The sequence below is a fragment of the Klebsiella sp. K-Nf6 genome (assembly GCF_002806655.1).
GTDB lineage: Bacteria > Pseudomonadota > Gammaproteobacteria > Enterobacterales > Enterobacteriaceae > Klebsiella > Klebsiella variicola.
Map to the genome: position 1 here is coordinate 1 of NZ_PIBN01000023.1, position 57,039 is coordinate 57,039.

Consider the following 57,039-nt stretch of genomic DNA (forward strand, 5'->3'; position numbering starts at 1 on the left):
GCGTTGAGCTAACCGGTACTAATGAACCGTGAGGCTTAACCTTACAACGCCGAAGATGTTTTGGCGGATTTGAGAGAATTTTCAGCTGTGATACAGATTAGTCGATGCGTCCGGGTGACGTGTTGATAAAACAGAATTTGCCTGGCGGCGACAGCGCGGTGGTCCCACCTGACCCCATGCCGAACTCAGAAGTGAAACGCCGTAGCGCCGATGGTAGTGTGGGGTCTCCCCATGTGAGAGTAGGGAACTGCCAGGCATCAAATTGCAGTAAGCCGGGGTGACAACCGGTGGTAATAAAGCGAAGAAATTCGGTGGAGCGGTAGTTCAGTCGGTTAGAATACCTGCCTGTCACGCAGGGGGTCGCGGGTTCGAGTCCCGTCCGTTCCGCCACTTATTAAAATTAAGCCTGCTATGTTAGCGGGCTTAATAGCGAGAAAGATTTAGGGGCGTAGCTCAGTTGGTAGAGCACCGGTCTCCAAAACCGGGTGTCGCGAGTTCGAGTCTCTCCGCCCCTGCCATATATAATCCTTTGCTTCGGCAAAGGATTTTTTTTGTTTGTCATTTCGTCCATTCCTCTGCCTTCCCCCGCTTTGGTCACTCCATCCATGGAGTCAGATCTTTATTCCAGTATGCTGCTTTTCAGGATCTCGCGAATATGCGCTTGTTTATCGCTATTTTGTAGCCAAATGGCATACAGAGGACGTGAGAGTGTCGCGCTATCGGTCACCGTATGTAGACCGCTTTTCTGCTGCGCCCAACTGACGGGTAACCAGCTACAGCCATTCAAGGTACTGAGTTGCTGATAAGCCAGTTCTGCGGAGCTCGTTGTCAACAGTGGCACATCATCGCTACCAATCAGCCCCACTTCGTTTTGCTGGAAATCCGGCCCCCATTCCAGACGCAGGTAGTTCAAATCATTCTTATTTTTCCCTGGTGCGGCACAATAGAGCGCCAGGGTGAAATTACCCAGCAACTGGCAGCTTAATTCATCCATCTTCGGTGATTCAGTTGTGATCAGGAGATCGAGCTGGCGTTCATGCAACTGTTTAACTAATGACTGACGTTGGGCGATCCGCGCCTCGAATTGCAGGTTATAGGGATCTTTGTAGAGAGTCCCCAGCCAGCCGTTCAGCAGACATTCCCACAGCGACGCGCTGGCACCGATGGAGAATTCGTTATGTCGCGAAGAGTGAGCGACCTCCTTGCGCGCGGCCTGCCAGGTGTTCATCAACGTTTCGGCGTAGGGCAGGAGCTTTTCTCCGGCGGTCGTCAGACGAATGTTATTACGATGGCGGGTGAACAGGTTCACGCCAAGTTGATTCTCCAGCTGACGAATACGAAAGCTGACCGCTGACTGCGTCAGGTAAAGTGCCTCTGCTGCCCGCCCAAAGTGACGAGTTCTGCTCACTTCCAGGAAAGTCTTGAGCAATTCCGTATCCACACCGTTCTCCACAAAATTATTTGTCGTCATGATTTAAATGTTTTGTTTGACGCTCTGTCAAGCGTAACTAATACTCCGCGCCATAAATAGCTCGGCCAAAGAATCAGGAGCGTGTAGGATGGCGGAAAGCTTTACGACGACTAATCGTTTTTTCGACAATAAAAATTATCCACGCGGGTTCTCCCGTCATGGTGATTTCACCATCAAAGAGGCGCAACTGCTGGAACGTCATGGTTATGCCTTTAATGAACTGGAACTGGGTAAACGCGAACCTGTTACCGATGATGAAAAACAATTTGTCTCGGTGTGCCGTGGTGAACGTGAGCCGGTAACGGAAGCAGAACGCGTATGGATTAAGTATATGGCACGCATCAAGCGGCCGAAGCGTTTCCATACTCTTTCCGGCGGCAAACCGCAGATGGAAGGCGCTGACGATTACACCGAAAGCGATGACTAAGAAAAGGGCGTAAGCCCTTTTTTTACGCCATCATTTTCTGCAGATGGCTAAGCATCCGATCTATTGCCCGATAGCTAAGCGCCTCCTGCAAATGGTGGCGTTCAATCTCTTCAGCCTCTGCCAGATCGGCAATGGTTCTTGCCACTTTTAACAGACGCTGCCAGGCCCGTATAGAAAGCCCCAGGTGAGTTAGCGTCTGTTCCAGCCAGACAGCATCATCCTGCCGCAAGTGGCAGCAGCTCTTCATTTCACGATTCTCAAGATGCGCATTCAGCTTATTTTGCCTGAGCATTTGACGTTCACGCGCCGCCAGCACACGCTGACGGACTGTCGCACTCGATTCTTCACCTCGTATGCCCTGGCTCAGTATCCCCGGCGGTGGCAGCGGGATCTCTAAGGAGAGATCGAAACGGTCGAGAAAAGGGCCAGACAGGCGCCCAAGGTAGCGCAATGTCTGCTCAGGCGACGCGCGATTATGTTTACCCTGATAATGCCCGGTCGGGCTTGGGTTCATTGCTGCGATAAGCTGAAAGCGCGCCGGATAGTCAATTTTGGCGCGCGATCGTGATATGTGGATCTTGCCTGACTCAATGGGCTCACGTAGCGCATCCAGCACCCGCCGCTCAAACTCCGGTAGCTCATCAAGAAATAGCACGCCATTATGGGCCAGTGAAATCTCGCCAGGGGCGGGTATTGAGCCCCCGCCCACCATCGCTGCCAGCGAGGCGCTATGGTGAGGGGCGCGGAACGGCCTCTGACGCCACCGGGTCTTTGCGGTGTGGGGGTTGACCAGACTTTGAATGGCCGTGCTCTCCAGCGCTTCCTGATTGCTTAATGGCGGCAAAAGGCCGGGGAGCCGGCTGGCAAGCATGGTTTTGCCGGTGCCTGGTGGGCCAATCAGGAGCAGATTGTGGCCACCGGCCGCCACAATCTCCAGCGCCCGTTTGCCCTGTTGCTGGCCGATAACATCTCGCAGATCTTCGCAGCGTTCATCAACGGCGGGCACTTCGGCGAGAGGCGGTGAAAGCGATGCTTGCCCCGCGAGAAACGCGCACACCTGCTGCAGATGGTCGGCGACCAGGCAATCGCTGCCGCCGATCAGACCCACCTCAGCCGCATTGTCAGAGGAGACGACAATGCGCCGGCCGGCTTTAATGGCTTCCATTGCGCTGGGGATCGCCCCAGGAACGCCACGTAAGCCGCCTGTAAGGGCGAGTTCGCCCACAAACTCATATTGATTCAATCGGGTAGTGTTGAGCTGCTCTGAGGCGACGAGAAGCGCGAGAGCGATGGGAAGGTCGTATCGTCCACCCTCTTTAGGCAGATCCGCGGGTGCCAGGTTAATGGTTATTTTCTTCGCAGGGAAAGCGTAGCCGCTGTTGATCAAGGCGCTGCGTACCCGGTCGCGGGCCTCTTTCACGGTGGTCTCCGGTAGCCCGACCATGGTCAAGCCAGGCAGACCGCTGCTGAGATGAACCTCGATAGTAATCAATGGCGCTTCGATACCGAGCGCCGCGCGTGTGTAAACGATGGCGAGCGACATAAAACCTCCTGTACAGAGACGGATTATGACGAGCCTGCCGTGAAACGGCAGCGGCAATAACACGAAGTTAGAAGCAGAAATCCATTATTTTCACGCCATCTCGTTACATTTAGCCGAAAATGGAAACGTGATCGAAAAACGTGGTGCATCCGAAACAGAGATTGGCGCTGAGCGTACAGCGTGAAAGAAAACTGAATTTTTTTCATTTCTGATTTTCTTCATATAAAACAATTATTTTTCCTGAAACTGTTAGGCTGCTCAGAAACGAAAATATAAAAAAATCTTGTGTTTTATGTGATGTCTGTGGTACCTCTTTAGGTATTCCTTCGAACAAGAAGCCAGAAAGTACAGAAAATGACAGCCCTTCTACGAGTGATTAGCCTGGTCGTGATTAGCGTGGTGGTGATTATTATCCCACCGTGCGGGGCTGCACTTGGACGAGGAAAGGCTTAAGAATCAAGCCTTAACGAACTAAGACCCCCGCACCGAAAGGTCCGGGGGTTTTTTTATAACTGAAATAACCTAAGCGAGGAGCAGATGATGACTTTTAGCATAAAATTCTGTTTCTCCCGATTTATGACGGGGAACTAACTATGAATGGCGCGCAGTGGGTGGTACATGCTTTGCGGACACAGGGAGTCGACACAGTTTTTGGCTATCCGGGTGGCGCAATTATGCCGGTTTACGATGCACTGTATGACGGCGGCGTGGAGCACCTGCTGTGTCGGCATGAGCAAGGGGCAGCCATGGCGGCCATTGGCTATGCGCGAGCGACCGGGAAAACCGGGGTGTGCATAGCGACGTCCGGCCCGGGCGCGACCAACCTGATCACTGGCCTGGCGGACGCCCTGCTTGATTCCATCCCCATTGTCGCTATCACCGGCCAGGTGGCCGCTCCCTTCATCGGCACGGATGCGTTCCAGGAAGTAGACGTTCTCGGTTTGTCACTGGCCTGTACTAAGCACAGTTTCCTCGTGCAGTCTCTGGATGAGCTGCCGCGGGTTATCGCTGAAGCTTTCCAGGTGGCAAACTCAGGCCGTCCGGGCCCGGTGCTGGTTGATATCCCTAAAGATATTCAGATGGCGCAGGGCGACCTTGATCCTCATTTCTCTACCGTCGACGATGAGATGGCGTTCCCGCAGGCGGAGGTTGCTCAGGCTCTGCAGATGCTGGCTCAGTCACAGAAACCGATGCTGTATGTTGGCGGTGGGGTGGGTATGGCGCAGGCGGTACCGGCTTTGCGTGAATTCCTGGCGGTGACCCGAATGCCGGCAACCTGCACGCTGAAAGGGTTGGGCGTGGTGGCCGCAGATTATCCGTATTATCTCGGTATGCTGGGCATGCACGGCACTAAGGCGGCCAACCTGGCGGTACAGGAGTGCGATCTGCTAATCGCTGTCGGCGCGCGCTTTGACGATCGTGTGACCGGTAAGCTCAATACCTTCGCTCCGCATGCCAAAGTGATCCACATGGACATCGATCCGGCGGAACTGAACAAGCTGCGTCAGGCGCACATCGGTCTGACCGGCGATTTGAACCGCTTGCTGCCGGCGCTGCAGCAGCCGTTAGCTATCGATGCCTGGCGCGAGCATAATGCCGCACTGCGTACCGAGCACGCCTGGCGTTACGATCATCCCGGCGAGGCGATCTACGCGCCGCTGCTGCTGAAGCAGCTTTCCGACCGTAAGCCGGCGGACAGCGTTGTGACAACCGACGTAGGCCAGCACCAGATGTGGTCGGCTCAACATATGACCTATACCCGTCCGGAAAACTTTATCACCTCCAGCGGCTTAGGCACGATGGGCTTTGGCCTGCCGGCCGCTGTTGGCGCCCAGGTGGCGCGCCCGGACGATACGGTAATCTGTATCTCCGGTGACGGTTCCTTCATGATGAACGTGCAGGAGCTGGGCACCGTCAAACGCAAGCAGTTACCGTTGAAGATCGTGTTACTCGACAACCAGCGGTTAGGGATGGTTCGACAATGGCAGCAGCTGTTTTTCCAGGAACGTTATAGCGAAACCACTCTGACTGATAATCCTGATTTCCTCACGCTGGCCAGCGCCTTCGGTATTCCTGGCCAACACATCACCCGTAAAGACCAGGTTGAAGCGGCACTCGACACCATGCTTTCGAGCCAGGGGCCATACCTGCTTCATGTCTCAATCGACGAACTTGAGAATGTCTGGCCGTTGGTGCCGCCCGGCGCCAGTAATGCAGAAATGCTGGAGAAATTATCATGAAGCAACATCAGGTCGCTTTGCAGGCGCGTTTCAATCCGGAAACCTTAGAGCGCGTGCTGCGCGTTGTCCGCCACCGTGGTTTTCAAATCTGCTCAATGAACATGGAAACCGCGCCAGATGCGCAAAATATAAATATCGAATTGACCGTTGCCAGCCCGCGGCCCGTCGAATTACTGTTTAGCCAATTAAGTAAACTGGTCGACGTTGCCTGCGTCGAGATCCAGCAACCCACATCACAACAAATCCGCGCCTGAGCGCAGAGGAATAAAAAAAATGACGACGAAGAAAGCTGATTACATTTGGTTCAATGGCGAGATGACCCCATGGGGCGAGGCGAAAGTGCACGTCATGTCCCATGCGTTGCACTACGGTACTTCGGTATTCGAAGGCATCCGCTGCTACGACTCGCACAAAGGCCCGGTGGTGTTCCGTCATCGCGAACATATGCAGCGTCTGCATGACTCAGCCAAAATTTATCGTTTCCCGGTCTCGCAGAGTGTTGATGAGCTGATGGAAGCCTGCCGCGAAGTTATCCGTACCAATAAACTGACCAGCGCTTATATTCGTCCGCTGGTGTTTGTTGGCGATGTTGGCATGGGCGTTAACCCGCCGGACGGTTACAAAACCGACGTTATCATCGCGGCGTTCCCGTGGGGAGCCTACCTCGGCGCAGAAGCGCTGGAGCAGGGGATCGATGCGATGGTTTCTTCCTGGAACCGCGCGGCGCCGAACACCATCCCAACCGCGGCGAAAGCGGGCGGCAACTATCTCTCCTCTCTGCTGGTCGGCAGTGAAGCGCGTCGTCACGGTTATCAGGAAGGTATCGCGCTGGATGTTAACGGCTATATCTCTGAAGGTGCAGGCGAAAACCTGTTTGAGGTAAAAGATGGCGTGCTGTTTACTCCGCCGTTCACCTCTTCCGCGCTGCCGGGCATTACCCGCGACGCGATCATCAAACTGGCGAAAGATCTTGGCATCGAAGTGCGCGAGCAGGTGCTGTCCCGTGAATCGCTGTACCTCGCGGATGAAGTGTTCATGTCCGGCACCGCGGCGGAAATCACCCCGGTACGCAGCGTTGACGGCATCCAGGTCGGCGCAGGTCGCCGCGGGCCGGTGACCAAACGCATTCAGGAAGCCTTCTTTGGCCTCTTCACCGGTGAAACAGAAGATAAATGGGGCTGGTTGGATCCGGTAAGTAAGTAATTAAAAATGGGACGGCACGCACCGTCCCATTTAATAAACAGAGATGGGAGTAAAAAGAGCATGCCTAAGTACCGTTCCGCCACCACCACACATGGCCGCAACATGGCGGGCGCCCGCGCGTTGTGGCGCGCAACCGGAATGACCGATGCCGATTTCGGCAAACCGATTATCGCCGTCGTCAACTCCTTTACCCAGTTTGTCCCCGGGCACGTGCACCTGCGCGATCTCGGTAAACTGGTTGCCGAGCAGATTGAAGCGGCAGGCGGTGTCGCCAAAGAATTTAACACCATCGCGGTGGATGATGGGATCGCCATGGGCCACGGGGGTATGCTCTATTCACTGCCATCCCGCGAGCTGATCGCTGACTCGGTCGAGTACATGGTTAACGCCCACTGCGCCGATGCCATGGTCTGTATCTCCAACTGCGACAAAATCACTCCGGGGATGCTGATGGCCTCTCTGCGCCTGAACATTCCGGTGATCTTTGTTTCCGGTGGCCCAATGGAAGCCGGGAAGACCAAGCTGTCAGATAAAATCATCAAGCTCGACCTGGTGGATGCGATGATCCAGGGGGCGGATCCGAAAGTGTCCGACGAACAGAGTAACCAGGTGGAACGTTCCGCTTGTCCGACCTGTGGTTCCTGTTCCGGGATGTTCACCGCGAACTCCATGAACTGCCTGACCGAAGCGCTGGGCCTGTCACAGCCGGGTAACGGCTCGCTGCTGGCGACCCACGCCGATCGTAAGGAGCTGTTCCTGAACGCCGGTAAACGTATCGTGGAGCTGACCAAACGCTACTACGAGCAGGATGACGCTTCCGCCCTGCCGCGCAATATCGCCAGCAAGGCGGCATTTGAAAACGCCATGACCCTCGATATCGCGATGGGCGGTTCAACCAACACCGTTCTGCACCTGCTGGCGGCGGCGCAGGAAGCTGAAATCGACTTCACCATGAGCGATATCGATAAGCTCTCCCGCAAGGTTCCGCAGTTGTGTAAAGTGGCGCCGAGTACACAGAAATACCACATGGAAGACGTGCACCGCGCCGGTGGCGTGCTGGGCATTCTGGGCGAACTGGACCGCGCCGGTTTACTCAACCGCGATGTCAAAAACGTCCTTGGCCTGACGCTGCCGCAGACCCTGGAACAGTACGATGTGATGCTGACCCAGGACGACGCGGTGAAAAAAATGTTCCGCGCCGGCCCGGCGGGGATCCGTACCACCCAGGCGTTCTCGCAGGATTGCCGCTGGGATACGCTGGATGACGATCGCGCCGAGGGATGTATCCGTTCTCTGGAACATGCCTACAGTAAAGACGGCGGACTGGCAGTGCTGTACGGTAACTTTGCCGAAAACGGCTGTATCGTGAAAACCGCTGGCGTGGACGATAGCATCCTGAAATTTACCGGCCCGGCGAAAGTTTATGAAAGCCAGGACGAAGCGGTTGATGCCATCCTCGGCGGTAAAGTGGTGGCAGGCGACGTCGTGGTTATCCGCTATGAAGGGCCGAAAGGCGGGCCGGGGATGCAGGAGATGCTCTATCCGACCACCTTCCTGAAGTCTATGGGGCTTGGTAAAGCGTGTGCGCTGATCACCGATGGTCGTTTCTCCGGCGGCACCTCCGGGCTTTCCATTGGCCACGTATCGCCGGAAGCGGCGAGCGGCGGCAACATTGCGATCATCGAAGATGGCGACATGATTGCTATCGATATCCCGAACCGCGGTATCCAGCTGCAGCTGAGCGATGCAGAAATCGCCGCCCGTCGCGAAGCGCAGGAAGCGCGTGGCGATAAGGCGTGGACGCCGAAAGACCGCGAGCGCCAGGTCTCCTTTGCGCTGCGCGCTTATGCCAGCCTCGCGACCAGCGCCGACAAAGGCGCGGTGCGCGATAAATCAAAACTGGGTGGCTAATTATGGCGGACTCACAACCCCTGTCCGGTGCCCCTGAGGGCGCCGAATACCTGAGAGCAGTGCTGCGCGCGCCGGTTTATGAAGCGGTGCAGAAAACGCCGCTGCAAAAAATGGACAAGCTCTCTTCGCGACTGGATAACGTTATTCTGGTCAAACGCGAAGATCGCCAGCCGGTACACAGCTTTAAGCTGCGGGGCGCCTACGCGATGATGTCCAGCCTGACGGCGGAACAGAAATCGAATGGGGTGATCACGGCATCGGCAGGCAACCATGCGCAGGGAGTGGCATTCTCAGCCTCCCGGCTTGGGGTTAAGGCGCTGATCGTGATGCCGGTGGCAACCGCGGATATCAAAGTCGATGCCGTTCGCGGCTTTGGCGGCGAAGTGCTGCTGCATGGCGCCAACTTTGACGAAGCGAAGGCGAGAGCGATTGAGCTGGCGCAGCAGCAGGGCTTTACCTGGGTGCCGCCGTTCGATCACCCGATGGTGATCGCCGGTCAGGGAACCTTGGCGCTGGAGCTGCTGCAGCAGGATGCTCACATCGATCGTGTGTTCGTTCCGGTGGGCGGCGGCGGTCTGGCGGCGGGCGTGGCGGTGCTGATCAAGCAGCTGATGCCGCAGATTAAAGTGATAGCGGTAGAAGCGGAAGACTCGGCATGTCTGAAAGCGGCGCTGGATGCCGGTCATCCGGTGGATCTGCCGCGCGTCGGTTTGTTTGCTGAAGGCGTGGCGGTCAAACGCATCGGCGATGAAACCTTCCGTTTGTGCCAGGAGTATCTGGACGACATCATCACCGTCGACAGCGACGCTATTTGCGCGGCGATGAAAGATCTGTTCGAAGATGTGCGGGCGGTGGCGGAGCCTTCCGGCGCGCTGGCGCTGGCGGGGATGAAGAAATATGTCGCCCAGCACAATATTCGCGGCGAGCGACTGGCTCATATCCTGTCCGGTGCCAACGTTAACTTCCACGGCCTGCGCTACGTGTCTGAGCGCTGCGAGCTCGGGGAACAACGCGAAGCGCTGCTGGCGGTGACGATCCCGGAAGAGAAGGGCAGCTTTCTGAAGTTTTGCCAGCTGCTGGGCGGGCGCTCGGTGACGGAGTTCAACTACCGCTTTGCCGATGCCAAAGACGCCTGCATTTTTGTCGGGGTGCGCCTGAGTCGCGGGCTGGAGGAGCGGAAAGAGATCCTCCAGTTACTGAACGACGGCGGCTACAGCGTCGTTGACCTTTCCGATGACGAAATGGCCAAGCTCCATGTGCGCTATATGGTCGGCGGCCGGCCGTCAAAAGCGCTGCAGGAACGTCTGTTCAGCTTCGAGTTCCCTGAATCGCCGGGGGCGCTGCTGAAGTTCCTGCACACTCTTGGCACCCACTGGAATATTTCGCTGTTCCACTACCGTAGCCACGGCACCGACTATGGTCGGGTGTTAGCGGCCTTCGAGCTGGGCGAGCACGAGCCGGACTTTGAAACCCGTCTTAACGAGCTGGGCTATGAGTGCCACGACGAAACCCATAACCCGGCATTCCGCTTTTTTCTCGCGGGCTAGTGGTTAGGCAGGATTTTCCAGAAAGCATCAATAAGCGGCTCATGCAGCCGCTTTTTTTGTGCGCAAACGCCCAGCTCAAACGGGGTTTGCTCATCGCTGCGCTCCAGAATCATCACCCGGTTGCGTACTGGTTCCGGGCTGTTTTCCAGTACCACCTCCGGTAGCAGCGCCACGCCGCAGCCGAGGGCGACCATCGACACCATCGCTTCGTGGCCCCCGACGGTGGCGTAGATCGACGGGTTGCTGATTTTATGCCGTCGAAACCACAGCTCGATGCGCCGACGTACCGGCCCCTGGTCAGCCATGATAAACGGCACTGTCGACCAGTCCGGACGCTCAACGGTCACCTGGTTACGCACCGGGCAGGGAAGGGCCGGGGCAATTAACACCACGGCGAGGTTCTCCAGCATCGAAAACGCCACCGATCCCGGCAGGGTCTCTGGTTTACCGGCAATCGCCAGGTCGGCTTCGCCGGTGACGACCTTCTCCATGGCATCAGCGGCGTCGCCGGTCGAGAGCTTGATCTCCACCGAAGGATGCGCAGCGCGAAAGCGATCGAGGATCGGCGGCAGATGGCTATAAGCGGCGGTGACAGAGCAGAAGATATGCAGCTCACCGGAGAGCGAAGGTCCCTGCTGATCGATGGCGTGGCGAAGCTGCTGATACTGCAGTAAGGTCTGCTGGGCAAAGGTGCGTAGCTCTTCCCCGGCTTCGGTGAGCGTCACCGTGCGATTATCACGCACGAACAGCGGCTGGCCGAGGTCCTCTTCCAGGCGTTGGATCTGCCGCGAAAGGGTCGAAGGACTGACGTGCATGGCCCGCGCGCTGCGGCCAAAATGGCGGCTTTCCGCCAGATGCAGAAAGGTTTTCAGATCGCGTAAATCCACGGCGCATACTCCCCGATTTTGTGTTTCATAAATTGCAACGTGACGTTGTGAATATATCAATTTCCGCAATAAAATTCCTGTCATATAGTAAGTTCATTCTCGCAAAAGCGAACCGAACAATAAGCACGACAACACAACATCACGAGGTATCACCATGGCTAACTACTTCAACACACTGAATCTGCGCCAGCAGCTGGCACAGCTGGGCAAATGCCGCTTTATGGGGCGCGATGAATTTGCCGATGGCGCAAGCTATCTTCAGGGTAAAAAAGTAGTCATCGTCGGCTGTGGCGCGCAGGGCCTGAACCAGGGTCTGAACATGCGTGATTCCGGCCTGGATATCTCCTATGCGTTGCGTAAAGAAGCGATTGCCGAGAAGCGCGCTTCCTGGCGTAAAGCGACCGAAAACGGCTTCAAAGTCGGTACCTATGAAGAGCTGATCCCGCAGGCCGACCTGGTGGTTAACCTGACGCCGGACAAACAGCACTCTGACGTTGTGCGTTCCGTACAGCCGCTGATGAAAGACGGCGCGGCGCTGGGTTACTCCCACGGCTTCAACATCGTTGAAGTGGGCGAGCAGATCCGCAAAGACATCACCGTGGTGATGGTGGCGCCGAAGTGCCCGGGTACCGAAGTTCGTGAAGAGTACAAACGCGGTTTCGGCGTGCCGACGCTTATCGCCGTACACCCGGAAAACGATCCGAAAGGCGAAGGCATGGCCATTGCCAAAGCCTGGGCAGCGGCGACCGGCGGCCATCGCGCGGGTGTTCTGGAATCCTCCTTCGTGGCGGAAGTGAAATCTGACCTGATGGGTGAGCAGACCATCCTCTGCGGCATGCTGCAGGCGGGTTCGCTGCTGTGCTTCGACAAGCTGGTGGCGGAAGGTACCGACCCGGCGTATGCGGAAAAACTGATTCAGTTCGGCTGGGAAACCATCACCGAAGCGCTGAAACAAGGCGGCATCACGCTGATGATGGATCGCCTGTCTAATCCGGCGAAACTGCGCGCTTATGCGCTGTCCGAACAGCTGAAAGAGATCATGGCGCCGCTGTTCCAGAAACACATGGATGACATCATCTCCGGCGAATTCTCCTCCGGTATGATGGCGGACTGGGCGAACGATGATAAGAAACTGCTGACCTGGCGTGAAGAGACCGGCAAAACCGCCTTCGAAACCGCCCCGCAGTATGAAGGCAAAATCGGCGAGCAGGAGTACTTCGATAAAGGCGTTCTGATGATCGCGATGGTGAAAGCGGGCGTTGAGCTGGCGTTCGAAACCATGGTTGATTCCGGCATCATCGAAGAGTCCGCTTACTATGAATCACTGCACGAGCTGCCGCTGATCGCGAACACTATCGCCCGTAAGCGTTTGTATGAAATGAACGTGGTTATCTCTGATACCGCAGAGTACGGTAACTACCTGTTCTCTTACGCTTGCGTACCGCTGCTGAAAGAGTTTATGACTACCCTGCAGACCGGCGACCTGGGCAAAGCGATTGCTGAAGGCGCGGTAGATAACGCTCAGCTGCGTGACGTGAACGAAGCGATTCGCAGCCACGCTATCGAGCAGGTGGGTAAGAAACTGCGCGGTTATATGACCGATATGAAACGTATCGCGGTAGCCGGCTGATTCCTCGTCGTCTTTCGACTTGCCGATGCGTTGGCTACGGTACGTACACCCCAGTCACATAGGAATCTATGTTCCTGGGGATGTACTTCCTTGCCGCCTTCCGGCCAGCCGAAATCCATAGAGGAATGGATTTGTTTAGTCGGCCTGATAAGCGAAGCGCCATCAGGCAAAAACCCGGAGATTAAGATCCCCGGGTTTTTTATTATTTCCGGTATAGCACTTTGATGATGTGGTAGCCGAACTGGGTATGCAGCGGGCCGGTTGGCTCCAGTTCCGGGCAGGAGAAGACCACTTTATCGAAGGCCGGTACCATCTGGCCCTGGCGGAACTCACCCAGATCGCCGCCGCGTTTGCCTGACGGGCAAATGGAGTGTTTCTTTGCCAGCTTGCCGAAGTCGGCGCCGTTTTTGAGCTGCTCGAGCAGATCGAGCGCCAGTTTCTCTTCTTTTACCAGGATGTGCAGTGCTGCCGCGGTTTTAGCCATGATTGCGCCTTGAGTGAGTTGGGATAAATCAGGGCGCCATAGTAGCACGCGCTAGCGGCGATACAGCACCTTGATGATATGGTAGCCGAATTTGGTTTTCACCGGGCCATAGGGTTTAAGCAGCGGACAGCTGAAGACGGCTTGATCAAACGGGCCGACCATCGTCCCCTGCGGGAATTCGCCTAAATCACCGCCATGACGTCCGGACGGACACTTTGAGTAGCGCTTCGCCAGATGATCGAAGCTGATGCCCCGTTCCAGTTTGGCGAGGATCTCGTGCGCCAGTTTCTCTTCTTTAACCAGAATATGCAGGGCCGCTGCGCTTTTTGCCATTACCAGATCCTCAGGATGAATTGCGTGGCTGACACTTTACCATCAGCCGGTAAATCTCGGCCTCGCTTTCTGCTACAATCCACACCCCGTTCGAAGATTGAGCAATATTCCCATGCGTTTAAACCCTGGCCAACAACAAGCCGTCGAATTCGTTACCGGACCGTGCCTGGTGCTGGCGGGCGCCGGTTCCGGTAAGACCCGCGTTATTACGAATAAAATCGCCCACCTGATCCGCGGCTGCGGTTATCAGGCGCGCCATATCGCGGCCGTCACCTTCACCAACAAGGCCGCGCGCGAAATGAAAGAGCGCGTCGGGCAAACGCTGGGGCGCAAAGAGGCGCGCGGGCTGATGATCTCCACCTTCCACACCCTGGGCCTGGATATCATCAAACGTGAATACGCCGCGCTGGGAATGAAATCTAACTTTTCCTTGTTCGATGATACTGACCAGGTCGCGCTGCTGAAAGAGCTCACCGAAGGGTTGATCGAAGATGACAAAGTGGTGTTGCAGCAGTTGATCTCGACGATCTCCAACTGGAAAAACGATCTGAAAACCCCGGCGCAGGCGGCGGCTGGCGCGAAAGGCGAACGGGACCGCATCTTCGCGCACTGCTATGGGCTGTACGATGCCCATATGAAGGCCTGCAACGTCCTCGATTTTGACGATCTGATCCTGTTGCCGACGCTGCTGCTGCAGCGTAATGAAGAGGTGCGCGAACGCTGGCAGAACAAGATCCGTTACCTGCTGGTGGATGAGTATCAGGATACCAACACCAGCCAGTATGAACTGGTGAAGCTACTGGTGGGACAGCGCGCGCGTTTTACCGTGGTGGGTGACGATGACCAGTCGATCTACTCGTGGCGCGGCGCGCGACCGCAGAACCTGGTGCTGCTCAGCCAGGATTTCCCGGCGCTGCAGGTGATCAAGCTTGAACAGAACTACCGCTCCTCCGGGCGTATTCTGAAAGCCGCTAACATTTTGATCGCTAATAATCCGCACGTCTTTGAAAAGCGGCTGTTTTCAGAACTTGGCTACGGTACTGAGCTGAAAGTACTCTCCGCCAACAATGAAGATCATGAAGCAGAGCGCGTGGCCGGGGAACTGATCGCCCACCACTTTATTAATAAAACTAACTACAAAGACTACGCGATCCTTTACCGCGGCAACCACCAGTCGCGGGTCTTTGAAAAGATGCTGATGCAGAACCGCATTCCATACAAAATCTCCGGCGGCACCTCGTTCTTCTCACGTCCGGAAATTAAAGACCTGCTGGCCTATCTGCGCGTACTGACCAATCCGGATGACGACAGCGCCTTCCTGCGCATCGTTAATACGCCGAAGCGCGAGATTGGTCCGGCGACATTGCAAAAGCTGGGTGAGTGGGCGATGAGCCGCAATAAAGGCTTATTCACCGCCAGCTTTGACATGGGGTTAAGCCAGACGCTGACCGGGCGCGGCTACGAATCCCTCACGCGCTTTACCCACTGGCTGCGGGAAATTCAGCAGCTGACCGAACGCGAGCCCGTTGCCGCCGTGCGCGATTTGATTCGCGGGATCGACTACGAATCCTGGCTGTATGAAACCTCGCCCAGCCCGAAAGCCGCGGAAATGCGAATGAAAAACGTCAACCAGCTGTTTACCTGGATGACCGAGATGCTGGAAGGCAGCGAAATCGATGAGCCGATGACCCTAACGCAGGTGGTCACCCGCTTTACCCTGCGCGACATGATGGAGCGCGGCGAATCGGATGAAGAGCTCGATCAGGTGCAGCTGATGACCCTCCATGCCTCAAAAGGGCTGGAGTTCCCGTATGTTTACCTGGTGGGAATGGAAGAGGGATTGCTGCCGCACCAGAGCAGCATCGATGAAGATAACGTCGATGAAGAGCGCCGGTTAGCCTACGTCGGCATCACCCGTGCGCAAAAAGAGCTGACCTTTACGTTGTGCAAGGAACGCCGGCAGTATGGTGAGCTGGTGCGCCCGGAGCCAAGCCGTTTCCTGCTCGAGCTCCCGCAGGACGATCTGATATGGGAGCAGGAGCGAAAAGTCATCTCTGCGGAAGAACGTATGCATAAAGGCCAGGCCAACGTCGCGAATATTAAAGCGATGCTGGCGAAGGCGAAAAAAGGCTAACGCCTCAGGCAACAAACTGCTGCCAGGCGGCGGAGAAGGGCATTACCAGCAGCAGTGAGGGCAGCATGTTGGCGGTGGGGAAATGGCGAATACCACAAAGCCGAAAACCGGTCGCCAGCATAATGATGCCGCCGCAGGCAGTGAAATCAGCGATCATCGATGGGTTTATCAACGTCATAATAAACGTGGCGGCGAAGAACAGAATCACGAAGATGATCAGCTGAGGAATAAAAATCGTAGTGATGATGTAGCCTAGCGTGGAAGCAAAAATGGCGGCGGTGAAAAAGTCGAGTATCGACTTGGTCAGCAGAATGGTCGGGTCGCCGGTCATCCCTTCGGTTAGGGCGCCAAAAATACCGGTACCGCTGGCGCAGAACAGGATCAGCACCGCGATAAACTGGTTCATAAAGTCCTCGGCTTCTACGCCTGCGTTGTTTTGAGCTGGAAAAATACGCTCGATGGGCGTGCGCAGTTTGGTGCCCGCCCGCTCAATCCACTTCTCAATATCCAGCAGGCCGCCAATAATCGTGCCGACAATAATGGCCAGGGCAATGGGTGGCAGATTATGCAATTTATTGACAAAGTGGATGCCCATGCTGATGGAGATCAGACCGGCAATTAGCGGCAAGGTTTTCTTGAAGTGTTCCGGAATAAAGCGATTCAGCGAGGCGCCAGCCAGCGCACCGACGAGAAGCGAGCCGCTACAGACAAATATACCTATTGCCATCATTTATTCTCCCTAATAAAAATCAGGGCCTGAATATTCAGGCCCTGAAGTCTGTCTTTAATATTACTTAATGTTAAAGACGCGGCTGGCATTGCCCCAGGCAATTTTATCTTTCAGCTCCGACTCCATTTCTAACGGATCAAACCAGTCACAGGCCTGATGAATATCTTCATATGGATAATCGACGGAGAACATCACGCGATCCGCGCCCATCACTTCAATGGCATTATTCAGCGAGTGAGTATTAAAATGACCGCTGGTGGTGACGATGAAATTATTCTGCAGGTAGTGCATTAACGGTTTTTCCGCTTTACCCAGACCGCAGCCGAAACGCTGACGATAGAGGCGGTGCTGAGTACGCGGCAGCATATGAACCAGCCCTTCGCCGAGGTGGCCCAGCACCAGATTGAGATTAGGATAACGATCGAACAAACCACTCATCATCAGACGGATAGCATGAACAGCCGTTTCCTGCGCAAAGCCCCACGCGGAGCCGATCAGGCTTTCGTAACCGGTGTAGATACCGCGCGCTGGCCCTTCCAGCGGTTCGCGAGGATGCAGGTACACCGGTACGTTCAACTCGTTGACCTTATCCCAGAACACCAGCATCGATTCGTCATCAAGATACAGGCCGTGTTCGCTATCTTTGACGTTGGTATAGCCGTTAATCAGCGCGCCTTTCATGCCCAGTTTTTTTACCGCACGCTCCAGTTCTTCCGCCGCCGCTTCCGGGTTTTGCAAGGCCAGGGTGGCGAAAGCGCTAAATTTATCCGGATTTGGCTTCACATAATTCTCAACGATAAAATCGTTAGTATCACGAGCAAAAGAAACGGCTTTGGCTTTGTCTAAAATAGATTGCGCGCCAGGTGAAGTTAGAGAAAGAATGACATGGTCAATATGACGCTGCGCCATTTCTTCCAGCTGAATGCTGCGATCCAGCAGGCGGCGCTCAACGTCTTTCATATATTCTGTACCGTTACGGCCGGCTTCACCGGTTGAATCCCACAGACGGTTATTTTCAGGAGTGGAGACGTGTTCTTCTAAAGCGATTTTTCCGCGCATGATATATTCCTTGCGATATTTGTCAGTATGGCTTGATGCAAGGAGAATAAAAGCTTTCACGTATTGCCAGCAATAAACCAAACGTAATAGGGATTATCAGTAAAACTAATACAGCGGTATATTTCGCGGTTTAGATCATAATAGATCCGCTCTGCTGAGCGGGATCGGCAAGCGTGGCGATCAGCGTGCGTAGCCAGATATGCCCGGGATCGCGGTGCAGCCGCTGATGCCAGACCTGACGGATGGCGATCCCCGCAAGGGGAAAAGGCAGCGGCCAGCTGCGGCAGGGATAGCGTCGGGTGATATGCCGCGCCACCTGTTCCGGGACGACGGCAATCATGTCGCTTTCGGCCACCAGCTCGCCGGTACCTAAAAAGCTCGGTAGCGTGAGCGCGATCCGCCGGGGCATACTGTGCTCATCAAGCCGCTTATCCATATCGCCGTGGGCAGTACCCACTACGCGGATCGCCAGATGTTTTTCCTGCCGCCAGTCTTCGGCACGGAGCTGGGTTCGAATGCGCGGGTGATTTTCCGCCGCCAGACAGACATACGATTGATCGAAGAGATGCTGCTGGTAGACGCTATCCGGAAGCTGCGTCAGATAGCCTATCGCGAGATCACACTTCCCGGATTCGAGAGCGCTGAGCGTCTGCTCATCCAGATTCTGCACTGTAAAAGTGATCCCATCCGCTGACTGCTGCTGGAGCGCAATTTGCAGCAAAGGCAACAGCGTCATTTGACTGATATCGGTCATACCGATCGTAAAGTTTCGCTGGCTCTGCTGGGGAAGAAACTCAGGTTTGATGGACAAATCGTTATCGGCAAGCTGGAGAAGGGTAAATATAGTCGGGGCGATCGCGTCCGCTCGCGGCGTCGGTATCATCCGCTGTCCTACCCGGACAAACAGCGGGTCAGCAAAATGGTCACGCAGTTTTTTTAGCAGCAGACTACCCGTGGGCTGGCTGATATTCAGCGCGTCTGCCGCCGGCGAAACATTGCCTAACCGATAGAGTGCGGAGAAAAAGCGTAGCGATTTGAAATCCAGTTCTTCCCGCATCCGCCCTCCTGGCTGGATATTATCTTGGCGTATCGCCGCTGGTGACCCGTAGCGTCCAGTGGACGTAGCTTTGCCACTGACACTCCTGATCGACCATTTCCCGGCCCAGCGGATGTTCAGCCAGCCAGTTTTCCGGCAGCGTCAGCGTCAACTGGTCGTCGTGAGCGGCCAACTGAATCGCCGGCAACAAATCGTCGCGCCGTCGGCTGGCAAACAGGATCGCCAGTCGCAGCAGGCGACACAAATGTTCGGCCACACGCGGCGGGACCGCGTTTTGCTGATGAAGTGAAGACAGGTCGATGGCGTTGGTCTGATTCAGCAGCAGCGTGGCAATCAACTTCTTCTGCGCCGGGGTAAAGCCGGGCAGGTCGAGGTTATTGACCAGATAGGCTGCGTGCTGCGGCGCACGCTTGAAATCCACACTCAGCCCAATTTCATGCAGCGAGCAGGCGCTGAGGAGTAAATCGCGGCTCAGCGGATCCAGCTCCCAGCTGCCAGCCAGCTGACTGAGCAGATGGCTGGCCAGACTGGCGACACGCTGGGCCTGCTCGGTGTCGATCATAAAACGGCGCTGAATATTGCGCAGGGTGCGGCTGCGAATGTCCTGTTCGACAGAGAGATGTAGCATGCCGTACACCAGACCTTCACGTAACGCGCCGCCCGCCAGGGTCATACACTGAATATTCAGTTCGCTGAAGATGGCGATAAGGATCGCGAGTCCGCTCGGAAACACCAGCGCCCGCTCAAGGGTTAAGCCTTCGATTTCCAGCTCTTCCAGACGTCCGCACTGGATAGCGCGCTGTTTAAGCTGCTGGAGTTTGGCGAGGGTGATTCGTTCATCCATCCCCTGCGCCATCATAATTTCCTGTAGAGCCTGCACGGTACCGGAGGCGCCGACGCACACTTTCCATCCGTGATAACGCAGCACATCGGCGACCGGCAATAACACCTCACGCGCGGCCGCTTCGGCGAGATCGAAATTCTCTTTCGTCAGGCTACGGTCGGCGAAATAGCGTTCAAGCCAGGTTACACAGCCCATCGAGAGGCTGAACAGCGAGGTCGTTTGCGCGCCGGTGCCAGTCACCAGCTCGGTGCTGGCACCGCCGATATCGACTACCAGACGCTGATCGGCGCCGCCGGTGGTGTGGGCGACACCCTGGTAAATCAGACGCGCTTCTTCTTCGCCACTGATTACCTGCACTGGCGTGCCGAGGATCTCCTGTGCTTTCGCCAGAAACTCCCCCGCATTGACGGCAAGACGCAGCGTGGCGGTGGCCACGACGCGGATTTGCGTCGGCGGAATATCCTGCAGGCGTTCGGCAAACAGGCGTAAGCACTGCCAGCCGCGCTCCATCGCTTCTGCGGAGAGCGTGTTATCACTATTCAGACCGGCGGCCAGACGAACCTTACGCTTAATACGGCTCAGCGTCTGGATGCTGCCCGCCACCTCGCGCACCACCAACATATGGAAACTGTTGGAGCCCAAATCAATGGCGGCATATAGCGAGGTGGAGCTCATACTCTTCATCGTTCAGAATGCTCCCTGGTCGGCGGGGCACTTGTGCCCGATCCACATCACTGAGCAGGTTGCCAGGGGAAGGTTGCCCTGGCCGATTCTGAATGATTGAGCGTATGACATAGATTTCTTAACCTGAACGACGACGATTGCGCGGTGGGCCGTTGCGGCGTGGGCCGTTGCCTGGGCGCGCACGGGTCAGGCGCAGCGGCTTAGGCAGGTCGGTCATCAGCGCGTCCGGGTTGTACTTACTGACCGGAATCGAGTGACCAATATAGGTTTCGATAGCCGGCAGATTCAGCGCATACTCTTCACAGGCGAGGCTGATGGAGTTGCCGCTGGCGCCTGCGCGCCCGGTACGACCGATGCGGTGAACGTAATCTTCGCAGTCATCCGGTAGATCGTAGTTAAAGACGTGGGTCACGGCCGGAATATGTAAGCCGCGAGCAGCAACGTCAGTTGCGACCAGAATATCGAGATCGCCACGAGTAAATTCGTCGAGAATACGCAGGCGTTTTTTCTGCGCTACGTCGCCGGTCAGCAGACCTACGCGATGACCGTCAGCGGCGAGATGACCCCAGATATCTTCACAACGGTGCTTGGTGTTGGCGAAGATGATGGCGCGATCGGGCCACTCTTCTTCCAGAAGCGTCTGCAGCAGGCGCATTTTTTCTTCGTTGGAAGGGTAGAACAACTCTTCTTTAATACGGTGGCCCGTTTTCTGTTCCGGCTCCACTTCGACATATTCGGCGTTGTTCATCTGCTCGAACGCCAGTTCGCGAACGCGATAAGAAAGGGTCGCGGAGAACAGCATGTTCAGGCGCTGCGTCGCCGGTGGCATACGACGGAACAGCCAGCGGATATCTTTAATAAAGCCGAGATCGTACATGCGATCGGCTTCGTCCAGCACGACGACCTGAATGGCGCTGAGGTTAATGTAGTTCTGTTTCGCGTAATCGATCAGACGACCGGTGGTACCGATCAGAATATCGACACCGCTTTCCAGCACTTTCAGCTGTTTATCGTAGCCGTCGCCGCCGTAAGCCAGACCCAGCTTCAGACCCGTGGCCTGCGCCAGCGGTTCAGCATCCGCGTGGATCTGTACCGCCAGTTCACGCGTCGGCGCCATAATCAGCGCGCGCGGTTGGTTAACCTGGCGATCGGCGATAGCCGGGTGAGAGAGAAGATAATGAAACGTTGACGTCAGGAACGCCATCGTTTTACCGGTACCGGTTTGCGCCTGCCCGGCGACATCGCGGCCTTCCAGCGTCAGCGGAAGGGCGAGGGCCTGAATGGGTGTGCAATTATGAAACCCTTTCTTTTCAAGGGCTTCAATGACTGCCGGGTGCAGGGCGAAGTCGGAAAACTTCTGTTCTGTTAAATGTGTTTTGCTCATAGTGTGGTAGAATATCAGCTAACTATTGCATTAAGAAAGCGTATCCGGTGAAATAACGTCAACCTTTCGTTGGCGGTGTACGAAATTATTCAAGGTACGTCTACGGTAACTGAACGAATCCAGGATAGCTTAGACTACTAAGCGAGTCGGGAGCGATAAATCTGCAGCATGCAGTTCGCGTTCGGGTGACCCTGGCGTCAAAGGGCGGGTCCATGATGGATCGCGCCAGTTGGCAGCTCAGAGAATTGAGGTATCCTGAAGAATAGCGTGCATAACGTGGCCGCAGCACGTCGTTGATGGCTACGACACCAACACACCAGGCTTATTCCTGTGGAGTTAAATATGAGCGATAAAATTATTCACCTGACTGACGACAGTTTTGACACGGACGTACTCAAGGCTGACGGGCTGACCCTCGTCGATTTCTGGGCAGAGTGGTGTGGTCCGTGCAAAATGATCGCCCCGATTCTGGATGAGATCGCTGAAGAGTATCAGGGCAAACTGACCGTAGCTAAGCTGAACATCGACCAGAACCCGGGCACCGCGCCGAAATACGGCATTCGCGGTATCCCAACCCTGCTGCTGTTCAAAAACGGCGAAGTGGCGGCCACTAAAGTTGGCGCACTGTCCAAGGGTCAGCTGAAAGAGTTCCTCGACGCCAACCTGGCGTAAGCGAATTGCTGGTCCGGCGTCCAGATTCCTATTTTTTGCGGAACTCTGGACGCCCGGCTGGAGTCGTGCTAAGTTAATTCACAGACTTCGTTTTAAACATACCTATTGTTTGAATCTTGTTTTACCCAAAGCGTCCCGCAGACTATGCGCGTGAGGCTAATAATTCCGGGCTTATCACTCATTCCGTCTTGTCGTTTCAGTTCTGCGTTCTTTCCTGTGACCAGGCAACGTACAGACACGAGATGAAGCCGCTAACAGGCATGGATGTTCCTGCCATACCATTCACAACATTAAGTTCGAGATTTACCCCGAGTTTAAGAACCCACACCACTATGAATCTTACCGAATTAAAGAATACGCCGGTTTCTGAGCTGATTACTCTCGGCGAAAATATGGGGCTGGAAAACCTGGCTCGTATGCGTAAGCAGGATATTATTTTTGCCATCCTCAAGCAGCATTCAAAGAGTGGCGAAGATATCTTTGGCGACGGCGTACTGGAGATACTGCAGGATGGATTTGGATTCCTCCGTTCCGCAGACAGCTCCTACCTCGCCGGCCCTGACGACATCTACGTATCCCCCAGCCAAATCCGCCGTTTCAACCTCCGCACTGGTGACACCATTTCCGGTAAGATTCGTCCTCCGAAAGAGGGTGAGCGTTACTTTGCACTGTTGAAAGTTAATGAAGTTAACTACGACAAGCCGGAAAACGCGCGCAACAAGATCCTGTTCGAGAACTTAACGCCGCTGCATGCGAATTCTCGTCTGCGGATGGAGCGTGGTAACGGTTCTACCGAAGACTTAACCGCTCGCGTACTGGATCTGGCTTCACCGATTGGCCGCGGCCAGCGTGGCCTGATCGTCGCGCCGCCGAAAGCCGGTAAAACCATGCTGCTGCAGAATATCGCGCAGAGCATCGCATACAACCATCCAGACTGCGTGCTGATGGTGCTGCTGATCGACGAACGTCCGGAAGAAGTGACCGAGATGCAGCGTCTGGTGAAAGGTGAAGTGGTTGCTTCCACCTTTGACGAGCCGGCATCCCGTCACGTCCAGGTCGCAGAGATGGTTATCGAGAAAGCGAAACGTCTGGTTGAACACAAGAAAGACGTTATCATCCTGCTCGACTCCATTACCCGTCTGGCGCGTGCCTACAACACCGTGGTACCGGCTTCCGGTAAAGTCCTGACTGGTGGTGTGGACGCCAACGCCCTGCATCGTCCGAAGCGTTTCTTCGGTGCGGCACGTAACGTCGAAGAGGGCGGTAGCCTGACCATCATCGCTACGGCGCTGATCGACACCGGTTCCAAAATGGACGAAGTTATCTACGAAGAGTTTAAAGGCACCGGTAACATGGAGCTGCACCTCTCTCGTAAGATTGCCGAAAAACGCGTCTTCCCGGCTATCGATTACAACCGTTCCGGTACTCGTAAAGAAGAGCTGCTCACCACTCAGGAAGAGCTGCAGAAAATGTGGATCCTGCGCAAAATTATTCATCCGATGGGTGAGATCGACGCGATGGAATTCCTCATTAACAAGCTGGCGATGACCAAGACGAATGATGACTTCTTCGATATGATGAAGCGCTCGTAAGGTAAAAAAAGCCAAAAACGCCACGCCTTTGCGTGGCGTTTTCATTTTTGGGTTTGTATGATCCAGAGACAGAGAAAGCAGGACGAAAGTTGTCGTATAATGGCGCCGGATAGCAGGCGGAGACAGCTTTAACAGACTAAAATCTATACAATAAATTTGTAATGTTCTGCTTTTCCCCTTCTGGAGTTGGGGCATCATCGCTATACTTCCCGGATTAACTATGCTGAGAGCACATGCGTTGTGAATTTACTCACTGCTATTACTGAATTAATCAGTATTTTCTTATTCACGACCCTCTTTATTTTTGTCGCGCGGAAAGTGGCAAAAAGGATCGGGTTAGTGGATAAACCAAACTATCGCAAACGGCATCAGGGGTTGATTCCGTTGGTCGGTGGTATCTCAGTTTATGCAGGCATCTGTTTTACCTTCGCCATCGCCGATTATTATATTCCTCACGCCTCGCTGTATCTGGCCTGCGCGGGGGTATTGGTGCTGGTTGGCGCGCTTGACGATCGATTCGATATCAGCGTGAAAATTCGCGCAGTCATTCAGGCCGCGATCGCCGTGATTATGATGATGGCAGGGAATCTGCATCTGAGTAGTCTGGGTTTTATTTTTGGCTCGTGGGAGCTGGTGCTGGGGCCCTTTGGCTTCTTCCTGACCCTGTTTGCCGTGTGGGCCGCCATCAATGCCTTTAACATGGTCGACGGAATCGACGGTCTGCTCGGCGGTCTGTCATCGGTCTCCTTTGCGGCGACCGGGATCATTCTCTGGTTTGATGGTCAGTACAGCCTGGCGATGTGGTGTTTCGCGATGATCGCCGCCATTCTGCCCTATATTCTTCTCAATCTTGGCGCCCTCGGCCGCCGCTATAAAGTCTTTATGGGTGATGCCGGCAGCACAATGATTGGCTTCACCATTATCTGGATCCTGCTGGAAACCACGCAAGGTAAAACACATCCCATTAGCCCGGTTACCGCGCTGTGGATTATCGCGATCCCGTTGATGGATATGGTGGCGATTATGTATCGCCGCCTGCGCAAAGGCATGAGCCCTTTCTCTCCGGACCGTCAACATATTCATCATTTGATCATGCGCGCCGGGTTTACTTCCCGCCAGGCGTTCGTCCTGATTACCTTGGCCGCCGCTCTGTTGGCGCTGGTTGGCGTCGCGGCGGAATATACCCGCATTGTGCCGGAATGGGTGATGTTAATTCTCTTTTTGGTAGCCTTCTTCCTTTATGGTTACTGTATTAAGCGCGCCTGGAAAGTGGCGCGCCTGGTTAAGCGCATCAGACGCAGAATTCGGCGACACAGCGGCAATAATCCGAAACTAACCAAGTAAAGCTGGGGATGTGATGACTCAACCATTACCGGGAGCACAAGCAGTGAACGTTGAGAACGAGCTGGATATTCGCGGGCTGTTTCGCGCTTTATGGGCAGGAAAAGGCTGGATAGTCGGCGGCGCCGTACTCTTCGCCGCCATCGTGCTGGTATATACCTTTTTTGCTCGCCAGGAGTGGAGCGCCACGGCGATCACCGATCGGCCTACTGTCAACATGTTGGGAGGGTACTATTCCCAGCAGCAGTTCTTACGCAATCTGGACATTAAAGCCGACCTCGCCTCGGTCGATCAGCCTTCCGCCATGGATGAAGCGTATAAAGAGTTCATCATGCAGCTGGCCTCATGGGATACCCGGCGTGATTTCTGGCTACAAACGGACTACTACAAGCAGCGTCAGTCGGGTAATGCCCGCGCGGATGCGGCGATGCTGGATGACCTGATTAACAATATCCAGTTTATGCCAGGCGATGCGGCCAAGAGCATTAACGACAGCGTCAAACTGACCGCCGAGACCGGGCAGGATGCCAATAATCTGTTGCGTCAGTATGTGGCTTTCGCCAGCCAGCGGTCAGCGGGCCATCTCAACGACGAACTCAAAGGCGCCTGGGCGGCGCGGACGGTGCAAATGAAGGCGCAGGTGAAGCGCCAGGAAGAGGTGGCCGAGGCTATCTTCAATCGCCGGACGCACAGCGTGGAGCAAGCGCTGAAGGTGGCTCAGCAGCACAATATTTCTCGTAGCGAAACGGATGTTCCTGCCGATCAGTTACCGGATTCAGAGCTATTTTTATTGGGCAGGCCGATGCTGCAGGCCAGGCTGGAAAACCTGCAGGCCGTCGGGCCGGAATATGACCTCGATTACGACCAGAACCGCGCCATGCTGAGCACGTTGAACGTTGGTCCAACGTTAGATCCGCGTTTTCAGACTTACCGGTATTTGCGTACGCCGGAAGAACCTGTAAAACGCGATAGCCCGCGCCGAGTATTTCTGATGGTGATGTGGGGGATTGTGGGTGCGCTCATCGGCGCAGGCGTGGCGTTATCGCGTCGTCGTGTCCTGTGATTGCGGCCTGTGGTGAAGGGCAGATGACCTTCATCGCCTAATCGAAGAGAATCGATGTGAAAGTACTAACTGTATTTGGCACGAGGCCGGAAGCCATCAAGATGGCTCCTCTGGTCCATGCGCTGGCAAAGGATCCTCATTTTGAGGCGAAAGTATGCGTGACCGCGCAGCATCGGGAGATGCTCGATCAGGTGTTGAAACTTTTCTCTATTGTCCCGGACTACGATCTCAACATCATGAAGCCGGGGCAGGGGCTGACCGAGATCACCTGCCGCATTCTTGAGGGGCTGAAGCCGGTCCTGGAGTCGTTTAAACCCGACGTGGTGCTGGTGCATGGCGATACTACGACCACCATGGCGGCGAGCCTGGCGGCGTTTTACCAGCGGATACCGGTGGGTCACGTAGAAGCCGGCCTGCGCACCGGCGATTTAAGTTCGCCGTGGCCGGAAGAAGGCAACCGTACGTTGACCGGGCATCTGGCGACGTACCATTTCGCCCCCACGGAAACCTCGCGGCAGAATCTGCTGCGGGAAAATATCGCCGACAGTCGCATCACGGTTACCGGGAATACGGTCATTGACGCCCTGTTCTGGGTGCGGGACCGGGTTCTGGGTGATGAAGCGCTACGGGAGACCCTGCTACAGCGCTATCCTTTCATCAGTCACGGTAAAAAGATGATTCTGGTTACCGGCCACCGGCGGGAAAGCTTCGGGCTCGGCTTTGAACAGATCTGCCAGGCGCTGGCGGAGATAGCCCATACCCACCCTGAGGTGCAGATTGTCTATCCGGTTCACCTGAATCCTAACGTCAGCGAACCGGTGAACCGTATTCTTGGCCACATCGACAATGTGATGTTGATTGAACCGCAAGATTACCTGCCATTTGTCTGGCTGATGGATCGCGCCTGGCTGATCCTGACCGATTCTGGCGGCATTCAGGAAGAGGCCCCTTCTCTTGGGAAACCGGTGCTGGTTATGCGCGATATGACCGAACGTCCGGAAGCGGTGGCCGCCGGCACCGTGTGCCTGGTGGGTACCGACAGCCAGCGCATCGTGGCGGAAGTCACGCGACTGCTGCAGGATGATGCCGCATACCAGGCGATGAGCCGCGCGCATAATCCTTATGGCGATGGCGAAGCATGTCGTCGAATTTTGTCTGCACTTAAAAATAATCAGGTAACGTTATGAGTTTTTCTACCATTTCAGTGATTGGCCTTGGCTATATCGGGCTGCCAACCGCTGCCGCGTTCGCCTCCCGGCAGAAGCGGGTGGTCGGCGTTGATGTTAATCAACATGCCGTGGAGACCATTAACCGTGGAGAAATTCATATCGTGGAGCCGGATCTGGCGAGCGTGGTGAAGACCGCGGTCGAACAGGGTTATTTAAGCGCCACCACCACCCCGGTGGAGGCGGATGCCTACCTGATTGCCGTGCCGACGCCGTTTAAAGATCGTCACGAGCCGGATATGGTGTTTGTCGAATCGGCGGCCAAATCCATTGCGCCGACGTTAAAGAAAGGGTCGCTGGTTATCCTCGAGTCCACCTCGCCGGTGGGTTCGACTGAACAGATGGCCGGCTGGCTGGCGGAGATGCGCCCGGACCTCAGCTTCCCTCAGCAGGCGGGCGACGCCGCTGACGTCAATATCGCCTACTGCCCGGAGCGGGTATTGCCCGGCCAGGTGATGGTCGAGCTGATTAAAAACGACCGCGTTATTGGCGGCATGTCGCCAGTCTGCTCGGCGCGCGCCAGCGAGCTGTATAAAATCTTCCTCGAAGGCGAATGCGTGGTGACCAACTCGCGCACCGCCGAGATGTGCAAGCTGACGGAAAACAGCTTCCGCGACGTCAACATCGCCTTTGCCAACGAACTGTCGCTGATTTGCGCCGACCAGGGCATTAACGTCTGGGAACTGATCCGCCTGGCAAACCGCCATCCGCGCGTCAATATCCTGCAGCCGGGCCCGGGCGTCGGCGGCCACTGCATCGCCGTCGACCCGTGGTTTATCGTGGCGCAAAACCCGCAGCAGGCGCGTCTGATCCGCACCGCTCGCGAGGTCAACGACCATAAGCCGGAATGGGTTATCGAACAGGTGAAAGCGCAGGTGGCGGACTGCCTGAATGCCACCAACAAACGGGCCAGCGAACTGACGATCGCCTGTTTTGGCCTCGCTTTTAAGCCGAATATTGACGACCTGCGCGAAAGCCCGGCGATGGAAATTGCCGCGCAGATTGCCCGCTGGCACAGCGGCACGACGCAGGTGGTTGAGCCCAATATTCACACGCTGCCGAAGAAACTCGACGGCCTGTGTACGCTGGCGACCCTCGATGCGGCGCTGGCCAGCGCCGATGTGCTGGTGATGCTGGTCGATCATAATGAATTCAAAGCCGTTAGCGGCGATAGCGTCACCCAGGCGTATATCATCGACACCAAAGGAGTGTGGCGGTGAGAATCCTACCCTCGTCTGGTTCATACAATGCCTCTGCGCGCCAGTATTGATCCCCTGGAGTGGGAGAACCGCTTCTTTGCCGTTAACAGCGCCATCGTGCGCTTTGATGAGCGCGCGCCGCGGCTGACGTCTGAGGCGTTGGCGGGGTGGTCGCGGGTGCAGGCGAAGGTGGCCGCCAGTGACACCGTCCGGCTGGACGCGCTACAGCAGCTGGGTTTTCAGCTGGTGGAAGGCGAGGTCGATCTGGTGCTACCCGTGGGCAACCCTGCTGATGCGGGCGCTGACGTTGCCGTGGAAGCGGATATTGCGCCACTACGCGAGCAGGCGGCGCAGGCCTTTGCCATGAGCCGTTTTCGCGCGCCCTGGTACGCCGACGACGCCAGCCGCCGCTTCTATGCCCAGTGGATTGAAAATGCGGTGCGCGGCACCTTCGATCATCAGTGCCTGATTTACCGCCATCCTGAGGGCGATATTCGCGCCTTTGTCTCCCTGCGCCAGCTCAACGCGACCGAGGCGCGTATTGGCCTGTTGGCCGGGCGCGGCGCCGGGGCGCAACTGATGCAGGCGGCGCGGTACTGGGCCGCCTCGCGCGGGCTTTCTACATTGCGGGTGGCGACCCAGATGGGCAATACCGCCGCGCTTAAACGTTATATTCTCAGCGGTGCTAACGTGGAAAGCACCGCCTACTGGCTATACAGGTGACCCCATGATCCCATTTAACGCGCCGCCGGTGGTTGGAACCGAGCTTGATTACATGCAGTCTGCGATGAACAGCGGCAAGCTGTGCGGCGACGGCGGTTTTACTCGCCGCTGCCAGCAGTGGATGGAGCAGCGATTTGGCACGGCAAAAGCCCTGCTGACGCCCTCCTGCACGGCTTCGCTGGAGATGGCCGCGCTGTTGCTGGATATCCAGCCCGGCGACGAAGTGATTATGCCCAGCTATACCTTTGTCTCTACCGCCAACGCCTTTGTACTGCGTGGGGCGAAAATCGTCTTCGTCGATATCCGCCGCGATACGATGAATATCGACGAAACGCTCATCGAAGCCGCCATCACCGATAAAACCCGGGCGATTGTCCCGGTGCACTATGCCGGCGTAGCCTGCGAGATGGACACCATCATGGCCATCGCCGACAAGCACAACCTGTTTGTGGTGGAAGATGCCGCGCAGGGGGTAATGTCTACCTACAAGGGACGCGCGCTGGGCACCATCGGCCATATCGGCTGCTTTAGCTTCCATGAAACCAAAAACTACACCGCTGGCGGTGAGGGCGGGGCGACGTTGATCAACGATCGCACGCTGGTGGAGCGCGCAGAGATCATTCGAGAAAAAGGCACCAACCGCAGCCAGTTCTTTCGCGGTCTGGTGGATAAATATACCTGGCGCGATATTGGCTCCAGCTATCTGATGTCCGACCTGCAGGCCGCCTATCTGTGGGCGCAGCTGGAAGCGGCGGAGCGGATCAACCAGCAGCGCCTGGCGTTGTGGCAGAACTATCACGATGCGCTGCTGCCGCTGGCGCGCGCCGGGCGTATCGAACTGCCGACGATTCCGGCCGACTGTGGGCAAAACGCGCACATGTTCTACATTAAGCTGCGCGATATCGAGGATCGCAGCAGGCTGATCGCCTGGCTGAAAGAGGCGGAGATCCTCGCGGTATTCCATTATATTCCGTTGCACAGCTGCCCGGCCGGAGAACACTTCGGCGAGTTCCACGGTGAAGACCGCTACACCACCCAGGAGAGCGAGCGCCTGGTGCGCCTGCCGCTATTTTACAATCTCTCTCTGGTGAACCAGCGGACGGTGATTAACTCGCTGCTGAGCTATTTCTCCTGATATGTCGTTAGCAAAAGCCTCACTGTGGACGGCGGCATCGACGCTGGTCAAAATCGGCGCCGGTCTGCTGGTCGTCAAGCTGCTGGCCGTCTCGTTTGGGCCGGCGGGCGTTGGCCAGGCCGGTAACTTCCGGCAGCTGGTCACCGTGCTCGGCGTGCTGGCGGGGGCCGGGATATTTAACGGCGTCACGAAGCTGGTGGCTCAGCATCACGACGATCCCCCACGTCTGAAACAGGTGGTGGGTACCTCGTCGGCTATGGTGCTTGGCTTTTCCACGCTGCTGGCGCTGGTGTTTTTACTGGCGGCGGCGCCGATAAGCCAGGGGCTGTTCGGCCATACGCACTATCAGGGGCTGGTACGCCTGGTGGCGCTGGTGCAGATGGGGATCGCCTGGGCGAACTTCCTGCTGGCGCTGATGAAAGGCTTTCGCGATGCGGCGGGTAACGCCTTCTCGCTGATTGCCGGGAGCCTGATTGGCGTCGCGGCCTATTACGCCTGTTACTACTTCGGGGGTTACCAGGGGGCGCTATTGGGGCTGGCGTTAGTGCCGGCGCTGGTGGTGGTCCCGGCGGGCATCATGCTCTGGCGGCGGGGTAATATTCCGCTGAGTGCCCTGCGTCCGCGCTGGGATAACGGTCTGGCGGGTCAGCTATCGAAATTTACCCTGATGGCGCTCATAACCTCGGTGACGCTGCCGGTGGCCTATGTGATGATGCGTAATCTGCTGGCGGCACATTACGGCTGGGAAGCGGTCGGGATCTGGCAGGGGGTGAGCAGCATTTCCGATGCCTACCTGCAGTTTATTACCGCTTCCTTTAGCGTCTATCTGCTGCCGACGCTGTCGCGGCTGAGCGCCAAAACGGATATCACCCGCGAGATTGTCAAGTCGCTGAAATTCGTTCTGCCGGCGGTGGCGGCTGCGAGCCTGACGGTCTGGCTGCTGCGCGATTTTGCCATCTGGCTGCTGTTTTCCGATCGCTTTACCGCGATGCGTGACCTGTTCGCCTGGCAACTGGTGGGCGACGTCTTAAAAGTGGGCGCCTACGTTTACGGCTATCTGGTGATCGCCAAAGCGTCACTGCGTTTTTATATTCTGACGGAAATCAGCCAGTTCACACTGCTGACCGCATTCTCACACTGGCTTATTCCGGCGCACGGCGCAATTGGCGCGGCGCAGGCGTATATGGCCACTTATATTGTTTATTTCGCCCTTTGTAGTGGCGTGTTTTTACTCTGGCGTAAACGGGCATGACAGCACTGATACATGTACTGGGATCGGATATCCCGCACCACAACCAGACCGTACTGCGGTTCTTTAACGACGAACTGGCCGCCGACCCGCAGGCGCGGAGATTTTTGGTCGTCGGTGATGAGGCCAGCGTGCGTGATGGATATCCGGCACTGGACATCACCTGCTATCGAGGAAAGAAAGCGCTGGCGCAGGCAGTGATTGCCACCGCGAAAGCCAACCGCCAGCAGCGCTTTTTCTTCCACGGCCAGTTTAATACCGGGCTGTGGCTGGCGCTGTTGAGTGGCGGCATCCGCCCGTCGCAGTTTAACTGGCATATCTGGGGGGCAGATCTGTATGAAAACTCTGCCAGCCTGAAGTTTCGCCTGTTCTATCCGCTACGCCGCATGGCGCAGGGGCGAGTAGGGCGCGTTTTCGCCACCCGCGGCGATCTTAGCTGGTTCGCTAACCGCCATCCGCGGGTTCCCGGCGAACTGCTCTACTTCCCGACCCGTATGGATCCGGCGCTGAATACCCTGGCCGAGAACGCCCCGCGCGGTGATACCCTGACCATTCTGGTCGGCAACTCCGGGGATCGCAGCAATGAACATATTGCCGCGCTGAAGGCTATCCATCAGCAGTTTGGCGATACGGTAAACGTCATCGTGCCGATGGGTTATCCGGCGAATAATGACGCCTATATCAACGAGGTTCGCGAAGCGGGGACGGCGCTATTTAGCGGTGAGCATCTGCAGATCCTCAGCGAGAAGCTTGAATTTAATGATTATCTGGCGCTGCTGCGCCGCTGCGATCTGGGCTATTTTCTGTTTGCGCGCCAGCAAGGGATCGGCACCCTGTGCCTGCTGATTCAGGCGGGCATTCCCTGCGTGCTCAACCGGGAAAACCCGTTCTGGCAGGATATGACCGAGCAGCATGTGCCGGTGCTGTTCACCAGCGATGCGCTGGACGTCAGCGTGGTGCGCGAAGCGCAGCGTCAGCTGGCGAGCGTGGATAAATCTACTATCGCCTTCTTCCGGCCGAACTATCTGACGGGCTGGCAGCGGGCGCTACGGTTAGCGGCGGAGGGGCAGGCATGACGTTAATGCAATTTAGCGGGCTGCTGGTGGTCTGGCTGCTGTCGACGCTGTTTATCGCCACCGCGACCTGGTTTGAATTCCGCCGGGTACGCTTCAACTTCAACGTCTTTTTCTCGTTGCTGTTTCTGCTGACCTTTTTCTTCGGCTTCCCGCTGACCAGTATTCTGGTGTTCCGCTTTGACGTCAGCGTAGCGCCGCCGGAGATTTTGCTGCAGACGCTGCTGATCGCGGTATGCTTCTACGCAGTCTACTACGTGACCTATAAAACGCGGCTGCGCCCAGCGTCACGCGAGGTTGCGCATCGCCCGCTGTTTACCATGAACCGGGTGGAAACCCATCTGGCGTGGGGAATGTTGATGGGGCTGGCGCTGCTGTGCGTCGGCATCTTCTTCGCCCACAACGGCTTTCTGCTGTTTAAGCTCAACTCCTACAGCCAGATCTTCTCTGCCGAAGTCTCCGGTGTGGCGTTGAAGCGCTTCTTCTACTTCTTTATTCCGGCGATGCTGGTGGTCTATTTTCTGCGCCAGGATTATAAGGCGTGGATCTTCTTCCTCGTCAGCACCGTCGCCTTTGGTCTGTTGACTTACGCCATCGTCGGCGGTACCCGGGCCAATATCATCATCGCTTTCGCTATTTTCCTGTTTATCGGCATTATTCGCGGCTGGATCAGCCTGTGGATGCTGGCGGCGGCGGGCGTGTTGGGCATTGTCGGCATGTTCTGGCTGGCGCTGAAGCGCTACGGGATGAACGTCAGCGGCGACGAAGCGTTTTATACTTTCCTCTATCTCACGCGCGATACTTTCTCGCCGTGGGAAAACCTGGCGCTGCTGCTGCAGAACTACGACAAGATCGATTTCCAGGGGCTGGCGCCGATGATCCGCGACTTCTACGTCTTCATCCCCAGCTGGATGTGGCACGGTCGTCCGACGATGGTGCTGAATACCGCCAACTACTTCACCTGGGAAGTGTTAAACAACCATTCGGGGCTGGCGATTTCGCCGACGCTGATTGGCTCTCTGGTGGTGATGGGCGGCGTCTGGTTTGTGCCGCTGGGCGCTGTGGCGGTAGGGTTGATTATTAAATGGTTCGACTGGCTGTATGAGTTGGGCAACCGGGAGAGCAATCGTTACAAAGCGGCTATCCTGCACAGTTTCTGTTTCGGCGCTATCTTCAACATGATAGTGCTGGCGCGCGAGGGTCTGGATTCGTTCGGCTCCCGCGTGGTGTTTTTCCTCGTGATCTTTGGTATCTGCTTGCTGGCGGCGAAATTGCTGTACTGGTTCCTGGATAGCGTGGGACTGATTCATAAGCGCGTAAAACCGCTTTCGCAACCGCAAGTCTGAGAAGGATGGACATGACTGGGACCATTTCCGCGCCGTTGTACCTGTTAAGAGGGCTGCAGCTCATAGGCTGGCGCGATATGCAGCACGCTCTGGATTATTTGTATGCCGACGGCGCGCTCCGGGAGGGAACGCTGGTGGCCATTAATGCCGAGAAAATGCTGGCCGTAGAAGATAACCCGGAGGTTCGGGCGCTGATTGAGGCGGCGGAGTTTAAGTATGCGGATGGCATCAGCGTGGTGCGTTCGCTGCGCAAAAAATACCCGCAGGCCCAGGTGTCCCGCGTCGCCGGGGCCGATCTCTGGGAAGCGTTAATGCAGCGCGCCGGCGCCGAAGGGACACCGGTGTTTCTGGTTGGCGGTAAACCTGAGGTCCTGGCGCAGACAGAATCCAGGCTGCGTCAGCGCTGGCAGGTGAATATCGTTGGCAGCCAGGACGGCTATTTTGCCCCTGAGCAGCGCCAGGCATTGTTCGAACGCATTCGCGACAGCGGGGCGAAAATCGTCACCGTCGCGATGGGGTCGCCGCGCCAGGAGATCTTCATGCGCGACTGCCGGCGTCTGTACCCGCACGCGCTGTATATGGGCGTCGGCGGCACTTACGATGTCTTCACCGGACACGTCCATCGGGCGCCGAAGTTCTGGCAGGATCTGGGGCTGGAGTGGTTCTATCGCCTGCTTTTGCAGCCGAGCCGCATCAAAAGACAGTTCCGTCTACTGCGCTATTTACGTTGGCATTATACCGGCAAGCTCTGATATTCCACTGCAACCAGGCGAGTTTGCATACATATTCTGTGTAATCTCTTCACTCGCCTGATACTTTATTTGCCATTTCCTCAAAATTAATTAACCATTCGCAGGCTTCATACGCGCGGGGGAGACCTGCGCGTCGGCAAGGCTATGGTTTCAGTTAATAACAATAACCGGGAGTACCCGGAATACGGCAAACACAAGAGGATATATGACTGAGAAAAAAGCGGAACTCCAGCGTGGACTGGAGGCCCGGCATATTGAACTGATCGCCCTTGGCGGGACGATTGGCGTGGGGTTGTTTATGGGGGCGGCCAGTACGTTGAAGTGGGCTGGGCCTTCCGTGCTGCTGGCGTACATTATCGCTGGCCTGTTCGTCTTTTTCATTATGCGCTCAATGGGCGAAATGCTGTTCCTTGAGCCTGTCACTGGCTCCTTCGCGGTATATGCGCATCGCTATATGAGCCCCTTCTTCGGCTACCTGACCGCGTGGTCCTACTGGTTTATGTGGATGGCGGTGGGGATCTCGGAGATTACCGCCATCGGGGTCTATGTGCAGTTCTGGTTCCCGGAGATGGCGCAGTGGATCCCGGCGTTGATTGCCGTGGGGCTGGTGGCGCTGGCTAACCTGGCGGCAGTCCGGTTGTATGGTGAAATCGAGTTCTGGTTCGCCATGATTAAAGTCACCACCATTATCGTGATGATCGTTGTCGGGCTGGGCGTCATTTTCTTCGGCTTTGGCAACGGCGGGCACTCCATTGGTTTTGGTAATCTCACCGAACATGGTGGCTTCTTTGCCGGCGGCTGGAAGGGCTTCCTGACGGCGCTGTGCATCGTGGTCGCGTCCTATCAGGGGGTAGAGCTCATCGGCATTACCGCAGGTGAAGCGAAAAATCCGCAGGTGACCCTGCGCAGCGCGGTGGGCAAAGTGCTGTGGCGGATCCTGATTTTCTATGTGGGCGCGATTTTCGTTATCGTCACCATCTTCCCGTGGGATCAAATCGGCTCCAACGGCAGCCCGTTCGTACTGACGTTTGCCAAAATCGGTATTACCGCGGCGGCGGGAATTATCAACTTCGTGGTGCTGACGGCAGCGCTTTCCGGCTGCAACAGTGGGATGTACAGCTGTGGACGTATGCTGTACGCCCTGGCGAAGAACCGCCAACTGCCGGCGGCGATCGGTAAGGTATCGCGCAACGGCGTTCCGGCCGTCGGCGTGGCGCTGTCGATTCTGATCCTGCTGGTGGGCTCCTGCCTGAATTACATCATTCCTAATCCGCAGCGGGTGTTTGTCTATGTCTACAGCGCCAGCGTGTTGCCAGGGATGGTGCCATGGTTTGTGATCCTGATTAGCCAGCTGCGTTTCCGCCGCGTACATCAGGCGGCAATCGCCAGCCATCCGTTCCGTTCGCTGCTGTTCCCGTGGGCCAACTATCTCACCATGGCCTTCCTGATCTGTGTGCTGGTAGGGATGGGGCTGAATGATGAAACCCGGATGTCGCTCTTTGTCGGCATTATTTTCCTGGTTGCCGTCACCCTGATTTATAAGGTGTTTGGCCTCGGAAGACAGGGGCAAGTCAATAATCCGGCTGAATAAGCGTCAAAACGAACAAAGCATGAGCAAACGATAATTTTCTTTAAAAAGGCACTAGACAGCGGGGTAGGAAGTCCGTATTATCCGACCCCGCAACGGCGCTAAGCGCCCGTAGCTCAGCTGGATAGAGCGCTGCCCTCCGGAGGCAGAGGTCTCAGGTTCGAATCCTGTCGGGCGCACCATTAACCCGGTGCTGGAGCTGCGGTGGTTTTAATACCGCGTAAAAGGTTTGCAGTGGTGGCTATAGCTCAGTTGGTAGAGCCCTGGATTGTGATTCCAGTTGTCGTGGGTTCGAATCCCATTAGCCACCCCATTATTTGATAGAGTTGTGAATTTGCGAAGGTGGCGGAATTGGTAGACGCGCTAGCTTCAGGTGTTAGTGTTCTTACGGACGTGGGGGTTCAAGTCCCCCCCCTCGCACCACGACTTTAACGAATTGAACTAAAAATTCAAAAAGCAGTATTTCGGCGAGTAGCGCAGCTTGGTAGCGCAACTGGTTTGGGACCAGTGGGTCGGAGGTTCGAATCCTCTCTCGCCGACCAATTTTGAACCCCGCTTCGGCGGGGTTTTTTGTTTTCTGTCACTTCCTGCCATCACTTATTTCCCTGATTTTGCTGATAAAAAAACTTCTCTTTGCTTAAGAATACGCGTCAGGAAAAATCTCAATTCATCACTGTGGTAGATGCAATTTCCCTGGATCCTGTGCGATAATAATCGGGTAGATGCTCATTCCATCTCTTATGTTCGCCTTTGTGCCTCATAAACTCCGGAATGATGCAGAGCCGTTCTTACGGTGCTTATCGTCCACTGACAGATGTCGCATTTATGCCTCATCAAACACCATGGACATTACGTTGAGTGAAGCACCCAATTTGTTGTCAAACAGACCTGTTTTAACGCCTGCCCTGATTTCAGCGCAGGCGTTTTTTTCTTTCAGGGATCCGTCAATGCGAAGGCGGGGAAGAAGGGGCTATCGCCCCGCAAGAGGCGATAGCAACGGCAGGTTACGGCTGAGGGTTATTCTGCAGCGTCAGCAGCAGACCATCGCGGCGCATAGTGGCCGCTTCCTCCGGCTGATGCAGGCGATCCAGGGCATCCGCCAGCCAGGCGTAATCAAAGGCATCCGGACGTTGCTTAAGCGCGGCGCGGAAGGCGATACTGGCTTCCTGCCATTCGCCATGACGCATCAGCGACTGGCCCAGGGTGCTCCACAGCAGCGGACGGTCGCCAACGGCTTTGATCTGCTGGCGCAGCACTTTCTCCAGCTGTTCCGGGTTATTGGTCTTCAGACGCGGGATCGGCATCACCAGACGGTCATCATACTGTTTCTTCAGACCATCAATGATAATTTGCTGCGCGGTATCGTGATCGTCGCTCTCGATGAGGCGCTCGGCCATCGCCACCTGCAGCGGCACCAGCGCCCGCGTTTTGCGGCTCTGGTTGCGCCACCATTCGCGCAGCCCTTCACTGCCGCCGTCGGCCAGCGCTTTATCCATCAGGCCAATCCAGGCCAGCTGTTCCAGCGCGGCGCGGTGCTCTTCATCGCCGACGTTAGCTTTCGCCATCGACGGAATGATGTCCAGCAGCGACTGCCAGGCGCCGGTGCGGGTGTATGCCTGTTCGGCGAGGCGCAGCACTTCCGGATGACGCGGAGTAATTTCCAGCAGCTTATCGATGCCATGGCGCGCGGCGTGATTTTCATTACGTGCCAGCTGCAGGCGAACGCGGGTGATTTCCACCGGGATCAGGTCATCGCCCGCCAGCTCGGTGGCGCGCTCCAGGTGCTGGTTAGCCCGCGCTTCATCGCCGCGCTGCTGGGCCGCTTCCGCCGCCAGCAGATAGTTCACCACCGGCTGTTCGGCGTGATCGGCATTTTTCGCCATCAGTTTTTCAACCTGCTGGTAATCACCTTCCGCCAGCTTGAGTAGCGCCTGCTCGGTTTGCTTACGCGCGCGACGGCGTTTACGGCCGACAAACCAGCCGCGCGTATGCGCCCCGGTGCGGAAAATGCGGCGCAGCAGCCATTCAATGGCGAACAGCACCACCATGGCGAGGATCAGGATGATCACCAGCCCGGTCACGCTGGTCTCGATATTGTAATTATCGGTCTGGATCAGGACGTAGCCCTGATGCCCGGCGATCATCGGGCCAAGCACAATCCCGGCGATCAACAGTGCGAAGAGTAAAAGAATTTTCAGCATGCGTTACTCTCCTTGCGGCGCAGCAGGGGCGGCCGGTGCAGCAGGCGCGGGTGAGGGCGCACTGCTCGCGGTGACGGCGGGCTGCGCCATCAGGTTGCGCACCCGGGTCTGCATCAGTTTTTCCAGCAACGCCTGGCTCTGCAGCGTTTCCGGTACCGTCATGGTAATGCTTTGCTGACTGAGTTTATCCACCTCGTCGAGGAAGGCTTTGGTGGTCGCGTCTTCGGTATCGTAGTAGGCGCGTACCCAGGTCGAGACGTTATCCAGTGACTGTTTCCAGGTCTCTTCCTGATGGCGTGGCACCGCCTGCGCGGCGACCAGCAGGCGGGAGCGAATATTTTCCCGCAGGTAGATATCCTGATTCGGCGCCAGCAGCGGGACTGCCGTTTCATCACGGCGGCGCACGGTGATAAAGCTGTCCATAAAGTTCTGCCAGCTTTTCTGCAGATTGACGCGCCATTCGCTGATAGAGCTGGAGAGCTCATCGCTATCAGAATCCATCGGCGAATCGTCATCGTTATTATCGGCCAGCCGCAGGTTGTCGATTTGGTTTGCCAGCTGATTAACCTTGAGAATAATGCCGTCGTAATCCACCTGACTCACCGCGGAGAGGGTGGCGATGTCATCGGTGATGGCCCGGCGGGCGCCGATCAGGCTGGGGTCGTTCATGTCGGCGAGGCTGGCGTCGGCGCTTTTCAGCAGCGCGGCGGCGGTGGTGACATCCTGATCGCTCCACAGCTTACGTCCCGCCAGCTTGACGAGGAAGTCGGCCTGGGCCAGCAGCCAGGTTTTGGCATCGCTGCCGGAGATCACGGCGACTTTCTGCTGCAACTCATCAAGCTGTTTAGTCAGGGTTTCCTGCTCGTGTTTGGCCTGGCTCAGCTGGTCGGCCTGCTGTTTGATAATGCCTTCCAGTTCGCTCTTTTGGCTATCCTGCGCTTTTTGCAGTGCCGCAAGCTGGCTTGATAACTCAGACGTGGTTGCGTTTTGCCGCGTGACCTGCTGTTTGTTCAGGCCATACAGGCCGATGCCGGCGGCTATCGCAATGGCGATAGCGATCGCACTGAGCGCCAGGCTGGTTTTGTTGCCAGCCTTGTTCTTATCATTGTTTTCTGGCTGTGGTGTGGTTTCCACGGCCTCCCTGGTCTCTTCAACCACGGCGGATTGATTTTGTTGTTCCGTCATTATGGCTTCCAATGTTGAGAGTTATTGTAATGCGCGTAGCAGCGCATCGTTGTCAGCGTTATCGGCAACCTGAATCTCCTGCCAGCCCAGTTCCCGGGCCTGAAGGGCCAGACGTTCGCTGACAACGACAAGGCGGCAGTGCAGGAGCCACTGTTCGCGATACCATTGCGGTATCAGCGACCACAGCTGCTGCAGCATCTCGCCGCTGGTGACCACCAGCGTGGTGACCCCGCGAGACTGCCAGCGCATCGCTTCTTCTGCGCCATCGTAATGTTTTGCACTACGTTGATAACATTCACAAAATGTGACCCTGGCGCCGCGTTCAGCCAGCGTGGCGCCTAAGAGTTCCCGCCCACCATTGCCGCGTAAGATCAGCGCATTTTTCCCGGCAATGTTTTGTAATTCAGGTAATTGTAGCAAGACTTCGCTAATTTCCCGATCTAACGGATAACGGATGTGCTGCCCGCTGACCGTATGTAGGGCCAGCGCCGTCGTTCGGCCAATGGCAAAATAGTGTGGAGAAGTGGGCCAGGACAGGCCCTGCTGCTGCAGACGGGCATGGGCGAATTCCACCGCATGCTGGGATAGCGCAAACAGCAGGTCGTCGGACCCCAGATGGGCAAGATGGTCGCCCAGCGCGGGAAGCTCCCGGCCAGGCGTAAATTCTATCAGCGGAAAGCTCCAGGCCACGCGTCCCATGGCCCGCAGACGGCTGACCAGCGCTTCCCCTTGCGGGAGTGGACGAGTGACCAGGATGCTCATCGTGGGGCTTCTCCATCATAAACTGCTGCGAGAATGTCGCGGGCGCCGTTATCCAGGAGCTCTTCCGCCAGCGAGATGCCGAGCGCTTCGGCCTGCTCTGCTGGCCCGCGCCGTTCGCCGCGTACCATCTGCGAACCATCCGGGGCGCCAACCAGCGCCCGCAGCCACAGTTCGCCGTTGACGAGTTCCGCATAGCTGCCAATTGGCACCTGACAACCGCCTTCGAGGCGGGTGTTCATCGCCCGTTCGGCGCGCACGCGTACCGCGGTTTCCGCATGGTTGAGGGGCGCTAACAGCGCCTGGGTCCATGCATCGTCAAGACGGCATTCGATACCCACCGCGCCCTGGCCGACGGCCGGCAGGGATTGCTCAGGCGACAGCGGTTGGCGAATTCGCGCCTCCAGTTGCAGGCGCTTCAGCCCGGCGGCGGCAAGGATAATGGCGTCATACTCGCCGTTATCGAGTTTGCCCAATCGGGTGCCAACGTTGCCGCGCAGGGAGCGGATCACCAGATCGGGGCGTTCGGCGGCGAGTTGGCACTGGCGACGTAAACTTGACGTGCCAACGATGCTGCCAGCCGGCAGTTCGTCAATTGAGGCATAGTGATTGGAAACAAACGCGTCGCGCGGATCGTCGCGCTCGCAGATGGTGACCAACCCCAGCCCCTCAGGGAATTCCACCGGGACATCTTTCATCGAATGGACGGCGATATCGGCCCGCCCTTCGAGCATGGCGAGCTCTAACTCTTTCACAAATAAGCCCTTGCCGCCCACTTTTGCCAGGGGCGTATCAAGGATGACATCACCGCGCGTGACCATCGGCACCAGCTCGACGTTCAGTCCAGGATGCGCTTGTTCCAGACGTGCTTTAACATACTGCGCCTGCCATAGCGCAAGCGGGCTTTGCCGTGTGGCAATTTTCAAAACTTTGTCTAACATGCTTGTTACCGTCATTGTCGACCACTATCCATCCTAACATTGTTGTCTTACGGATGTTAGTTTTCACGATTTATGTGGGAGATGGCTCCGGCCGACTCTTTTTTAACCTTTCATGCGCGTGGCGGTTGCCGGAGGCGTAGTGAGGAATTTACAGGTAATAAACGGTGCTACACTTGTATGTAGCGCATCTTTCTTTACGGTCAATGAGCAAGGTGTTAAATTGATCACGTTTTAAACCATTTGTCCGTCCGCTGCTCATCACAACCACACCGACGACGAATGGTGACGGTTTTTGTTGAAATACTGAAATCCTCCGTACTATTGTACTTCGGGTTTTTGAACATCAGGCGATATGTCTTGTACCTCTATATTGAGACACTGAAACAGAGACTGGATGCCATCAACCAATTGCGCGTGGATCGCGCGCTTGCTGCCATGGGACCCGCTTTCCAGCAGGTTTACAGTCTACTGCCAACGTTACTACATTATCATCACCCGCTGATGCCGGGTTACCTTGACGGTAACGTTCCCCGTGGCATTTGCCTCTACACGCCTGATGAAACCCAACGCCACTATCTTGAAGAACTGGAACTGCATCGCGGCATGCAGACCCAGGAGCCGCCGAAAGGCGAGTTGCCGATCACCGGCGTCTACTCGATGGGCAGTACTTCCTCCGTTGGTCAGAGCTGTTCTTCCGATCTTGATATCTGGGTATGTCACCAGGCCTGGCTGGATAGCGAAGAGCGCCAGCTGCTGCAGCGAAAATGCAGCCTGCTTGAGAGCTGGGCGGCATCGCTCGGCGTGGAAGTCAGCTTCTTCCTGATCGACGAAAACCGCTTCCGTCATAATGAAAGTGGTAGCCTCGGCGGCGAAGACTGCGGTTCGACTCAGCATATCCTGTTGCTCGATGAGTTCTATCGCACCGCGGTGCGTCTCGCCGGCAAGCGTATTCTGTGGAATATGGTGCCGTGCGATGAAGAAGAGCATTACGATGATTACGTCATGGGGCTGTATGCCCAGGGCGTGCTGACGCCTAACGAATGGCTCGATCTCGGCGGCCTCAGTTCACTGTCGGCGGAAGAGTACTTCGGCGCCAGCCTGTGGCAGCTGTATAAGAGTATCGACTCCCCCTATAAAGCAGTGCTGAAAACGCTGCTGCTGGAAGCCTACTCCTGGGAATATCCCAATAACCGCCTGTTGGCGAAAGATATCAAACAGCGTCTACACGACGGCGAGATTGTCTCCTTCGGCCTCGACCCGTACTGCATGATGCTGGAGCGCGTGACTACCTATCTGCAGGCCATCGAAGATGAAACCCGCCTCGACCTGGTACGCCGCTGCTTCTATCTGAAAGTCTGTGAAAAACTCAGCCGCGAACGCGCCTGTGTCGGCTGGCGTCGCGAAGTCGTCAGCCAGCTGGTGAATGCCTGGGGCTGGGACGAAAAGCGTCTAATGATGCTCGACAATCGCGCCAACTGGAAAATCGATGAAGTGCGCAAGGCGCACAACGAACTGCTCGACGCCATGATGCAGAGCTATCGTAATCTGATCCGCTTCGCGCGGCGCAATAATCTCAGCGTCTCCGCCAGCCCTCAGGATATTGGCGTGCTGACGCGTAAGCTGTATGCGGCTTTTGAAGCGCTGCCGGGGAAAGTGACGCTGGTGAACCCGCAAATTTCGCCGGATCTGTCGGAACCGAACCTGACCTTTATCCACGTGCCGCCGGGCCGCGCCAACCGTACCGGTTGGTATCTGTATAACCGCGCGCCGGATATGGAATCGATCATCAGCCATCAGCCGCTGGAATATAACCGTTATCTTAATAAGCTGGTGGCCTGGGCCTGGTTTAACGGCCTGCTGACCTCACGCACCCGCCTGTTTATTAAGGGCAACGGCATCGTCGATCTGGCGAAGCTGCAGGAGATGGTGGCCGACGTGTCGCACCATTTCCCACTGCGCCTGCCGGCGCCGACGCCAAAAGCGCTGTACAGCCCGTGCGAAATCCGCCATCTGGCGATTATCGTCAACCTCGAATATGACCCGACCGCGGCTTTCCGCAACCAGGTGGTGCACTTCGATTTCCGTAAGCTGGATGTTTTCAGCTTTGGCGAAGAGCAAAAATGCCTGATCGGCAGCGTCGACCTGCTGTATCGCAACTCGTGGAACGAAGTGCGTACGCTGCACTTTAACGGCGAGCAGGCGATGATCGAAGCGCTGAAGACGATTCTCGGCAAAATGCATCAGGACGCCGCGCCGCCGGACAGCGTGGAGGTGTTCTGCTATAGCCAGCACCTGCGCGGCCTGATCCGTACCCGCGTGCAGCAGATGATCTCCGAATGCATCGAACTGCGTCTCTCCAGTACCCGCCAGGATACCGGGCGCTTCAAAGCGCTGCGCGTCTCCGGCCAGACCTGGGGGCTGTTCTTCGAGCGTCTTAACGTTTCGGTGCAGAAGCTGGAAAACGCCATTGAGTTCTACGGCGCTATCTCGCACAACAAGCTTCATGGCCTGTCGGTACAGGTGGAAACCAATCACGTTAAGCTGCCGGCGGTAGTGGACGGCTTCGCCAGCGAAGGGATTATTCAGTTCTTCTTTGAAGACGCGGATAACAACGACAGCGGCTTTAACATCTATATTCTTGATGAGAGCAACCGCGCGGAGGTGTATCACCACTGCGAGGGCAGCAAAGAGGAGCTGGTGCGCGACGTCAGCCGCTTCTATTCATCATCGCACGATCGTTTCACCTACGGCTCCAGCTTTATCAACTTCAACCTGCCGCAGTTCTATCAGATTGTCGAGGTAGACGGGCGCACCCAGGTGATCCCATTCCGCACCCAGGCGATTGCCGCTGCGATACCCACCAGCCAGGACGTTACCGCCTCGCCGGTACTGCAGCAGCGCTACTCGTAGATTTGGCCCGGATAAGGCGTGAGCCGCTATCCGGAGATATGCCCTGCTGGCGCTGCGCTTAGCAGGGCTACGGTTCTATGTCGTCAGGTAGCCCGGATAAGGCGCGAAGCGCCGCCATCCGGGAAACACGTCATTAACGGAAGCTCACCGTCTCACCGGCCTGATTGCTCGCCGCCTGCTCCAGCAAATCCCAGAAGGTCTCGCCGCTACGATCGCAGATCCACTCGTCGCCTTTGAGATCAAAATGGTAGCCGCCCTGTTTGGTGGCCAGCCACACCTGGTGCAGCGGCTCCTGACGGTTAATAATGATTTTGCTGCCGTTTTCAAAGCTGATGGTCAGCACGCCGCCGTTGATTTCGCAATCGATGTCGCTGTCGCCGTCCCAGTCGTCCAGACGTTCTTCGATGGTCATCCACAGGCTATCCGCCAGGCGATGGAATTCACTGTCGTTCATAGTTATATACCCTAAATAATTCGAGTTGCAGGAAGGCGGCGACGCAGGGAGTCCCAGGAGCTTACTCCAGTAAGTGACTGGGGCGAGCGAGGAAAGCCAACGTACATGCAGCTTGAATTATAACGGGTATAGCCTGCTTTTTTGAAGATGGCGGCAGTATAGCGCGAAACAAAAGCGCGCGCAGTCGGATGCTAAACGCTTGCTTTTACGTCTTCTCCTGCGATGATAGAAAGCAGAAAGAATGAATCACGGGCAACTATCAATGAAAAACGTTTTTCCTACGCTTGCCGTTTTGTTTGCGATCTTCAGCCTGACCGGCTGCGGTCTGAAAGGGCCTCTCTATTTCCCGCCGGCGGACAAAACCGCGCCGCCGCCGACCAAACCGGTTAACCCAGGCATTCAGAGCGCAACGCCGGATCGTAACGATCGTGGCGATACCGGTGGTCCGAGCCAGGTCAATTACTAACGATAACGTTCTGTTCCGCGCAACTGGAGTAGATGATGCAGTTCTCTAAAATGCATGGCCTTGGCAACGATTTTATGGTCGTTGACGCGGTAACGCAGAATGTTTTTTTCTCGCCGGAGCTGATTCGCCGCCTGGCGGATCGCCACCTTGGCGTCGGGTTCGATCAACTGTTGGTCGTCGAGCCGCCCTACGATCCCGATCTGGATTTCCATTACCGGATCTTTAACGCCGACGGCAGCGAAGTGTCGCAGTGCGGCAACGGCGCGCGCTGTTTTGCCCGCTTTGTCCGGCTGAAAGGCCTGACCAATAAACGTGATATCCGCGTGAGTACGGCCAATGGGCGTATGGTATTAAGCGTAACGGAAGACGATCTGGTGCGGGTGAATATGGGCGAGCCCAACTTTGAGCCGTCCCAGGTGCCGTTCCGCGCCAACAAAGCGGAAAAGACCTATATCATGCGTGCCGCCGAGCAGACAGTATTGTGCGGTGTGGTTTCCATGGGGAACCCACACTGCGTTATCCAGGTGGATGACGTGGATACGGCGGCCGTGGAAACGCTGGGCCCGGTGATGGAAAGCCACGAGCGTTTTCCGGAGCGCGCCAATATCGGCTTTATGCAGGTGGTCGGCCGGTCCCATATCCGTCTGCGCGTCTACGAGCGCGGGGCGGGGGAAACCCAGGCCTGCGGCAGCGGCGCCTGCGCCGCGGTGGCGGTGGGGATCCAGCAGGGGCTGCTGGCTGAAACAGTACGTGTGGAATTACCCGGCGGTCGTCTTGATATCGCCTGGAAAGGCCCGGGCCAGCCGCTGTTTATGACCGGCCCGGCGGCCCATGTCTATGATGGATTTATTCATTTATGAAACCAATCGGGGAAGAACAGCAGGAGGTTGCCAGCGCGTTGAACGATCGTGCGGTGGTGGACTATCTGTTGCAACATCCTGAATTTTTTATTCGTAATGCCGCCCAGGTCGAACATATCCGCGTCCCGCATCCGGTCCGCGGTTCGATTTCGCTGGTGGAGTGGCACATGATGCGGGCGCGTAACCATATTCATGTGCTGGAAGAGAATATGTCGCTGCTGATGGAGCAGGCGGTCACCAATGAAAGCCTGTTCCAGCGCCTGCTGCAGCTACAAACGCGGCTGGCGGCTGCGGAGAGCCTCGACGATATGCTCAACCGCCTTCATCGCTGGGCTCGCGAACTGGGGCTGGCTGGCGCTACGGTGCGCCTGTTCCCTGACAGCTGGCGCCTCGGCGCGCCATCGAAGTTTACCCATCTGGCGTTAAACCGGCAGGCGTTTGAGCCGATCCGTATTCAACGTCTGGGCCAGGCGCGCCACTATCTTGGGCCGCTGAACGGTCCGGAGCTGCTGGTGGTGCTACCGGAAGCGAAGGCCATTGGATCCGTGGCGATGTCGATGCTGGGCGGTGATAACGCTCCGGGCGTGATGCTCTTTAGCAGCCGCGATGCGCAGCATTATCAGTCAGGGCAGGGGACGCAGTTGCTGCAGGAAATTGCGCAGATGCTCCCTGGCCTGCTGGAGCGCTGGATTGAACGCGCATGACCGACTCTCCGCTGTTCGCCTGGGTCGACCGCTTCCTGCGCTATCTCGGCGTTGAGCGTCAGCTTAGCCCGATTACGCTGACTAACTACCAGCGTCAGCTGGACGCGTTGATCGCCCTGGCGGATGAGGCTGGGCTGAAAAGCTGGCAGCAGTGCGATGCCGCTCAGGTGCGTAGCTTTGCGGTTCGCAGCCGCCGTGCGGGTTTAGGCCCGGCGAGCCTGGCGCTGCGGCTTTCCGCCCTGCGCAGTTTCTTTGACTGGATGGTCAGTCAGGGCGAGCTGGCCGCGAACCCGGCGAAGGGGATTGCGGCGCCGAAAATTCCCCGCCACTTGCCGAAAAATATTGACGTCGATGACGTCAATCGGCTGCTGGATATCGACCTCAACGACCCACTCGCGGTGCGCGACCGGGCGATGCTGGAAGTGATGTACGGCGCAGGTCTGCGTCTGTCGGAGCTGGTCAACCTTGATATTAAGCACCTCGACCTTGAAAGTGGAGAGGTTTGGGTGATGGGCAAAGGCAGCAAAGAACGTCGTTTGCCGATCGGTCGCAACGCGGTGACGTGGATTGAGCACTGGCTGGATTTGCGCGGCCTGTTCGGCACTGACGACGACGCGCTGTTTTTGTCGAAGCTGGGTAAGCGCATTTCGGCTCGCAACGTGCAGAAGCGGTTTGCCGAGTGGGGGATTAAACAGGGGCTGAACAGCCATGTGCACCCGCACAAGCTGCGCCACTCCTTTGCCACCCATATGCTGGAGTCCAGCGGCGATCTGCGCGGCGTGCAGGAGCTGCTGGGCCATGCTAACCTCTCCACCACTCAAATCTATACCCATCTTGACTTTCAACACCTTGCCTCGGTGTACGATGCCGCGCATCCGCGCGCTAAACGGGGGAAATAATGCGTTTTTACCGACCTCTGGGCCCGATCTCCGCGCTGACGTTTGACCTGGACGACACCCTTTATGATAACCGCCCGGTGATTGACCGGACGATGCACGAATCGCTGGCCTTTGTGCGCAATTACCATCCGTCGCTCAGCCAGTTTGACGCCCATGAGCTTAACCAGCTGCGCCAGACGCTGCTGGCTTCCGAGCCTGAGATCTACCACGACGTCACTCTCTGGCGCCACCGCGCGCTGGAGTTAGGGATGCGTAACGCCGGACTCTCCGCCGAAGCGGCGAAAGCGGGCGCTGAGGCGGCGATGGAAAACTTCGCGCACTGGCGCAGTCGGGTCGATGTTCCGCAGGAGACCCACGATACGCTGGCGAAGCTGGCACAGAAGTGGCCGCTGGTGGCCATCACCAATGGTAACGCCCGCCCGGAGCTGTTCGGCCTGAGCGACTATTTCCGCTTCGTGTTGCGTGCCGGTCCGGATGGTCGTTCCAAGCCATTTGCCGATATGTACCACCTGGCGGCGGAGCGTCTGGATTTACCGCTCGGGCACATTCTGCACGTCGGCGATGATCTGACGACCGACGTTGCTGGTTCGCTGCGCTGCGGGATGCAGGCCTGCTGGATCAAACCGCAAGGCGCGGACCTGATGCACACCGCGGACAGCCGCCTGCTGCCGCATATTGAAATTTCACGGTTGGCATCTCTGACCTCGCTGATATAATCACCAGTCACTCTGTATATATTAACAGGGGTTCGTGGAACCCCTTCTCTTCCGGCGGTGCCAATGGACGTTTCTTACCTGCTCGACAGCCTTAATGACAAACAGCGTGAAGCCGTAGCCGCTTCGCGCACCAATATGCTGGTTCTGGCAGGGGCGGGCAGTGGCAAGACGCGCGTTCTGGTGCACCGTATTGCCTGGCTGCTGAGCGTGGAGAACTGCTCGCCGTACTCAATTATGGCGGTGACCTTTACCAACAAAGCGGCGGCGGAAATGCGCCACCGTATCGGCCAACTGATGGGCACTACCCAGGGCGGCATGTGGGTGGGCACCTTCCACGGCCTGGCGCACCGCCTGCTGCGTGCGCACCATCTGGACGCCAACCTGCCGCAGGATTTTCAAATCCTCGATAGCGAAGACCAGCTGCGTCTGCTGAAGCGTCTGATTAAGGCGATGAACCTGGACGAGAAGCAATGGCCGCCGCGTCAGGCGATGTGGTACATCAACAGCCAGAAAGATGAAGGGCTGCGCCCGCATCACATTCAGAGCTACGGCAACCCGGTGGAGCAGACCTGGCAGAAGGTCTATCAGGCCTACCAGGAAGCCTGCGACCGCGCCGGGCTGGTGGATTTCGCTGAGCTGCTGCTGCGTGCGCACGAGCTATGGCTGAACAAGCCGCATATCCTGCAGCACTACCGTGAGCGTTTCACCAATATCCTCGTCGATGAATTCCAGGACACCAACAACATCCAGTACGCCTGGATCCGCCTGCTGGCGGGCGATACCGGCAAGGTGATGATCGTCGGCGATGATGACCAGTCGATTTACGGCTGGCGCGGTGCGCAGGTTGAGAACATTCAGCGCTTCCTCAACGACTTCCCCGGCGCGGAAACTATTCGCCTGGAGCAGAACTATCGTTCAACCAGCAATATTCTTAGCGCTGCCAACGCCCTGATTGAAAACAACAACGGGCGCCTGGGCAAGAAACTGTGGACCGACGGCGCCGACGGCGAGCCGATTTCGCTGTACTGCGCCTTCAACGATCTCGATGAAGCGCGCTTCGTGGTGAACCGAATTAAAACCTGGCAGGAGAACGGCGGTGCGCTGGAGCAATGCGCCATTCTCTATCGCAGTAACGCCCAGTCGCGCGTGCTGGAAGAAGCGCTGCTGCAGGCCAGCATGCCGTATCGTATCTACGGCGGTATGCGCTTCTTCGAACGTCAGGAAATCAAAGATGCACTCTCTTATCTGCGCCTGATTGCCAACCGTAACGACGATGCAGCGTTTGAGCGGGTGGTCAATACGCCGACTCGCGGCATCGGCGATCGTACGCTGGACGTGGTGCGCCAGACGTCGCGCGATCGTCAGCTGACGCTATGGCAGGCCTGCCGCGAGCTGCTGAAAGATAAAGTGCTGGCTGGCCGTGCCGCCAGCGCTCTGCAACGCTTTATGGAGTTGATTGACGCCCTGGCGCAGGAGACCGCCGATATGCCGCTACATGTCCAGACCGATCGGGTGATTAAAGACTCCGGGCTGCGCGCGATGTATGAGCAGGAGAAAGGCGAGAAGGGTCAGACCCGTATTGAAAACTTAGAGGAACTGGTGACGGCGACGCGCCAGTTCAGCTACAACGAAGAAGATGAAGACCTGATGCCGCTGCAGGCGTTCCTCTCCCACGCCGCGCTGGAAGCGGGCGAAGGGCAGGCGGATACCTGGCAGGACGCGGTTCAACTGATGACCCTGCACTCGGCGAAAGGGCTGGAGTTCCCGCAGGTGTTTATCGTCGGCGTCGAAGAAGGGATGTTCCCGAGCCAGATGGCGCTTGATGAAGGTGGCCGTCTGGAAGAAGAGCGTCGTCTGGCCTACGTTGGCGTAACGCGCGCCATGCAGAAGCTGACGCTGACCTACGCCGAAACCCGCCGTCTGTACGGCAAAGAGGTTTATCACCGCCCGTCGCGCTTTATCGGGGAGTTGCCGCAGGAGTGCGTAGAAGAAGTGCGTCTGCGGGCTACGGTGAGCCGCCCGGTAAACCATCAGCGGCTGGGCGCGCCGATTGCCGAGAGCGATACCGGCTACAAGTTAGGTCAGCGGGTGCGTCATCCGAAGTTTGGCGAAGGCACTATTGTCAACCTCGAAGGCAGCGGCGAGCACAGCCGGCTGCAGGTGGCTTTTCAGGGCCAGGGAATCAAATGGCTGGTGGCGGCTTACGCACGGCTTGAGGAAGTGTAACATTAAGAAAAATATCATTATTTTGTAATAATCTGCTACCTTTATACGTTAAGGCGCCTGATTTGCGCTTTCGCGTTCCGTTGCGTGTTGACGCCGATTTTGCGCTGGCGTAACATGCGCGCACGATTACGCTAAGAGGACATTCGCCTTGGACACACCCAGTAGATGCTGGCTCAACTTCCTGTCATTCAGGAACAACTCCTAAGGCTATCCTCTTATGCTGATAGCCTTAGCGGTTGTCAGCGACCTGCCCCATTCCCGTCGCGCTGAGTCAGGCTTAATGGTCTGAAACCCAATTTGTTTCTGTGTGCCCACCGAACTGTCCGATAATTTTTTTGCATTGGGAGTCCCGGTCATGCTGAGCGCATTTCAACTGGAAAACAATCGTTTAACGCGCCTGGAAGCCGATGAGATCAAGCACCTCGCCAGCTCGGTGTGGGTCGATCTGGTCGAGCCTGACGACGATGAGCGAAGCCGCGTGCAGACGGAACTGGGTCAGAACCTGGCGACGCGCCCGGAACTGGAAGATATCGAAGCCTCCGCGCGTTTCTTTGAAGATGAAGATGGGTTACACATCCACTCCTTCTTCTTTTTTGAAGATGCCGAAGATCACGCTGGCAACTCTACCGTGGCGTTTACCATCCGCGAAGGCCGCCTGTTCACGCTGCGCGAGCGCGAACTGCCCGCTTTCCGCTTGTACCGTATGCGCGTGCGTAACCAGACGCTGGTCGACGGTAACGCCTATGAACTGCTACTCGACCTGTTCGAAACCAAAATCGAGCAGCTGGCGGATGAAATTGAAAACATCTACAGCGACCTGGAAAAGCTGAGCCGCGTGATTATGGAAGGCCATCAGGGCGACGAGTACGACGAAGCGCTGTCGACGCTGGCGGAACTGGAAGATATCGGCTGGAAGGTGCGCCTCTGTCTGATGGATACCCAGCGCGCGCTGAACTTCCTCGTGCGTAAGGCGCGCCTGCCGGCAGGCCAGCTGGAGCAGGCGCGGGAGATCCTGCGTGATATCGAATCCCTGCTGCCGCACAACGAATCGCTGTTCCAGAAGGTGAACTTCCTGATGCAGGCGGCGATGGGTTTCATCAATATCGAGCAGAACCGCATCATCAAGATCTTCTCGGTGGTGTCGGTGGTGTTCCTGCCGCCGACCCTGGTGGCGTCCAGCTACGGGATGAACTTTGAATTTATGCCGGAGCTGCACTGGAGCTTCGGCTACCCGGGGGCGATCGTCTTTATGATGCTGGCCGGCCTGGCGCCGTATCTCTACTTCAAGCGTAAAAACTGGCTGTAAAAAAAGGGAGCGTCGGCTCCCTTTTTTACTGGCTGAGGGAGGCTTAGCCTCTGCGCAGCCGGCGCTGGGTATACAGCGCATCGACGATAAACACCGCCAGCGCGACCCAGATAAAGCCAAAGGTCACCATTTTATCCTTGCCCGGCACTTCGCCGTAGAACGTCACCGCCAGCAGGAACATCAGTGTCGGACCGATGTACTGGAAGAAACCCAGCGTCGACAGGCGCAGGCGGGTTGCCGCGCCGGTGAAGCACAGCAGGGGAATGGTGGTTACCACGCCCGCGGCCATCAGCAGTAGATTGAGCGACCAGGGGTTTTCCCCCATATGGCTGGTCGGGCTATCGGTGATGCCGAACAGCCAGATTGCCGCCACCGGCAGAAGCCACAGTGTTTCCACCAACATACCGGTCTGCGCGTCGACAGCAATTTTCTTCCGCACCAGGCCGTAAAAGGCAAAGCTGAAGGCCAGTCCAAGGCCGATTATCGGCAGAGAACCAAAGGTCCACAGCTGCACCAGCACGCCGCAAAAGGCGAGGATCACCGCCAGCCACTGCAGGCGACGGAAGCGTTCGCCGAGGAAAATCATGCCTAACAGAATGTTCACCAGCGGGTTAATAAAGTAGCCGAGGCTGGCTTCCAGCATATGGTGGTTATTCACCGCCCAGATGAAGAGCAGCCAGTTGCCGCCGACCAGCACCGCAGAGAGCGCCAGCAGGAAGATCTTGCGCGGCGTCTTCAGCAGCTTTTTCACCTGCGGCCACTGGCGGCTGACGCTGATGAGCGCCACCATGAAGAAGAAGGACCAGATCACGCGATGGGTCAGAATTTCATCGGCGGGAACATAGTAGATAAGTTTGAAGTACGCTGGCGCGATACCCCATATAAAGTAGGCGGCGAGGGCCAGAATGATCCCTAACCGCGTCTGTTTCGCATCCATCGGTAAAATCCATTGCCAAAGAGAGTGATGTTACTCGATTTTGGCCAATCAACCCACCATATAGGTGGCCGTAGCGCTGGCAATATAGACCTGAGCTTCGTTATGCAGTTCCACGCGGGCTACCGCCACTTTATTGCCGGCGCGCAGCAGGCTGCTGGTGGCGGTAAACCGTTCGCCGCGGCCCGGACGCAGGTAGTCCACGCGCAGGTCGATGGTTCCCATGCGGGAGAGGCGCTGACGCAGCTCTTCTTCGTTGATGGTGTCATGGCGGGTGAGGGTGCTACCGACGCAGACCAGACCAGCGGCGACGTCCAGCGCGGAGGCGATCACTCCGCCATGCAAAATACTCTGCGCCCAGTTGCCGACCATCATCGGCTGATTATTAAAGCTGAGCTGGGCAAACGCTTTTTCATAGCGATCCAGTTCGAGGCCGAGGGCGCGGTTAAACGGCATGTGATAGACGAAAATCTCCCCCACCAGTTTCAGCGCTGCTTCGGCAGTAAGTTCAGACATAACACCGGTTCCATTCGTTAACAAAATGTTGATTTTATGCTTCTAAAATATTGATTTCCACTTTCGGAGCGGATTAAGGGGCAGGTGATTAATAAACAGGTAGAATGGCTTTGGGTTAAACAAAAATAAAAACTATTTATCAGGAGACCAGCATGCGTATCTCTTTGGCCAGCCTGGTGGCGCTGTGCGCGCTACCGGCCGGTGTTATGGCGCAGGATGCGTCGGTTCACGACAAACCTGCCGTGCGCGGCAGCATTATCGCCAACCTGCTCCAGGACCATGATAATCCTTTCCTGCTCTATCCTTATGAGAGCAACTATCTGCTCTACACATGGACCAGTGACCTCAATAAAGAGGCGATCCGCAGCTATGACTGGGCCGAAAACGCCCGTAAAGATGAAGTGAAATTTCAGCTGAGTCTGGCGTTCCCGCTGTGGCGTGGCATCCTGGGCGATAATTCGCTGCTCGGCGCATCGTATACCCAGAAATCCTGGTGGCAGCTTTCCAACAGCAAAGAGTCGGCGCCGTTTCGCGAGACTAATTACGAACCACAGCTGTTTTTGGGCTTTGCGACTGACTATCAGTTTGCTGGCTGGACGCTGCGCGACATCGAGATGGGGTATAACCACGACTCGAATGGTCGTTCCGACCCTACCTCGCGCAGCTGGAACCGGCTTTATGCCCGCCTGATGGCGCAAAACGGCAACTGGCTGGTGGAAGTGAAGCCCTGGTACGTGGTGGGCAACACCGATGATAACCCGGATATCACCAAATATATGGGCTATTACCGGCTGAAGGTGGGTTACCAACTGGGAGAGGCGATCCTCAGCGCGCAGGGGCAATATAACTGGAACACCGGCTATGGCGGGGCGGAGCTCGGCGTGAGCTATCCCATTACCAAACATGTTCGCGCCTATACGCAGATCTACAGCGGTTACGGCGAATCGCTTATCGACTACAACTTTAATCAAACGCGCGTCGGCGTCGGGCTAATGCTCAACGATCTGTTTTAATCGTTGCACTCTGGCTCACAGGCGCTGAAAATAGCGCCTGTTTTCTTTTCAGGCAAATGGGGTCAACGTGGCACAGGCGGAAGTATTAAATCAGGAATCGCTGGCGAAGCAGGTTTTACAAGAGACCTTCGGCTACCAGCAGTTCCGTCCTGGCCAGGAAACGATTATCGAGACGGTGCTTGAGGGCCGGGACTGCCTGGTGGTCATGCCGACCGGTGGCGGCAAGTCGCTGTGCTATCAGGTGCCGGCGCTGGTCATGGGCGGTTTGACGGTGGTGGTCTCGCCGCTGATCTCGCTGATGAAGGACCAGGTCGATCAACTGCTTGCCAACGGCGTGGCGGCGGCTTGTCTGAACTCGACGCAAAGCCGTGAGCAGCAGCAGGAAGTGATGGCCGGCTGTCGCAGCGGGCAGGTTCGTCTGCTGTATATCGCGCCGGAACGGTTGATGCTGGATAACTTTCTTGAGCATCTGGCGAACTGGAACCTGGCGATGCTGGCGGTAGACGAAGCGCACTGTATCTCCCAGTGGGGCCATGATTTCCGCCCGGAATATGCCGCGCTGGGCCAGCTGCGCCAGCGGATGCCGCAGATCCCGTTTATGGCATTGACCGCCACCGCCGATGACACCACCCGCCGTGATATCGTCCGTCTGCTCGGGCTTAACGATCCGCTGATTCAGGTCAGCAGCTTCGACCGGCCGAACATCCGCTATATGCTGATGGAGAAATTCAAACCGCTCGATCAACTGATGCGCTACGTTCAGGATCAGCGCGGCAAATCGGGCATCATCTACTGCAACAGCCGCTCGAAAGTGGAAGATACCGCAGCGCGTTTGCAGAGCCGCGGCATCAGCGCAGCGGCTTACCATGCTGGTCTGGAAAACGCCGTCCGCGCCGACGTGCAGGAGAAATTCCAGCGTGACGATCTGCAGATCGTGGTGGCGACGGTGGCCTTCGGGATGGGCATCAACAAGCCGAACGTCCGTTTTGTGGTGCACTTCGATATCCCGCGCAATATTGAATCCTACTATCAGGAAACCGGCCGCGCCGGGCGTGATGGCCTGCCGGCGGAAGCGATGCTGTTTTATGATCCGGCGGATATGGCGTGGCTGCGCCGCTGTCTGGAAGAAAAGCCCGCCGGGCCGCTGCAGGATATCGAGCGGCATAAGCTGAATGCGATGGGGGCGTTTGCCGAAGCGCAAACCTGTCGTCGTCTGGTGCTACTGAACTACTTTGGCGAAGGGCGCCAGGAGCCGTGCGGCAACTGCGATATCTGTCTTGATCCGCCAAAGCAGTACGATGGCTTAATGGATGCACGCAAGGCGCTTTCAACGATTTACCGGGTGAATCAACGTTTCGGGATGGGTTACGTGGTGGAGGTCCTGCGCGGGGCCAACAACCAGCGCATCCGTGACATGGGCCACGATAAGCTCCCGGTTTACGGCATCGGCCGGGAGCAGAGCCACGAACACTGGGTGAGCGTGATCCGCCAACTGATTCATCTTGGGCTGGTGACGCAGAATATTGCTCAGCACTCCGCACTGCAGCTGACCGAAGCCGCACGACCGGTTCTGCGCGGCGAGGTGCCGCTGCAGCTCGCCGTGCCGCGTATCGTGGCGCTGAAGCCGAAGGCGATGCAGAAATCCTTTGGCGGCAATTACGACCGCAAGCTGTTTGCCAAGCTGCGTAAATTGCGTAAAGCGATCGCCGACGAAGAGAATATCCCGCCATACGTGGTCTTCAACGACGCGACGCTGATCGAGATGGCGGAACAGTCGCCACTCACCGCCGGCGAGATGCTCAGCGTCAACGGCGTGGGGACGCGCAAACTTGAGCGTTTCGGTAAAGAATTCATGGCATTGATACGTGCTCATGTCGATGGTGATGATGAGTAGTCAGCCGCGGGAAAAGGTGCCAGAATAGTTTCCCTCTTCACTATTTTCCTGCGAGTTAACTATGCTGATGCTTTTCCTCACCGTGGCGCTGGTGCATATCATTGCGCTGATGAGCCCGGGGCCGGACTTTTTCTTTGTCTCACAAACGGCCATCAGCCGCTCACGCAGAGAGGCGATGATGGGTGTGCTGGGGATCACCTGCGGCGTGATGGTCTGGGCGGGTGTTGCCCTGCTCGGCCTGAACCTGATCCTCGCGCAGATGGCGTGGCTGCATAACATCATTATGGTCGGTGGCGGCCTGTATCTGTGCTGGATGGGCTACCAGATGCTGCGCGGCGCGCTGAAAAAAGAGGCGGTGGCCTCGGCGGAGCCGCAGGTGGAGCTGGCCCGCAGTGGACGCAGCTTCGTGAAGGGATTGCTGACCAATCTGGCGAATCCGAAAGCGATTATCTATTTCGGCTCGGTGTTCTCGCTGTTCGTGGGTGACAGCGTCGGCGCTGGTGCGCGCTGGGGTATTTTCCTGCTGAT

53 protein-coding genes, 6 tRNA genes and 1 rRNA gene (1 of these 60 only partly in view) are annotated in these 57,039 nt (G+C 56.8%); 43 read left to right on the plus strand and 17 right to left on the minus strand.

Going from position 1 to position 57,039, the window contains the following annotated elements:
• Positions 1-140 precede the first annotated feature (140 nt).
• From rrf to CWM61_RS26000, 3 genes are all read left to right on the plus strand, one after another.
• Positions 141-256, plus strand: a 5S ribosomal RNA gene (rrf, locus tag CWM61_RS25990).
• A 57-nt stretch (positions 257-313) separates the two neighbouring features.
• A tRNA-Asp gene (locus CWM61_RS25995) sits at positions 314-390 on the plus strand.
• A 52-nt stretch (positions 391-442) separates the two neighbouring features.
• Positions 443-518, plus strand: a tRNA-Trp gene (locus CWM61_RS26000).
• A gap of 101 nt (positions 519-619) precedes the next feature.
• On the opposite strand, the gene hdfR is transcribed toward CWM61_RS26000, so the two are convergent.
• A complete protein-coding gene (gene hdfR / locus CWM61_RS26005; protein ID WP_074387424.1) occupies positions 620-1,441 on the minus strand; it encodes an HTH-type transcriptional regulator HdfR in 822 nt (273 codons plus the stop codon).
• Positions 1,442-1,559: 118 nt separating this feature from the next.
• Here hdfR and CWM61_RS26010 point away from each other — a divergent pair, with 118 nt between their 5' ends.
• The gene (locus tag CWM61_RS26010; protein WP_004886877.1) at positions 1,560-1,898 is read left to right on the plus strand and encodes a DUF413 domain-containing protein; all 339 of its coding nucleotides are present in this window, start codon (positions 1,560-1,562) and stop codon (positions 1,896-1,898) included.
• A 22-nt stretch (positions 1,899-1,920) separates the two neighbouring features.
• On the opposite strand, the gene CWM61_RS26015 is transcribed toward CWM61_RS26010, so the two are convergent.
• The gene (locus CWM61_RS26015) at positions 1,921-3,441 is read right to left on the minus strand and encodes a YifB family Mg chelatase-like AAA ATPase (RefSeq protein ID WP_100632169.1); all 1,521 of its coding nucleotides are present in this window, start codon (positions 3,439-3,441) and stop codon (positions 1,921-1,923) included.
• A 354-nt stretch (positions 3,442-3,795) separates the two neighbouring features.
• Between CWM61_RS26015 and ilvL the strand changes: the two genes are divergently transcribed.
• The 7 genes from ilvL (at position 3,796) to ilvA (ending at position 10,342) form a co-directional block, all read left to right on the plus strand.
• A complete protein-coding gene (ilvL, locus tag CWM61_RS26020) occupies positions 3,796-3,894 on the plus strand; it encodes an ilv operon leader peptide (protein ID WP_001311244.1) in 99 nt (32 codons plus the stop codon).
• Between the two features lie 87 nt (positions 3,895-3,981).
• Positions 3,982-4,032: a peptide IlvX gene (ilvX, locus tag CWM61_RS30250; RefSeq protein ID WP_175426296.1), complete on the plus strand. Its 51-nt coding sequence runs from the start codon at positions 3,982-3,984 to the stop codon at positions 4,030-4,032.
• Between the two features lie 2 nt (positions 4,033-4,034).
• Positions 4,035-5,681 (plus strand): acetolactate synthase 2 catalytic subunit, encoded by a 1,647-nt coding sequence (gene ilvG / locus CWM61_RS26025; RefSeq protein ID WP_100632170.1) that lies wholly within the window; start codon positions 4,035-4,037, stop codon positions 5,679-5,681.
• Positions 5,678-5,935: an acetolactate synthase 2 small subunit gene (gene ilvM / locus CWM61_RS26030; protein ID WP_032736936.1), complete on the plus strand. Its 258-nt coding sequence runs from the start codon at positions 5,678-5,680 to the stop codon at positions 5,933-5,935. The genes ilvG and ilvM overlap by 4 nt, the downstream gene beginning before the upstream one ends.
• 19 nt (positions 5,936-5,954) lie before the next feature.
• On the plus strand, positions 5,955-6,884 hold the full coding sequence (locus CWM61_RS26035) for a branched-chain amino acid transaminase (RefSeq protein ID WP_008807980.1): 930 nt from the start codon (positions 5,955-5,957) through the stop codon (positions 6,882-6,884).
• A gap of 60 nt (positions 6,885-6,944) precedes the next feature.
• Positions 6,945-8,795 carry a dihydroxy-acid dehydratase gene (gene ilvD / locus CWM61_RS26040; RefSeq protein ID WP_061156216.1) on the plus strand — a complete coding sequence of 617 codons (1,851 nt, stop codon included), beginning with the start codon at positions 6,945-6,947 and terminating at the stop codon, positions 8,793-8,795.
• Positions 8,796-8,797: 2 nt separating this feature from the next.
• Positions 8,798-10,342, plus strand: coding sequence for a threonine ammonia-lyase, biosynthetic (ilvA, locus tag CWM61_RS26045; protein ID WP_061156215.1), 1,545 nt, complete (start codon positions 8,798-8,800; stop codon positions 10,340-10,342).
• Here the strand turns inward: ilvA and ilvY are convergent.
• Complete coding sequence (gene ilvY, locus CWM61_RS26050; protein WP_012543253.1) at positions 10,339-11,229, minus strand: HTH-type transcriptional activator IlvY; 891 nt, start codon at positions 11,227-11,229, stop codon at positions 10,339-10,341. The two genes, ilvA and ilvY, sit on opposite strands and share 4 nt — an antisense overlap.
• A 154-nt stretch (positions 11,230-11,383) precedes the next feature.
• Here ilvY and ilvC point away from each other — a divergent pair, with 154 nt between their 5' ends.
• Positions 11,384-12,859: a ketol-acid reductoisomerase gene (gene ilvC / locus CWM61_RS26055; protein ID WP_008807976.1), complete on the plus strand. Its 1,476-nt coding sequence runs from the start codon at positions 11,384-11,386 to the stop codon at positions 12,857-12,859.
• Positions 12,860-13,061: 202 nt separating this feature from the next.
• Here the strand turns inward: ilvC and ppiC (CWM61_RS26060) are convergent, their stop codons facing one another.
• Entirely contained in the window at positions 13,062-13,343 is a 282-nt protein-coding gene (gene ppiC, locus CWM61_RS26060) for a peptidylprolyl isomerase PpiC (protein WP_002883180.1), read from the minus strand.
• A 51-nt stretch (positions 13,344-13,394) separates the two neighbouring features.
• Positions 13,395-13,676, minus strand: a complete 282-nt coding sequence (ppiC, locus tag CWM61_RS26065; RefSeq protein WP_008807974.1) for a peptidylprolyl isomerase PpiC — start codon at positions 13,674-13,676, stop codon at positions 13,395-13,397.
• A 112-nt stretch (positions 13,677-13,788) separates the two neighbouring features.
• Between ppiC (CWM61_RS26065) and rep the strand changes: the two genes are divergently transcribed.
• On the plus strand, positions 13,789-15,810 hold the full coding sequence (rep, locus tag CWM61_RS26070; protein ID WP_012543251.1) for a DNA helicase Rep: 2,022 nt from the start codon (positions 13,789-13,791) through the stop codon (positions 15,808-15,810).
• 4 nt (positions 15,811-15,814) lie between these two features.
• On the opposite strand, the gene CWM61_RS26075 is transcribed toward rep, so the two are convergent.
• The 5 genes from CWM61_RS26075 to rhlB all read right to left on the minus strand — a co-directional run bounded on the left by CWM61_RS26075 (position 15,815) and on the right by rhlB (position 21,568).
• Entirely contained in the window at positions 15,815-16,537 is a 723-nt protein-coding gene (locus CWM61_RS26075) for a DUF554 domain-containing protein (RefSeq protein ID WP_074387426.1), read from the minus strand.
• Positions 16,538-16,600: 63 nt separating this feature from the next.
• Positions 16,601-17,599: an amidohydrolase family protein gene (locus CWM61_RS26080; RefSeq protein WP_074387421.1), complete on the minus strand. Its 999-nt coding sequence runs from the start codon at positions 17,597-17,599 to the stop codon at positions 16,601-16,603.
• A 130-nt stretch (positions 17,600-17,729) separates the two neighbouring features.
• Positions 17,730-18,656: a LysR family transcriptional regulator gene (locus CWM61_RS26085; protein WP_074387420.1), complete on the minus strand. Its 927-nt coding sequence runs from the start codon at positions 18,654-18,656 to the stop codon at positions 17,730-17,732.
• A gap of 19 nt (positions 18,657-18,675) precedes the next feature.
• The gene (gppA, locus tag CWM61_RS26090; protein WP_165785316.1) at positions 18,676-20,184 is read right to left on the minus strand and encodes a guanosine-5'-triphosphate,3'-diphosphate diphosphatase; all 1,509 of its coding nucleotides are present in this window, start codon (positions 20,182-20,184) and stop codon (positions 18,676-18,678) included.
• Positions 20,185-20,302: 118 nt separating this feature from the next.
• The gene (gene rhlB / locus CWM61_RS26100; protein ID WP_074387418.1) at positions 20,303-21,568 is read right to left on the minus strand and encodes an ATP-dependent RNA helicase RhlB; all 1,266 of its coding nucleotides are present in this window, start codon (positions 21,566-21,568) and stop codon (positions 20,303-20,305) included.
• A 342-nt stretch (positions 21,569-21,910) separates the two neighbouring features.
• Between rhlB and trxA the strand changes: the two genes are divergently transcribed.
• The 18 genes from trxA to CWM61_RS26190 all read left to right on the plus strand — a co-directional run bounded on the left by trxA (position 21,911) and on the right by CWM61_RS26190 (position 37,069).
• Positions 21,911-22,240: a thioredoxin TrxA gene (gene trxA, locus CWM61_RS26105; protein WP_002883224.1), complete on the plus strand. Its 330-nt coding sequence runs from the start codon at positions 21,911-21,913 to the stop codon at positions 22,238-22,240.
• Positions 22,241-22,384: 144 nt separating this feature from the next.
• Positions 22,385-22,486: a rho operon leader peptide gene (locus CWM61_RS30255; protein ID WP_049245627.1), complete on the plus strand. Its 102-nt coding sequence runs from the start codon at positions 22,385-22,387 to the stop codon at positions 22,484-22,486.
• An 86-nt stretch (positions 22,487-22,572) separates the two neighbouring features.
• Positions 22,573-23,832, plus strand: coding sequence for a transcription termination factor Rho (gene rho, locus CWM61_RS26115; protein ID WP_002883293.1), 1,260 nt, complete (start codon positions 22,573-22,575; stop codon positions 23,830-23,832).
• A 240-nt stretch (positions 23,833-24,072) separates the two neighbouring features.
• A complete protein-coding gene (wecA, locus tag CWM61_RS26120) occupies positions 24,073-25,176 on the plus strand; it encodes a UDP-N-acetylglucosamine--undecaprenyl-phosphate N-acetylglucosaminephosphotransferase (RefSeq protein WP_061156207.1) in 1,104 nt (367 codons plus the stop codon).
• Between the two features lie 13 nt (positions 25,177-25,189).
• Positions 25,190-26,236 carry an ECA polysaccharide chain length modulation protein gene (wzzE, locus tag CWM61_RS26125; RefSeq protein ID WP_061156206.1) on the plus strand — a complete coding sequence of 349 codons (1,047 nt, stop codon included), beginning with the start codon at positions 25,190-25,192 and terminating at the stop codon, positions 26,234-26,236.
• 56 nt (positions 26,237-26,292) lie between these two features.
• Entirely contained in the window at positions 26,293-27,423 is a 1,131-nt protein-coding gene (gene wecB / locus CWM61_RS26130) for a non-hydrolyzing UDP-N-acetylglucosamine 2-epimerase (protein ID WP_008807966.1), read from the plus strand.
• Positions 27,420-28,682 (plus strand): UDP-N-acetyl-D-mannosamine dehydrogenase, encoded by a 1,263-nt coding sequence (gene wecC / locus CWM61_RS26135; RefSeq protein WP_074387417.1) that lies wholly within the window; start codon positions 27,420-27,422, stop codon positions 28,680-28,682. The genes wecB and wecC overlap by 4 nt, the downstream gene beginning before the upstream one ends.
• Before the next feature lie 27 nt (positions 28,683-28,709).
• Positions 28,710-29,384, plus strand: coding sequence for a dTDP-4-amino-4,6-dideoxy-D-galactose acyltransferase (gene rffC, locus CWM61_RS26140; RefSeq protein WP_100632172.1), 675 nt, complete (start codon positions 28,710-28,712; stop codon positions 29,382-29,384).
• A gap of 4 nt (positions 29,385-29,388) precedes the next feature.
• Positions 29,389-30,519 (plus strand): dTDP-4-amino-4,6-dideoxygalactose transaminase, encoded by a 1,131-nt coding sequence (gene rffA, locus CWM61_RS26145; protein WP_061156202.1) that lies wholly within the window; start codon positions 29,389-29,391, stop codon positions 30,517-30,519.
• A 1-nt stretch (position 30,520) separates the two neighbouring features.
• Entirely contained in the window at positions 30,521-31,771 is a 1,251-nt protein-coding gene (wzxE, locus tag CWM61_RS26150) for a lipid III flippase WzxE (protein WP_100632173.1), read from the plus strand.
• Positions 31,768-32,844: a TDP-N-acetylfucosamine:lipid II N-acetylfucosaminyltransferase gene (locus tag CWM61_RS26155; protein WP_100632174.1), complete on the plus strand. Its 1,077-nt coding sequence runs from the start codon at positions 31,768-31,770 to the stop codon at positions 32,842-32,844. Before wzxE ends, CWM61_RS26155 begins: the two co-directional genes overlap by 4 nt.
• On the plus strand, positions 32,841-34,187 hold the full coding sequence (gene wzyE, locus CWM61_RS26160) for an ECA oligosaccharide polymerase (protein WP_061156199.1): 1,347 nt from the start codon (positions 32,841-32,843) through the stop codon (positions 34,185-34,187). The genes CWM61_RS26155 and wzyE overlap by 4 nt, the downstream gene beginning before the upstream one ends.
• 11 nt (positions 34,188-34,198) lie before the next feature.
• Positions 34,199-34,939 carry a lipopolysaccharide N-acetylmannosaminouronosyltransferase gene (wecG, locus tag CWM61_RS26165; protein WP_100632175.1) on the plus strand — a complete coding sequence of 247 codons (741 nt, stop codon included), beginning with the start codon at positions 34,199-34,201 and terminating at the stop codon, positions 34,937-34,939.
• 205 nt (positions 34,940-35,144) lie between these two features.
• Positions 35,145-36,530 carry a bifunctional threonine/serine APC transporter ThrP gene (gene thrP, locus CWM61_RS26170; protein ID WP_100632176.1) on the plus strand — a complete coding sequence of 462 codons (1,386 nt, stop codon included), beginning with the start codon at positions 35,145-35,147 and terminating at the stop codon, positions 36,528-36,530.
• A gap of 102 nt (positions 36,531-36,632) precedes the next feature.
• Positions 36,633-36,709, plus strand: a tRNA-Arg gene (locus CWM61_RS26175).
• A gap of 55 nt (positions 36,710-36,764) precedes the next feature.
• Positions 36,765-36,840: transfer RNA gene (locus CWM61_RS26180), tRNA-His, on the plus strand.
• 23 nt (positions 36,841-36,863) lie between these two features.
• Positions 36,864-36,950: transfer RNA gene (locus CWM61_RS26185), tRNA-Leu, on the plus strand.
• A gap of 42 nt (positions 36,951-36,992) precedes the next feature.
• Positions 36,993-37,069 (plus strand) — tRNA-Pro (locus CWM61_RS26190).
• Positions 37,070-37,531: 462 nt separating this feature from the next.
• Here CWM61_RS26190 and hemY read toward each other — a convergent pair.
• The 4 genes from hemY to hemC are packed head-to-tail and all read right to left on the minus strand — an operon-like array spanning position 37,532 to position 41,613.
• A complete protein-coding gene (hemY, locus tag CWM61_RS26195; RefSeq protein WP_061156196.1) occupies positions 37,532-38,728 on the minus strand; it encodes a protoheme IX biogenesis protein HemY in 1,197 nt (398 codons plus the stop codon).
• 3 nt (positions 38,729-38,731) lie between these two features.
• Positions 38,732-39,913 (minus strand): uroporphyrinogen-III C-methyltransferase, encoded by a 1,182-nt coding sequence (gene hemX / locus CWM61_RS26200; RefSeq protein ID WP_074387411.1) that lies wholly within the window; start codon positions 39,911-39,913, stop codon positions 38,732-38,734.
• Positions 39,914-39,934: 21 nt separating this feature from the next.
• Complete coding sequence (gene hemD, locus CWM61_RS26205) at positions 39,935-40,675, minus strand: uroporphyrinogen-III synthase (RefSeq protein ID WP_061156194.1); 741 nt, start codon at positions 40,673-40,675, stop codon at positions 39,935-39,937.
• Positions 40,672-41,613: a hydroxymethylbilane synthase gene (gene hemC / locus CWM61_RS26210; RefSeq protein ID WP_061156193.1), complete on the minus strand. Its 942-nt coding sequence runs from the start codon at positions 41,611-41,613 to the stop codon at positions 40,672-40,674. The genes hemD and hemC overlap by 4 nt, the downstream gene beginning before the upstream one ends.
• Positions 41,614-41,970: 357 nt before the next feature.
• On the opposite strand from hemC, the gene cyaA reads away from it, so the two are divergent.
• The gene (cyaA, locus tag CWM61_RS26215; RefSeq protein ID WP_002883383.1) at positions 41,971-44,523 is read left to right on the plus strand and encodes a class I adenylate cyclase; all 2,553 of its coding nucleotides are present in this window, start codon (positions 41,971-41,973) and stop codon (positions 44,521-44,523) included.
• A gap of 133 nt (positions 44,524-44,656) precedes the next feature.
• Here the strand turns inward: cyaA and cyaY are convergent, their stop codons facing one another.
• Positions 44,657-44,977, minus strand: coding sequence for an iron donor protein CyaY (cyaY, locus tag CWM61_RS26220; protein ID WP_061156192.1), 321 nt, complete (start codon positions 44,975-44,977; stop codon positions 44,657-44,659).
• Between the two features lie 262 nt (positions 44,978-45,239).
• Between cyaY and lptM the strand changes: the two genes are divergently transcribed.
• The 8 genes from lptM to corA all read left to right on the plus strand — a co-directional run bounded on the left by lptM (position 45,240) and on the right by corA (position 52,154).
• Entirely contained in the window at positions 45,240-45,443 is a 204-nt protein-coding gene (gene lptM, locus CWM61_RS26225; protein WP_002883392.1) for an LPS translocon maturation chaperone LptM, read from the plus strand.
• A 35-nt stretch (positions 45,444-45,478) separates the two neighbouring features.
• The gene (gene dapF, locus CWM61_RS26230) at positions 45,479-46,303 is read left to right on the plus strand and encodes a diaminopimelate epimerase (protein ID WP_002883394.1); all 825 of its coding nucleotides are present in this window, start codon (positions 45,479-45,481) and stop codon (positions 46,301-46,303) included.
• Complete coding sequence (locus tag CWM61_RS26235) at positions 46,300-47,007, plus strand: DUF484 domain-containing protein (protein WP_061156191.1); 708 nt, start codon at positions 46,300-46,302, stop codon at positions 47,005-47,007. The genes dapF and CWM61_RS26235 overlap by 4 nt, the downstream gene beginning before the upstream one ends.
• Entirely contained in the window at positions 47,004-47,906 is a 903-nt protein-coding gene (xerC, locus tag CWM61_RS26240; RefSeq protein ID WP_074387410.1) for a tyrosine recombinase XerC, read from the plus strand. Before CWM61_RS26235 ends, xerC begins: the two co-directional genes overlap by 4 nt.
• A complete protein-coding gene (yigB, locus tag CWM61_RS26245; RefSeq protein WP_074387409.1) occupies positions 47,906-48,622 on the plus strand; it encodes a 5-amino-6-(5-phospho-D-ribitylamino)uracil phosphatase YigB in 717 nt (238 codons plus the stop codon). Before xerC ends, yigB begins: the two co-directional genes overlap by 1 nt.
• A gap of 63 nt (positions 48,623-48,685) precedes the next feature.
• Positions 48,686-50,848 carry a DNA helicase II gene (gene uvrD, locus CWM61_RS26250; RefSeq protein ID WP_074387408.1) on the plus strand — a complete coding sequence of 721 codons (2,163 nt, stop codon included), beginning with the start codon at positions 48,686-48,688 and terminating at the stop codon, positions 50,846-50,848.
• Positions 50,849-50,996: 148 nt separating this feature from the next.
• A complete protein-coding gene (gene ysgD, locus CWM61_RS30260) occupies positions 50,997-51,053 on the plus strand; it encodes a YsgD/CorL family protein (RefSeq protein ID WP_349815745.1) in 57 nt (18 codons plus the stop codon).
• Positions 51,054-51,203: 150 nt separating this feature from the next.
• Positions 51,204-52,154, plus strand: coding sequence for a magnesium/cobalt transporter CorA (gene corA, locus CWM61_RS26255; protein WP_012543234.1), 951 nt, complete (start codon positions 51,204-51,206; stop codon positions 52,152-52,154).
• 43 nt (positions 52,155-52,197) lie between these two features.
• Here the strand turns inward: corA and rarD are convergent, their stop codons facing one another.
• Both rarD and yigI read right to left on the minus strand, forming a co-directional pair.
• Positions 52,198-53,091, minus strand: coding sequence for an EamA family transporter RarD (gene rarD, locus CWM61_RS26260; protein WP_002883402.1), 894 nt, complete (start codon positions 53,089-53,091; stop codon positions 52,198-52,200).
• Positions 53,092-53,139: 48 nt separating this feature from the next.
• Entirely contained in the window at positions 53,140-53,604 is a 465-nt protein-coding gene (yigI, locus tag CWM61_RS26265) for an acyl-CoA thioesterase YigI (protein WP_061156187.1), read from the minus strand.
• A gap of 152 nt (positions 53,605-53,756) precedes the next feature.
• Between yigI and pldA the strand changes: the two genes are divergently transcribed.
• The 3 genes from pldA to rhtC form a co-directional block, all read left to right on the plus strand.
• Positions 53,757-54,617 carry a phospholipase A gene (pldA, locus tag CWM61_RS26270; protein ID WP_061156186.1) on the plus strand — a complete coding sequence of 287 codons (861 nt, stop codon included), beginning with the start codon at positions 53,757-53,759 and terminating at the stop codon, positions 54,615-54,617.
• A gap of 67 nt (positions 54,618-54,684) precedes the next feature.
• Positions 54,685-56,511, plus strand: coding sequence for an ATP-dependent DNA helicase RecQ (gene recQ / locus CWM61_RS26275; protein ID WP_012543233.1), 1,827 nt, complete (start codon positions 54,685-54,687; stop codon positions 56,509-56,511).
• A 61-nt stretch (positions 56,512-56,572) separates the two neighbouring features.
• Positions 56,573-57,039, plus strand: the 5' portion of a protein-coding gene (gene rhtC, locus CWM61_RS26280; protein WP_061156184.1) for a threonine export protein RhtC. It continues 154 nt past the right edge of the window; only the first 467 of its 621 coding nucleotides appear in the window; the start codon lies at positions 56,573-56,575; the stop codon falls past the right edge of the window.

Bases quoted from the DNA above. Each gene is read 5' to 3' on its own strand.
- wzzE (WP_061156206.1), top strand. From the start codon at position 25,190: ATGACTCAACCATTACCGGGAGCACAAGCAGTGAACGTTGAGAACGAG.
- rarD (WP_002883402.1), bottom strand. From the start codon at position 53,091: ATGGATGCGAAACAGACGCGGTTAGGGATCATTCTGGCCCTCGCCGCC.
- rffA (WP_061156202.1), top strand. From the start codon at position 29,389: ATGATCCCATTTAACGCGCCGCCGGTGGTTGGAACCGAGCTTGATTAC.
- rffC (WP_100632172.1), top strand. From the start codon at position 28,710: ATGCCTCTGCGCGCCAGTATTGATCCCCTGGAGTGGGAGAACCGCTTC.
- corA (WP_012543234.1), top strand. From the start codon at position 51,204: ATGCTGAGCGCATTTCAACTGGAAAACAATCGTTTAACGCGCCTGGAA.
- CWM61_RS26080 (WP_074387421.1), bottom strand. From the start codon at position 17,599: ATGCGCGGAAAAATCGCTTTAGAAGAACACGTCTCCACTCCTGAAAAT.
- gppA (WP_165785316.1), bottom strand. From the start codon at position 20,184: ATGAAGAGTATGAGCTCCACCTCGCTATATGCCGCCATTGATTTGGGC.
- hemC (WP_061156193.1), bottom strand. From the start codon at position 41,613: ATGTTAGACAAAGTTTTGAAAATTGCCACACGGCAAAGCCCGCTTGCG.
- rho (WP_002883293.1), top strand. From the start codon at position 22,573: ATGAATCTTACCGAATTAAAGAATACGCCGGTTTCTGAGCTGATTACT.
- wecC (WP_074387417.1), top strand. From the start codon at position 27,420: ATGAGTTTTTCTACCATTTCAGTGATTGGCCTTGGCTATATCGGGCTG.
- ppiC (WP_002883180.1), bottom strand. From the start codon at position 13,343: ATGGCTAAAACCGCGGCAGCACTGCACATCCTGGTAAAAGAAGAGAAA.
- CWM61_RS26155 (WP_100632174.1), top strand. From the start codon at position 31,768: ATGACAGCACTGATACATGTACTGGGATCGGATATCCCGCACCACAAC.
- dapF (WP_002883394.1), top strand. From the start codon at position 45,479: ATGCAGTTCTCTAAAATGCATGGCCTTGGCAACGATTTTATGGTCGTT.
- CWM61_RS26085 (WP_074387420.1), bottom strand. From the start codon at position 18,656: ATGCGGGAAGAACTGGATTTCAAATCGCTACGCTTTTTCTCCGCACTC.
- hemX (WP_074387411.1), bottom strand. From the start codon at position 39,913: ATGACGGAACAACAAAATCAATCCGCCGTGGTTGAAGAGACCAGGGAG.
- ilvD (WP_061156216.1), top strand. From the start codon at position 6,945: ATGCCTAAGTACCGTTCCGCCACCACCACACATGGCCGCAACATGGCG.
- yigB (WP_074387409.1), top strand. From the start codon at position 47,906: ATGCGTTTTTACCGACCTCTGGGCCCGATCTCCGCGCTGACGTTTGAC.
- hemY (WP_061156196.1), bottom strand. From the start codon at position 38,728: ATGCTGAAAATTCTTTTACTCTTCGCACTGTTGATCGCCGGGATTGTG.
- ilvL (WP_001311244.1), top strand. From the start codon at position 3,796: ATGACAGCCCTTCTACGAGTGATTAGCCTGGTCGTGATTAGCGTGGTG.
- ilvA (WP_061156215.1), top strand. From the start codon at position 8,798: ATGGCGGACTCACAACCCCTGTCCGGTGCCCCTGAGGGCGCCGAATAC.
- lptM (WP_002883392.1), top strand. From the start codon at position 45,240: ATGAAAAACGTTTTTCCTACGCTTGCCGTTTTGTTTGCGATCTTCAGC.
- ilvM (WP_032736936.1), top strand. From the start codon at position 5,678: ATGAAGCAACATCAGGTCGCTTTGCAGGCGCGTTTCAATCCGGAAACC.
- pldA (WP_061156186.1), top strand. From the start codon at position 53,757: ATGCGTATCTCTTTGGCCAGCCTGGTGGCGCTGTGCGCGCTACCGGCC.
- CWM61_RS26010 (WP_004886877.1), top strand. From the start codon at position 1,560: ATGGCGGAAAGCTTTACGACGACTAATCGTTTTTTCGACAATAAAAAT.
- CWM61_RS26035 (WP_008807980.1), top strand. From the start codon at position 5,955: ATGACGACGAAGAAAGCTGATTACATTTGGTTCAATGGCGAGATGACC.
- rhlB (WP_074387418.1), bottom strand. From the start codon at position 21,568: ATGAGCAAAACACATTTAACAGAACAGAAGTTTTCCGACTTCGCCCTG.
- cyaY (WP_061156192.1), bottom strand. From the start codon at position 44,977: ATGAACGACAGTGAATTCCATCGCCTGGCGGATAGCCTGTGGATGACC.
- ilvC (WP_008807976.1), top strand. From the start codon at position 11,384: ATGGCTAACTACTTCAACACACTGAATCTGCGCCAGCAGCTGGCACAG.
- CWM61_RS26235 (WP_061156191.1), top strand. From the start codon at position 46,300: ATGAAACCAATCGGGGAAGAACAGCAGGAGGTTGCCAGCGCGTTGAAC.
- rep (WP_012543251.1), top strand. From the start codon at position 13,789: ATGCGTTTAAACCCTGGCCAACAACAAGCCGTCGAATTCGTTACCGGA.
- CWM61_RS30255 (WP_049245627.1), top strand. From the start codon at position 22,385: ATGCGCGTGAGGCTAATAATTCCGGGCTTATCACTCATTCCGTCTTGT.
- CWM61_RS26075 (WP_074387426.1), bottom strand. From the start codon at position 16,537: ATGGCAATAGGTATATTTGTCTGTAGCGGCTCGCTTCTCGTCGGTGCG.
- CWM61_RS26015 (WP_100632169.1), bottom strand. From the start codon at position 3,441: ATGTCGCTCGCCATCGTTTACACACGCGCGGCGCTCGGTATCGAAGCG.
- trxA (WP_002883224.1), top strand. From the start codon at position 21,911: ATGAGCGATAAAATTATTCACCTGACTGACGACAGTTTTGACACGGAC.
- hemD (WP_061156194.1), bottom strand. From the start codon at position 40,675: ATGAGCATCCTGGTCACTCGTCCACTCCCGCAAGGGGAAGCGCTGGTC.
- yigI (WP_061156187.1), bottom strand. From the start codon at position 53,604: ATGTCTGAACTTACTGCCGAAGCAGCGCTGAAACTGGTGGGGGAGATT.
- ilvG (WP_100632170.1), top strand. From the start codon at position 4,035: ATGAATGGCGCGCAGTGGGTGGTACATGCTTTGCGGACACAGGGAGTC.
- wecG (WP_100632175.1), top strand. From the start codon at position 34,199: ATGACTGGGACCATTTCCGCGCCGTTGTACCTGTTAAGAGGGCTGCAG.
- thrP (WP_100632176.1), top strand. From the start codon at position 35,145: ATGACTGAGAAAAAAGCGGAACTCCAGCGTGGACTGGAGGCCCGGCAT.
- xerC (WP_074387410.1), top strand. From the start codon at position 47,004: ATGACCGACTCTCCGCTGTTCGCCTGGGTCGACCGCTTCCTGCGCTAT.
- ppiC (WP_008807974.1), bottom strand. From the start codon at position 13,676: ATGGCAAAAAGCGCAGCGGCCCTGCATATTCTGGTTAAAGAAGAGAAA.
- wzyE (WP_061156199.1), top strand. From the start codon at position 32,841: ATGACGTTAATGCAATTTAGCGGGCTGCTGGTGGTCTGGCTGCTGTCG.
- wzxE (WP_100632173.1), top strand. From the start codon at position 30,521: ATGTCGTTAGCAAAAGCCTCACTGTGGACGGCGGCATCGACGCTGGTC.
- uvrD (WP_074387408.1), top strand. From the start codon at position 48,686: ATGGACGTTTCTTACCTGCTCGACAGCCTTAATGACAAACAGCGTGAA.